The sequence below is a fragment of the Dankookia rubra genome (assembly GCF_004355005.1).
Lineage (GTDB): Bacteria > Pseudomonadota > Alphaproteobacteria > Acetobacterales > Acetobacteraceae > Paracraurococcus > Paracraurococcus ruber_A.
This window is the reverse complement of the sequence record NZ_SMSJ01000039.1, coordinates 1-53,235: the sequence shown is the minus strand read 5'-3', so window position 1 is coordinate 53,235 and position 53,235 is coordinate 1. Positions and strand designations below refer to the sequence as shown.

Sequence of the window (53,235 nt, the reverse complement as noted above, 5' to 3'; positions counted from 1 at the left end):
GGGGCAGGACGGCGAGGGCCCCGAGCAGGGTGCGGCGCGTGGGCATGGGTTCCTCCGGGTGTTGCTTTTCGGGGCAGGCAAGCTCGGGGAGGGAAAAGTATTCCCTCCCCGAACCCCACCCTCCTTTTTGGGAGTCCGGCATTCGCTGCGCGGCGGCAGCCGACTTCGAGAAATAGATGAGGGGAACAGGAGGAGAATACCTTCTCCTCCGGCCTTATTCCTCGAAGATGGCCACCGCGCGGGTCCAGCCGGCCGAGGCGCGGTGCACCTTCACCGGGAAGCAGGCGACCATGAAGCCGTCCGCCGGCAGGGCTTCCAGGTTGTGCAGCTTCTCCATGTGGCAGTAGCCGATCTCCCGCCCCGCGCGGTGGCCCTCCCAGATGATGTCGGGCGAGGCGCCCTCGGCCAGCCGCTGCTTCGTCACGCTGAAGGGGACGTCCCAGGACCAGGCATCGGTGCCGCAGACGCGGATGCCGCGTTCCAGCAGGAACAGCGTCGCCGCCTTCCCCATGCCGCAGCCGACATCGATGTAGTCGTCCTCCCCGTACCGGCTGCCGGCGCGGGTATTGACCATGACGATCTCGAGCGGCTTCAGCACGTGGCCGATGCGGTCGAGCTCCTTCGCCACGTCCTCCGGCTGCACGGTGTAGCCGTCCGGCAGCGCGCGGAAATCCAGCTTCACCCCGGGCTGGAAGCACCAGTCGAGCGGCACCTCGTCGATCCGCATCGAAGGGCGGCCGCCGGGCACCAGCGCCTCGTCCTGGCGCGGGAAGAAGTGGTAAGGGCTGTCGAGATGCGTCCCGGCATGGGTCGAGAGCCGGGCCTGCTCGCGCGCGGCGTAGTTGCCCTCCGGCAGCTGGTCCTGGCGGATGCCGAAGTATTCCGCGATGGGCGGCGCGGTCATCCGGTGGTCGTGGTAGTCGATCTGCGGCAGCGCCCAGGGCGGGTCAGACTTGATCCCCTGCCTGAGGGCGACCGAGATGTCGACGATGCGGCGAGGCATGGGCGTCTCCTCTATTCGGGCTGCACGCCGAGGGCGCGCAGCACCTCGGCATGGTCGGTGAAGTGGTCCGCGAGGCGCCGGGCGAAGTCGGCCCGGCCGAGGTATTCCGGCAGCACCGCCCAGCGCTGGGTGAGCGTCCGGAAGCCCTCGGTCGCCATGGCGGCCTGGCAGGCGGCCTCCAGCCGGTCCAGCACCGGCTCCGGCGTGCCGCGCGGGGCGAAGAGGCCGGCGGCGGAGAGCTCCACCGCCTCGATCCCCTGTTCCCTCGCCGTCGGCACACCGGGGAATTCGGGGTGGCGGCGGAGCGAGAAGGTGCCGATCAGCCGCATCTCCCCCGACCGCGCCATCGGCACGCCGGAGGCGACGACGATCGCCGCCGCATCAAGCCGCCCCGCCTTCACCTCGAGCAGCGAGGCGGCGTCGCCGCGGAAGGGGGCGTGGACGTAGTCGCCGCCGGTCGCGCTGCGGATGCGCTCCATGCCGATCGAGGGTGCCGAGTTGGGACCGGGCGAGCCATAGGTTACCGGCCTATGCCGCGCCGCGGCGGCCATGTCGGGCAGGGACCGCCAGGGGCTGTCGGCGCGGACTATGACGCCGAGAATGTTCTCGGTGACGTTGCAGATGGGTGCCACGGCATCGGGGCCGAGCCCGGTGTTGCGCACCAGGTGCGGCTGGATGGTCAGCGGCACCAGGGCGGAGAAGGCAAGGGTATGGCCATCCGGTGGGCTGGCCGCCAGCACGCGCAGGCCGACGACGCCCGATCCGCCCTCGCGGTTCGTCACCACCACGGGCTGGCCGAGTTGCGCCGCGAGCCCGTCCGACAGCGCGCGGGCGGTCGCATCGGCCTGGCTGCCGGTAGCGTAGGGGTTGATGACGGTGACGGGGCGGTCGGGGTAGGCGGCGGCGGCGACCGGCGCCAGCGCCAGCATCAGCGCGGCGGCACGCATCCGGGCGCGGCGCATGGCGTTCCTCCTGCTTCGTTGCGGGCAGGCTAGGCCAGGCACCGGGCGCGCGGAAGTGGCCGCCCCTGACAGCGGCCCCCGCCCGCCCTATCTTGCGCGGAACCCCAGGGAAGGAGACCGGCCATGTTGGACGCCATCACGAGCCTGCCGCTGAAGGACCCCGAGCTTTTCCGCCAGGCGAACTGCATCAACGGCGAGTGGGTCCAGGCCGATAGCGGCAGGACGCTGGAGGTGCGCAATCCCTCGACCGGCGCCGTCGTCGGCCGCGTCCCTGCCATGGGCGCCGCCGAGACCCGCCGCGCCATCGAGGCGGCGCATGCCGCGCAGAAGGGCTGGCGCGCCATGCTGGCCAAGGACCGCGCGGCGATCCTGCGCAAGCTCTTCGACCTGATGCTGGCGAATACCGACGACCTCGCCGCCATCATGACCGCCGAGCAGGGCAAGCCGCTGGCCGAGAGCAAGGGCGAGATCGCCTATGCCGCCAGCTTCATCGAATGGTTCGCCGAGGAGGGCAAGCGGGTCTACGGCGACACCATCCCGCAGAATGCCAAGGGCCGCCGCGTGCTGGTGACGAAGGAGCCGATCGGCGTCTTCGCCGCGATCACGCCCTGGAACTTCCCGGCCGCGATGATCACGCGGAAGACCGGGCCTGGCTGGGCCGCAGGCTGCACCGGCGTGATCCGCCCGGCCAGCCAGACCCCGTTCAGCGCGCTGGCGATCGCGGTTCTCGCCGCGCGCGCGGGCATGCCGCCTGGCGTCTGCAACGTCATCACCGGCCCCTCCGGCGAGACGGGCAAGGAGCTGACCTCGAACCCCTTGGTGCGCAAGCTGACCTTCACCGGCTCCACCGATGTCGGCCGGCTGCTACTGGCGCAATGCGCGCCGACCATCAAGAAGACCAGCATGGAGCTCGGCGGCAACGCGCCCTTCATCGTCTTCGACGATGCCGACCTCGACGCCGCGGTGCAGGGCGCCATGGCCAGCAAGTACCGCAACACCGGGCAGACCTGCGTCTGCGCCAACCGGCTGCTGGTGCAGGACGGCGTCTACGACGCCTTCGCCGCCAAGCTGAAGGCGGCGGTGGAGGCCCTGAAGGTCGGCGACGGGATGGAGCCGGGCGTCACCCAGGGCCCGCTGATCAATGCCGATGCCGTGAAGAAGGTGGAGGAGCACGTCGCCGACGCGCTGCAGAAGGGCGCCAAGGTGCTGACGGGCGGCAAGCGCGCCGACCGGCCCGGCAATTTCTACCAGCCGACCATCCTGACCGACGTCGTGCGCGAGAGCCTCGTGTTCAACGAGGAGACCTTCGGCCCGGTCGCCCCGCTGTTCCGCTTCAAGACGGAGGAGGAGGCGATCGCGCTCGCCAACGACACGCCCTTCGGCCTCGCGGCCTATTTCTACAGCCGCGATGTCGGCCGGATCTTCCGCGTGGCGGAGGCGATCGAGAGCGGCATGATCGGCATCAACGAGGGGCTGATCAGCACCGAGGTGGCGCCCTTCGGCGGCGTCAAGGAAAGCGGCCTGGGGCGCGAGGGCAGCCATTACGGCATCGAGGAGTACCTCGAGGTGAAGTACCTGGCGATCGGCGGCATCGGGACCTGATTTCGCGCGTCGCGGACGTGGTATTGAAGCCATGTCCGCGACGGATGGCGGGGTTTCTGCTAGCGCGCGGGAAGTGCCAGTGAAATAGGCCCGTCCGCCATGCCATATGGCCGGCAGCGGGACGGCTGCGTCCCGACCCCATCGGGAGGCTCCCCTCGGCATGTCCGCCACCAACCTCGCCGCCGCGCCATCCCTGGCGCGGCCGGCCGGCATCCATTCCCCCGCCGCGCTCGGCGCCGGCGCCCTGCTGATCCTCGGCGCGCTGGCGATCGGGCAGGCGGTCAGCCCGCGCCAGGCAGCGCTCTACCTGCTCGGGGCATCGCTCGGCCTCGTGCTCTACCACGCGGCCTTCGGCTTCACCTCGGCCTGGCGGGTCTTCATCTCGGACCGCCGGGGGGAGGGGCTGCGGGCGCAGATGGTCATGCTCGCCATCGCCGTGTTGCTGTTCTTCCCCGCCCTCTCGGCCGGTTCGCTCTGGGGACAGCCGGTCACCGGCAATGTCTCGCCCATCGGCGTCTCGCTGCTGTTCGGCGCCTTCGTCTTCGGCATCGGCATGCAGATCGGCGGCGGCTGCGCCTCCGGCACGCTCTACACGGTGGGCGGCGGCTCGGTGCGGATGCTGCTCACGCTCGCGGCCTTCATCGCCGGCTCGGCACTGGGCGCGGCGCATTTCCACTGGTGGGCGGCGCAATGGCACCTGGCCCCGATCTCCCTGGTGAAGGCGTGGGGCGTGGCGCCGGCGCTGGCGGCCAACCTGCTGCTCTTCGCGCTGATCGCCGCCGGCACGCTGTGGCTGGAACGGCGGCGGCATGGTGCGACGGCCGCGGCGAGGCCGGCGCCGCGGGCCGGGCTCGCCCGCGTCCTGCGGGGGCCCTGGCCGATCCTCGCCGGCGCGGTGGCGCTGGCGCTGCTGAACTTCGCCACGCTGGCGCTCGCGGGCAAGCCATGGGGCATCACCTCCGCCTTCGCCCTCTGGGGCTCCAAGGCGGCGATGGCGGTCGGGATCGACGCGGCGAGCTGGCCCTACTGGTCCGCGCCGCAGGGCCAGGCCGCGCTCGCCGGCAGCGTGCTGCGCGACGTCACCTCGGTGATGGATTTCGGCATCGTGCTCGGGGCGCTGCTGGCCTCCGCCCTGGCGGGGCGGTTCTCGCCGAGCCTCCGCGTGCCGCTGCGCTCGGCGCTGGCGGCGGTGATCGGCGGCGTCATGCTCGGCTACGGCGCGCGGCTGGCCTATGGCTGCAACATCGGCGCCTATTTCTCCGGCATCGCTTCCGGCAGCCTGCATGGCTGGGTTTGGATGGCCATGGCTTTCGCCGGCAGCGTCATCGGCACCCGCCTGCGGCCGCTGTTCGGGCTGGAGGTGGAGCGGACGCCGCGGCAGACCGGCTGCTGAGCTTCGGGACATGGGATGGGTCGCCCGCCGCCAGGATAAGCGGCGGGCGCGCGGCTCTCAGCGGCTGCCGGCCTGTTCCATGCTGCGCAGCACGGCGTCGAGGTTGAAGGCATCGGGCCGCTGGCGTGGCGGGAATTCCTTGAAGGTCTCGTAGAACTGCTTCGCCATGGCCTGGGCCGGGACCAGCAGGAAGATGCGGTCCATGTACCAGTCGTTGTAGGTGTTGCTGTCGGTATCCGCGCGCTCGAAGGGGTCCATGCGCAGGTCCAGCAGCTTCGGCGCGCGGAGCGGCACGAAGGGGTCCTGCCAGACGCCGAAGCCATGCGCCCGCTGCTCGAGGAAGACGACCTTCCAGCGCTCGTAGCGCATCGCCACCATTTGGCCGTCGTCGTTGAAGTAGAAGAACTCTTTCCGCGGGCTCTCTGCGGTCTGGCCGGTCAGCATCGGCAGGATGTTGTAGCCGTCCAGGTGGACCTTGTACGTCTTGCCCTGGGTGGTGAAGCCGGCCAGCAGCTTGGCCTTGATCTCGGCCTCGCCGGCCGCGGCGACCAGGGTCGGGAACCAGTCGAGATTGGAGACGATCTGGTTGCTCACGCTGTTCGGCGCGACGCGGCCCGGCCAGCGGATGGCGAAGGGCACCCGGAAGGCGCCTTCCCAGTTGGAGTTCTTCTCCGACCGGAAGGGGGTGATGCCCGCATCCGGCCAGGCATTGTAGTGCGGCCCGTTGTCGGTGCCGTAGATGACGATGGTATCCTGCGCCAGGCCGAGGTCGTCGAGCTGCGTCAGGATGGCGCCGACATGATCGTCGTGCTGCAGCATGCCGTCGGCGTAGAAGCTGAGCTCCGACTTGCCCTTGTAGGCCTCCGGCACATGGGTGCGGAAATGCATCAGGGTCGAGTTGTGCCAAACGAAGAAGGGCTCGGGGCCGCCGGCCTTCCGCTTGATGAAGTCGGTGGTCTTCGCCAGGATTTCGTCGTCGATCGTCTCCATCCGCTTGCGGGTGAGGGGGCCGGTATCCTCGATCGTCTGGCTGCCGTCCGGCATGGCGCGGGTGTTGAGCACGCCGCGCGGGCCGAAGCGCTTCAGGAAATCCGGGTTCTTCGGGTAATCGACATTCTCCGGCTCCTCCGATGCGTTGAGGTGGTAGAGGCTGCCGAAATACTCGTCGAAGCCATGCATCGTCGGCAGGTGCTCGTCGCGGTCGCCGAGGTGGTTCTTGCCGAACTGGCCGGTGGCATAGCCCATGCCCTTCAGGATACGGGCGATGGTCGGGTCCTGCGGCTTCATCCCCGCCTCGGCGCCGGGCAGGCCGACCTTCGACAGGCCGGTGCGCACGGTCGCCTGGCCGGTGATGAAGGCGGACCGCCCCGCGGTGCAGGACTGCTCGGCGTAGTAGTCGGTGAAGGTCATGCCTTCCTGGAAGATCCGGTCGATGTTCGGCGTGCGGAAGCCCATCATGCCGCGGTTGTTGTGGCTGAGGTTCCAGTAGCCGACATCGTCGCCCCAGATGACCACGATGTTCGGCCGCCGCCCGGCTGGGCCGGCGGGCACCGCCGGTGCTTGCGCCTGCGCCAGCCGCGTGCCGCCGGTGGCCGCCGCGCCTATCGCCGCACCGCCGCCGAGCAGCAGGTCGCGGCGTGAATGTCCGTTGCTCATGGAATGTCCTCTCCCCAGGGTAGCGATGGGTCGCGGAGCACGCAGCGGAAGCCGATATGGCTCATGCCGGTGTCCACCATCTGCGCGTGGCGCGCGGCCGGCCGGTAGCGCCGGCAATAGCTCGGCGCGCATAGGAAGCTGCCGCCCTTGATTACCTTGCGGGGTATGCCGATGGCGGGCTGGCCGGGGTCGAAGCTGGCCTCCATCGCCGGGCCGCGCGGGTTCAGCGGCGCGCAGCAGGGCTTGGCGGGGTCGGCCGCATGCCGCGCTGCGAACCAGTCGGCGGTCCATTCCCAGACATTGCCGGCCATGTCGTAAAGCCCGAAGCCATTGGCCGGGTAGGAGGCGACGGGCGCGGTCCGCTCGAAGCCATCGCTGGCGAAATTGCGCCAGGGGAAGGGGCCCTGCCAGGTATTGGCCAGGTGCAGCCCGTCCGGCGTCAGTTCGTCGCCCCAGACGAATTCGCGGCCCTCCAGCCCGCCGCGGGCGGCGTATTCCCATTCCGCCTCGGTCGGCAGGGACTTGCCGGCCCAGCGCGCATAGGCCTCGGCATCCTCGAAGGCGACCTGCACCACCGGGTGGTGCCCGCGCTCCTCGATGCCGCTGCCGGGGCCTTCGGGCCGGTGCCAGCAGGCGCCCGGGGTCCAGTGCCACCATTCGCTGAGGTCGCGGGTATCGACCGGCCCGTCGGTCATGCGGAAGACCAGGGCGCCCGGCACCAGCATCGCCGCATCGGCGCCGGGATAGGCCGCCGCGTCCAGCGGGCGCTCCGCAACCGTCCGGTAGCCGGTCGCGGCGACGAAGCGGGCGTAGTCGGCATTGGTGACGGCGGTGGCGTCCATCCAGAATCCGTCCACCCGGACCGGATGGGCGGGACGCTCTTCCGGGTAATGCCGGTCGGAGCCCATGGTGAAGCCGCCGCCGGGGATCAGCCGCATCCCGGCCGGCTCGGCCGGCACCGGGTCGCCCCGCTCGCTTGCCCGCATCGGGATGTCCGTCTCCTCCGGCGCGGCGCCGGGATGGCGCTGGCGGCAGGACTATGGCGGGTCTGTCCGGTCTGCTACCAATGCTGTTGCGGCAACTTGTCCTTCCCGGAAAGGCATATGCTGGAGGTCCGTGACCTGATCCTGGTCCGTGCCATCGCCGAGCACGGCAGCCTGGCGCGCGCCGCCCGGGTGCTGGCGGTGGGCCAGCCGGCGCTGACCCGCAGCCTGGCGGGACTCGAGGCGCGGCTCCGCGGGCCGCTGTTCGAGCGCAGCCGCCGCGGCGTGGTGCCGACCGACCTCTGCCGCGTCCTGCTGGGGGAGGCCGGGGAGATCCTCGACCGGCTGGAACGCCTGGACCGGCACCTGGCCGCGGTGCGCGGCCCGCAGGTGCAGACGGTCCCGATCGGCGCCGGCGGCTATTCGGCCGAATCCATCGCGGTGACCGCGGCCGCCCGCATGCTGGGCCTCTATCCCAATACCCGGCTCCGCCTCGCCACCCTGAACTGGACGGAGGTGCCCCGCGCGGTGCGGGAGCGGGAGGTGGTGATCGGCATCGCCGACCTCAGCGACCTCGGCGAGGCGCCGGACCTGCAGGTCGAGCAGCTGAACCCGATGCCCGGCGTCTTCCTGGTGCGGCCGGGGCACCCGCTGGCCGCCCCGGGCGCGCCGCTGGACCTGGCGCGGATCATGGCCGCGCCTTTTGTCTTCCTCGGCCGTGTGCCGCGCCGCGTGCAGGAACCGCTGGTCCTGGCGCGGGAGCAGGCGCGGCAGGCGGGGCGGCTGCACCCCGCCTTCCCGGCGCTGATGCTGGAAAGCCCGACCGCGGCGCTGAGCGCGGCGCAGGAATCGGATGCGGTGGCGGGCACCGCCGTCGTCCTGGCCGAGGCGGCGGTCGCGGCCGGAAAGGTGGTGGTGCTGCCCTGGCGGGAGCCCTGGATGGAGGTGCGGCTCGGCATCCTCCGGCTGCGCAACCACCAGCCCTCGGAGGCCGAGGCGGCCTTTCTCGACCTGCTGCGCACTGCCGATGCGGAAGCCGCCCTGCGCGGCCGCCGCTTCCTCACGGCGCATGGCTTCGATGCGGTGGCCTGAGGCGGCGCCCGGGTTACCTTCCGCCCCCCGGCAGCGCATATAGGACGAAAGGACCGGCCCCGGCCGGCGGTGGAAAGGCGATCCCATGGCCTACGACTTCGATCTCTTCGTCATCGCCCCCGGGGCGCTTGCGCCCCGCTTCGAGGGGGAGTGCCGCCGATGACCGCCTACGACTTCGATCTCTTCGTCATCGGCGGCGGCTCGGCCGGCGTGCGCTGCGGCCGCATCGCCGCGACCCATGGCGCCCGCGTCGGCATCGCCGAGGAGCGTTTCTGGGGCGGCACCTGCGTCAATGTCGGCTGCGTGCCGAAGAAGATCATGGTGAACGCCGCCGAGTACGGCCAATGGGCCGAGGATGCCGCGGCCTTCGGCTGGACGGTGCAGAAGACCGGCTTCGACCTCTCGGTCCTGGCCGCGGCGCGGGATGCCGAGGTGGCGCGGCTGAACGGCATCTACGGCCGGCTGCTGGCCGGCGCCGGCTGCACCGTCTTCGACGCCAGGGCAACCTTCATCGACGCGCATACGCTCGATGTCGGCGGCCGCCGGGTGACCGCCGAGAAGATCGTCGTCGCGGTCGGCGGCCGGGCGGTGCGGCCGGGCATCCCGGGCGACGAGCTCGGCATGCTGTCGGACGACGTCTTCAACCTGAAGCAGGTGCCGCGCCGGCTGACGGTGATCGGCAGCGGCTATATCGCGCTCGAGTTCGCCTGCGTCTTCCGCGGCCTCGGCGCCGAGGTGGACCTTGTCTACCGCGCCGACCTGCCGCTGCGCGGCTTCGACCACGACATCCGGGTCGCGCTGAAGGATGCGCTGGACGCGCAAGGGATACGCCAGCATTGCGGCCACCACCCGGCCCGCCTCGACCGCCAGGGCGACCATCTCCGCCTCAGCATCCTGGGCGGGGACGCGATCGAGGCCGATGCCGTCCTCTTCGCCACCGGACGGGTGCCGCATACCCACGGGCTGCACCTCGACGCCGCCGGGGTGATGTGCACCGAGAAGGGCGCGATCGAGGTGGACGAGGAGCACCGCACCACCGCGCCCAATATCTGGGCGATCGGCGACGTCACGGACAAGCTGAACCTGACGCCGATGGCGACCGCGGTCGGCCATGCCCTGGCCGACACGCTGTTCGGCAAGAACCCCCGCCGCGCCAGCTACCTGAACGTCCCGACCGCGGTCTTTACCTCGCCCCCCATCGGCACGGTGGGGATGACGGAAGCGGATGCGGCGCTGCTCGGGCCGGTCGACGTCTATGTCGCCTCCTTTACCCCGATGCGGCACACCATCAGCAAGCGGCCGGGGCGCAAGTCGCTGATGAAGCTGGTGGTCTGCCAGGAGACCCAGCGGGTGCTCGGCGCCCACATGCTGGGCGAGGACAGCGCCGAGATCATGCAAGGGATCGGCATCGCGGTCGCCGCCGGCCTGACCAAGCAGGATTTCGACCGCACCATCGGCATTCACCCGACCGCGGCCGAGGAGTTCGTGACGATGCGGACCCGGACGCGGGAGGCCGGCATCCGTGCGGCAGCGGAATAGCAGCCCCGCGAAGCTGCCCTGCGTCGGGCGGGTTCACCCCGGCGCGCGGCTGGGCTAGGCTCGCCCTCCTTTGACCAGGAAACGCTCACAATGACCGCGCGCGGGTGGCACCCCGGAAGCTGGCGGGACATGCCGATCCGGCAGGTTCCCGAATACCCCGATCAGGCGAAGCTGGCCGAGGCCGAGGCGCGCCTTGCCCAATGGCCGCCCCTGGTCTTCGCCGGCGAGGCGCGGCGGCTGAAGGCGGCGCTGGCCAAGGCCGGCCAGGGCCAGGCCTTCGTGCTGCAGGGCGGCGACTGCGCCGAAAGCTTCTCCGACTTCACCGCCAACATCATCCGCGACACCTTCCGCGTGCTGCTGCAGATGGCCGTGGTGCTGACCTTCGGCGGCGGCACCCCGGTGGTGAAGCTCGGCCGCATGGCGGGGCAGTTCGCCAAGCCGCGCTCCTCCGACGTGGAGACCAAGGACGGCGTCACGCTGCCCTCCTATCGCGGCGACATCGTCAACGGCCCCGACTTCACCGCCGCCGCCCGCATCCCGGACCCGGCGCGGATGGAGTTCGCCTACATGCAGTCGGCCGGCACGCTGAACCTGCTGCGCGCCTTCGCCACGGGTGGTTATGCCGACCTGCACCAGGTCCACCGCTGGAACCTCGGCTTCGTCGAGCGCAGCCCGCTGGCGTCCCGCTATCAGGACCTGGCGGCGCGGATCGACGAGACGCTGGGCTTCATGCAGGCCTGCGGCATGTCGGACCTGCCGCAGGTGCGGGAGACGGATTTCTACACCTCCCATGAGAGCCTTTTGCTCGGCTACGAGCAGGCGCTGACCCGGGTCGATTCCACCACCGGCGACCATTACGCCTGCTCGGCCCACTTTCTCTGGATCGGCGACCGCACGCGGCAGCCGGACGGCGCGCATGTCGAGTTCCTGCGCGGGGTGAAGAACCCGATCGGCCTGAAGGTCGGCCCGACCTCCGACCCTGACGACCTGGTGCGGCTGACCGAGCTGCTGAACCCCGAGAACGAGATGGGCCGGCTGACGCTCATCTCCCGTATGGGGGCCGACAAGATCGAGGCCAAGCTGCCGCCGCTGCTGCGCGCCGTGAAGCGGGCCGGCCGCAACGTGGTCTGGCTGTCCGACCCGATGCACGGCAACACCACCAGCGTCGGCGCCTATAAGACCCGGCCCTTCGACGCCATCCTGACCGAGGTCCGCCGCTTCTTCGACGCCCATGCCGCGGAGGGCACCCAGCCCGGCGGCGTGCATGTCGAGATGACGGGGCAGGAGGTCACCGAATGCCTCGGCGGTGCGCACCGGCTGAGCGAGGCCGACCTCGCGCTGCGCTACCAGACCTTCTGCGATCCGCGACTGAATGCCGAGCAGTCGCTGGAGCTGGCCTTCCTGATCGCGGAGGAGCTCAAGGCCCGGCGCATCGCCGCGCCGGCGCTGCCCGCGCGGGCAGCCGAATAGGCCAAGGGGGAAGCACGATGGACGGATCGCCGCCGGCGGGACCCAGCGATGCGGCGATCTCCGCCCGCACCGACGCCTATTTCAACCGCACCCGGGCGATCGTGCAGCGCTTCGGCGATGTCCGCGTCACTTATGCGGTCTTCCTCCGCCGCCCCGTGGTCAGTGCGCCGCGGCTGGCGGTGGAGTTCCTCGAAAGCGTGGCCCGCGACCGCGGCACGCGGTTCGAGATCGAGCTGATGCACCCGGAGGGCACCTGGGTCGGCGCCGGCGACCCGCTGCTCTACGTCACGGGGTCGCTGGTCGAGCTCGCCGACCTCGAGACGCTCTACCTGCAGAAGCTCGGCCCGCCCTGCGTCGCCGCGCACAACGCCTACCAGATGTGCGTCGAGCTGCCGGACGTCTCCTTCCTGGCCATGGATGCGCGGCACTGCGCCGGCGCCGAGATGGCTAACATGATGGCCTATGCCGCCAGCGTCGGCGGTGGCGCCGCCATCAAGGAAGGGGCGAAGGGCTTCATCGGCAACGCCACCGACGCCACCGCCCATTGGTTCGGCGCGCCGCGCGGCTATGGCACCATGCCGCATGCCCTGATCGGCTATGCCGGCAGCACCCTTCGCGCTGCCGAGATGTTCCAGGAGGCCTTTCCGGACGAGAACCTCACGGTCCTGGTCGACTACTTCGGCCGGGAGGTGACGGATGGCTTGGCCGTTTGCCGCCGCTTCCCCGAGCTGGCGGCGGCCGGCAAGGTCGCGGTCCGGCTCGATACTCACGGCGGGCGCTTCCTCGAGGGGCTGGACCCGGCCGAGAGCTACGCCGTGCTGGAACGCCACGCGCCCGGCGCCATCCGCCGCTACCGCTCGGAGACCGAGCTGCGCCACCTCGTCGGCACCGGCGTCTCCGCCAGCGCCATCTGGCGGATGCGGGAGGCATTGGACGAGGCCGGCTTCCCCAAGGTGCGGATCGTCGCCTCATCCGGCTTCAACGTGCAGAAATGCCGGGTCATGGCCGATGCCAAGGCGCCGATCGACGTGGTCGGCACCGGCAGCTACCTGCCCGACATCTGGTCGGAGACCTATGCCACCGCCGATATCGTTTCCTATGACGGCGCGCCGCGGGTGAAGGTCGGTCGCGAATTCCTGCTGCGGCGGAATGGCGACCGGAAGAAGAACGGGAACCACGGCGGCTGAGCTTTCCTGCGGAGGCTGCGCGGCGGCGCGACCGGCTCGCGGGCTGGGCCTGCGCGGCCGGGCTGCTCTGCATCTGGGTCAGTTTCCACCTGATGTCGCGGCTGACCGTGCGGCAGGCGCTGACGCCCTGGGACGTGGCGGCGCTGCGCTTCGGCGGCGCCTTCCTCGCCGCGCTGCCGCTGCTCGCCTGGTTCGGCCTGCCGCGCATCCCGCCGCGGCGCTGGCCGGCCATCGTCGTCTTCGCCGGTCTCTGCTTTCCCCTTTGTGCCTATGCCGGCTACCAGCTGGCGCCGGCGGCCCAGGGCTCGACTGTGATGGCGGCCGGGCTGCCGGTGGCGGCGGCGCTGCTGAGCGTCGCCATGGGGCAGGGGCGGATCGGGCCGTGGCGGGCCGCGAGCCTCGGCATCGTCGCCGCCGGCTGCCTGCTGCTGGGCCAAGCCACCGCCGGAGCTTTCGAGGGTGCCTGGACCGGCACGCTGCTGTTCCTGACGGCGGTTACCGGCTGGGCGGTCTATACCCTGCTGGTGCAGCGCTGGCGGCTGCGGGCGATCGAGGCGACCCTGACCGTCGCGCTGCTGACCGGGCCGCTCTACCTGCCGGTCTGGTACCTGCTGCTGCCCTCCAACCTGGCCCAGGCCTCCTGGCCGGTGATCGCCAGCCAGGCGGCCTTCCACGGCATCGGCTCGGTCCTCCTGGCCGGCTTCTTCTATACCCGCTGCGTCGCCCTGCTCGGCCCGGGGCCGACCACCATGATCGGCGCCGCGGTGCCGGGGCTCGCCGCGCTGCTCGCCTGGCCGCTGCTGGGCGAGGCGCTGTCGCCTATGGGGCTGCTGGCGGTCGCCGTGGTCTGTGCCGGCCTGGCGCTCGCGGTGCTGCGGCCCGACCGGCCGGGCTGATCGCGCCGCCCCGCGTGCGTTCCGCAGCGCGCGGCGTTATGGCTGCCTCCATGATCCGCGGACCCTTCCGATGAGCGCTTTCGATACCGGCCTGTTCAGCCCGCCGGGCGGCTTCGCCGTCCGCATCCTCGATCTCTCGGGCGGTAACGGCGCCGACCCGGTCGAGACCATCGGCGGCTTCCAGACGCTGGAGCACGCCAATGCCTTTGCCCGCCGCTACGTGCGGGACAGCATGGAGCGCTGCCGCACGCGCGGCATGCGGCCGGACGCCGTCATCGCCGCCTGGTTCGCCTTCGGCGAGGATGCCGAGGTGGTCGGCGGCGCCGAGCAGGCCTGGCGGAGCGCCGCCGAGCTCAACGACTTCGCCGCCCGCCCGCCGCTGGATGCCGAGGACCGCAACTGGCGGGCGCTCGACCCTCGCCGGGACGAGGACGACGTGGCCGCGGAGGAGGAGGAATGAGCCGCCCCGATGACCTGAGCGCCGGCGGGCGCGGAGGTCTGAATCGGCCGGCCCGGGATACCGGCCGCCACCGGGTCCGCTGCGGCGACTTTGCCGACGAGGGCGACCCGGAGGAGGAATGGCAGGTCGAGGGCTTCGCCTCGGCAGAGGCGGCCCAGGAATACGCCCGCCGCTTCGTCCGCGCCCAGGTCGAGGACCTGCGCCGCGAGGCCGCATCCCCGGCTGAACTCGCCGAGATGTACGACCGCTGGGGCGAATATGCCGAGACGCCCGGCTTCGACCTGGCCGCCTGGGTCACCCATTGCATCGCCAATCCTGCGGCGCGGAAGCAGGACACCGACTACGCCGCGCTGGAGCCCTGATCGTGAAACTCCGCTTCGCCCCCTCGCCGACGGGCTACCTCCATGTCGGCAATGCCCGCGCCGCGCTGGTCAACTGGCTGCTCGCCCGTCAGCTTGGCGGCCGGGTGCTGCTGCGGCTGGACGACACCGATACCGAGCGCAGCAAGTCGGAATACGCCGAGGCGCTGGAGGAGGACCTGCGCTGGCTCGGCCTCGACTGGGACGAGCATTTCCGTCAGTCCGACCGCATGCCGCTCTATGCCGCGGCGGCCGAGACGCTGAAGGCCTCCGGCCGGCTCTACCCCTGCTTCGAGTCGGAGGAGGAGCTGCGCTACAAGCGCGAGCAGCAGCTCCGCCAGAAGCGCCCGCCGATCTACGACCGCGGCGCGCTGAAAATGACGAAGGAGCAGTACGAGCGGGCGCTGGCCAACGGCAAGACGCCGTACTGGCGCTTCAAGCTGAACATGCGGGAGGTGAGCTGGCTGGACGGCGTGCTCGGCCCGCGCACCGTCAAGCTGCCGAGCCTCTCGGACCCGGTGCTGCTGCGCGCCGACGGCACGCCGCTCTACACCTTCACCAGCGTGGTGGACGACCTCGAGAGCGGCGTGACGCATATTGTTCGCGGCGAGGACCACGTCACCAACACTGGCGTGCAGATCGACCTCTGGCAGGCGCTCGGCGGCAATCCGGAGAAGCTGCGCTTCATCCACCTGCCGCTGCTGATCGATGCCGATGGCGGGCCGCTGTCGAAGCGGCTCGGCTCGCTCTCGCTCCGCCAGCTCCGCAAGGATGGGATCGAGCCGGCGGCGCTGGCCGGCTACCTCGCCGCGCTCGGCACCGCGCAGGACGCGATGCCCGGCCTGCCGCGCGACCTCGTTGCCGGCTTTCGGCTGGTCGCCATTTCGAAGTCGCCGGCCCGCTTCGACGTCCAGCAACTGCTGGCGCTGAACCGCCGGCACCTGCACGAGGCCAGCTTCGAGAGCGTCCGGGGGCTGCTGCCGGAGGGCGCCGACGAAGCTTGGTGGAACGCCATCCGGGGCAATCTCGACCTGCTTTCGGAAGCGAAGGAATGGTTCGAGGTGGTGCGCGGCACCCTGGTCCCGCCGCCGCAGGAGGGGGAGGCGGAGTTCTTCCGCGCCGCCCTTGCCGCCCTGCCACCCGCCCCCTGGGACGAGGCGACCTGGGCCGCCTGGACCGGTGCCTTGAAGGAGGCGACCGGCCGCAAGGGTAAGCCGCTGTTCCTGCCGCTGCGGCTGGCCTTGACCGGGGAGGAGCACGGACCGGAGATGAAGACCCTGTTGCCGCTGATCGGGCCGGAGAAGGTGGCGCAGCGGCTGCGGGTCGCCGCCGCGGGCTGACCACCACGGGGCCATGATCCGGTCATTTCTCGCGTGGCAGGATGCGGCGCCCTGCCGCCCCGGTGCCCGATCATGCGCCAGAACCGTCTGCTGCCCTTCCTGCTGCTTGCCTTGCTGGCCGGCTGCGCCCGTCCCGCCGCGGTCTGGGACGGCCGGCGCGGTTATGACGGCAACGGCGACTACGGCTATGACCTCGACGCCTCCCGCGCCGAGGCCCGCTATTACCGCGCGCGGGCGCCGGGCGCCTATGTCGTCCCCGGCCCGTCCGGCGATCCCTGGGGCCCGCATGTCCGGGAGGCTGCCGCCCGCTTCCAGGTGCCGGAACGCTGGATCCGCGCGGTGATGCGGCAGGAGAGCGGTGGGCGGCAGTTTGATTCCAGCGGCCGCCCGATCACCTCGCCGGTCGGCGCCATGGGGCTGATGCAGGTGATGCCGCGGACCTACGACACGCTGGCGGCGCGGCACGGGCTGGGACCGGATCCCTATGAGCCGCGCGACAACATCCTGGCCGGCGCGGCCTATATCCGGGCCATGCATGACCGCTTCGGCGCCCCGGCCTTCCTGGCCGCCTACAATGCCGGGCCGGAACGGACCGCGGCCTGGCTGGCCGGCAGCATGATCCTGCCGGAGGAGACGGAACACTATCTCGCCAGTGTCGCGCCGCAACTAGGCTTGCCGGCCGGGGCAATGACGCGGCTGCCGACCGCACGGGTGGTGGAGGCTGCCGATCTCGGCGCCTATGCCGGCGGCGGCATGCGGGTTGAGGATTACGCTGCGGCCGACCCTTCGCTGCGTGCCTTCGACGGCGGTGGGCTGGTCACCCCCTGGGCGCCGACGGGGACGCTGTCTCCCCGTCCTTGAGCCCCCGCTCTTGGTCCGGTGCCCGGCCGAGCGCTTCCACCCGGCCAGGATGTCCCGCTTCAGAACAGAGACCGATCCGGTGGATGCACCGGATCGGGTAACGATACTCGCGGAAACAAGCGGATGGAGTGGTTGTCGTGAGCCGGGGCGAACGGAAGCCGCTCTAGCGGGCCGGCGCGGTGGTCGTGCCGGTGGTGCCGCGGTGCGTCGTGTCGTTCATCGGGGTGCGGCTGACGCCGGTGCCGTGGCTCGGGTTGGCGCCGGTCGTGTTGGATCCCGTGGCGCGGTCGATGGCGCGGCCCGCGGCGGTGCCGGGCGGGTTGCCGCGGGTCCCGTCGGCCGGGGTCGGCGCGCTGCCCGTGGCGCGGTCGAGGGTCCGCTGGGTCGCGGTGCTCGGCGGGTTGCCGGGGGTGCCGTCGCGCTGCGCGAGGGCCGGGGCGGCGACCAGGGTAGCGGCGACAAGACCCATGGCGATGTTGCGGATCATGGCTTTTTCTCCCGTGTGGTGAGCAGCCAAAAGCCTTTCCGCTCCCGGGGGTTCCCCCACCCGCCCTTCGCAATTCGGTGGCCTGGCCTCATCCCCTCGGGCATGCTGCGGCATGGTCGCCATCCAGCCCTGTCGCCGTTGAAACGCCCGCCGCATGCGCGGCCGATGATGCGTTCTGCCCGCGACCGGACTATGGATGCGCCGTGATGACCAACGACCTGACGCTGCACAACAGCCTGACCCGCGCGCGCGAGCCCTTCGCGCCGATCGACCCCTCCCATGTCCGGCTCTATGTCTGCGGCCCGACGGTCTACGACCTGGCGCATCTGGGCAATGCCCGCCCGGTGGTGGTCTTCGACGTGCTGGCGCGCCTGCTGCGGCGGCTCTTCCCGCGCGTGACCTATGTCCGCAACATCACCGATGTCGAGGACAAGATCACCGCCCGCGCCCAGGAAAGCGGGGAGCCGATCGGCGCCATCACCGCCCGCACCACGGCCGACTTCCACCGCGACATGGCCGCCCTCGGCGCCCTGCCGCCGGACCAGGAGCCGCGCGCGACCGACAGCATCGCGCCGATGATCGCGCTGATCGAGCGGCTGGTCGCCAATGGCCATGCCTATGCCGCCGAGGGCCATGTGCTGTTCAGCGTCGCCTCCTTCGCCGACTACGGCGCCCTGTCGGGCCGCAACCAGGAGGAGATGCTGGCCGGCGCGCGGATCGAGGTCGCCCCCTACAAGCGCGACCCCGGCGACTTCGTGCTGTGGAAGCCGAGCACCCCGGAGCAGCCGGGCTGGGACAGTCCCTGGGGCCGCGGCCGGCCTGGCTGGCACATCGAATGCTCCGCCATGTCCTGGCAGGCCCTCGGCGAGGTCTTCGACATCCATGGCGGCGGCCAGGACCTGCTCTTCCCGCACCACGAGAACGAGGTGGCGCAGAGCCGCTGCGCCTTCGGCACCCCCGCCATGGCGCGGTACTGGATGCACAACGGCATGCTCCGCGTCGACGGGGAGAAGATGTCGAAGTCGCTCGGCAACTTCCTGACCGTGCGGGACATCCTGGCGCGCGGCGCCTGGGCCGGGGAAGCCTTCCGCCTGCTGCTGCTGCGCACCCACTACCGCTCGGACCTCGACTTCACCTTCGCCGGGCTCGAGGAGGCCAAGGTCGAGCTCGACGACCACTACGCCATGCTGGCCCGCGCCATCGAGCCGCCGGCGGGGCATGAGGCTAGCCAAGCCGAGATGACGGACTGGGCGCTGGAGCCGCTGCGCGACGACCTGAACACCCCGCTCGCCCTGGCCCGGCTGCGCGACCTGCGCACGCTGGAGAACGTGGCCAGCGTCGGCGGCTCGGCCGCCACCGTGCTGCACCGCGCCGGCAAGCAATGGCCCGTGGTCCCGGGCATCGCGGCGCTGGCCTTCCGCGAGGCGGCGGCGGTGCTCGGCATCTGCCAGGGCGAGGCGCAGGCCTGGCTGCAGGGCGGCGAGGACACCGCCTGGGTGGACCAGGCGATCGCCGACCGGCTGGCGGCGCGGAAGGCGCGCGACTTCGCTGCCGCCGACCGAATCCGCGACGAGCTGAAGGGCAAGGGGATCCTGCTGGAGGATGGGCCGCAGGGGACGACTTGGCGGCGCCTGTGACCGTGAACCGGGGAAGAGAGAGTACCTCTCTCCCGCCGGTCCCCCCACCCACCGTTTTCTCTGGGTTTGAGGAAGCGCCGGTTTGACTGCCTCGCCCGAGCATTGGCTGGACGCCATCAAGCGCATCGCGCTGACCGACCCGAAGCGGGCCTGGCTGCGGGCGCATCTGGATGCACCCGACTGCACCGCTGAGGAAGCGGTGCTGGCCGCGGCGGCCAAGCAGCCGATCGAGGCCTACCGGGCGCTCGCCGTCGAGCTCGCCGTGGCGATGGAGGTGGACCCGCCCGCCGACCCGCTGCTGCTGCTGGCCGAGCCGACGGGGGAGGGGGGCTGGCGGCTGCGGCCGGCGCTCGCCTTCGGCCTCGGTGCCCACCGGCTGATGCCGGAAGCCTGGACCCGCGGCGGCAAGCCCTCGGCCGACCTGCACCCGGCGCCGGGCGAAAGCCCCATCATCGTGCTGGTCCGGCCGCAGCTGGCGGAGAATATCGGCTCGGTCGCCCGCGCCATGGCCAATGGCGGGCTCTTCCACCTGCGGCTGGTGGCGCCGCGCGACGGCTGGCCGCAGGACCGCGCCTGGCGCACCGCGTCCGGCGCCGACCCGATCCTCGACGCGGCGCAGGTCTTCCCTGACGTCCCCAGCGCCGTTGCCGACTGCCACCGGGTCTTCGCCACCTGCCCGCGGCCGCGCCACATCGTCGTCCCGCTGCGCACCGCCCGCGCCGCGGCCGAGGACCTGCGCGAGATCAATGGCCGCGGCCTCCGCACCGCCGTGCTGTTCGGGCCGGAGCGCGCGGGGCTCGAGAACGACGACGTCGCCTGCGCCGACACCCTGGTCCGCTACCCGCTGAACCCCGAGCACATGTCGCTCAACCTGGCGCAGGCGGTGATGATCCTAGCCTATGAGTGGTGGACGGCCGCCGAGCCGACCCCGCCGCGCCAGCTGCAGACCAACGAGACCCATGTTGCCACCAAGGGCGAGCTGGAAGGCTTCCTCGGCCGGCTGGTCGCCGAACTGGATGCCGCCGGCTTCCTCGACAACCTGCCGAAGCGTCCCGGCATGGTCCGCAACCTGCGCCACTGGTTCGAGCGCGGCGAGGTGACCGAGCAGGAACTGCGCACCCTGCACGGGGTGGTGACGGAGCTGTCGCGCGGCCGGATGCGGCGCGGCCGGCCCGAGGACTAGGCCCGCCGGTCCGGGACTGCGCCGCACCCGATCGTGTAGGAAGGCACGATCCCGACCGGCCGATGATGCCGCGGTTGCCGCTTCGCCTCAGGGAGAATCCATCGCATGCGTCGTCCCGGCGTCATCCTGCTTCTGCTGATCGCCTGCGGGCTGCCCTTAGGGGGCTGCCAGAACATGAACAACCAGCAGTCGGGTGCCCTGATGGGCGCCGGCGGCGGCGCCCTGCTCGGCGGGCTCAGCGGAAGGCTGATCGGCGGCAACAATACCGGCGCCGCGGTAGGGGCTCTGGTCGGGGCGCTGGCCGGCGGCTTCGCCGGCAGCGTGATCGGCCAGAACCTGGACGAGCGCGACCGCCAGCGGGCGCAGCAGGCGACCATGCAGGTGCTGGCCCAGCCGGTGCAGGCGCCGCCGGTCGCGCCGGGACGCAGCTATGCCCCGCCCAGGGCCCGCGCGCCGCAGGCCACCTGGCGGTCCGAGAAAAACCCGACCCAGGGCAGCGCCACGCTGGTCTCGGTCGACCGCCCGGCCGCCGGCACCGGCGAATGCCGCACGGTGCGCGAGGTCGCCTATATCGGCGGCAAGGAAGTCGTGCAGAACAGCCGGTATTGCGAGGGCGGGAACGGCCAATGGCAGCCCGCCACCTGATCGCCGGCCTGTGCCTGGCGGCGGCCTTGTCGCTGCCCGGCATGGCGGCGGCCCAGGGGCCGAAGGGCCCGCCCCCGCCGCAGCAGGAGGAGGAAGAGGCGCCGCCGGCCGCCCCGCGCCGGCAGTCGCCGGAGCCGCCGCGGCGCCCGCCCGAACGGCTGGCGGAGCCGCAGCGGCCGGTGCAACCGCCGCGGCCCGCCGCGGTACGGCAGCTCGACCTTCAGGTCGTGCGGATGGCCGGGGACCGCCCGGCGCTGACCGTCCAGGGCCCCTTCGCGCCGGGCGATGCCGACCGCTTCGAGCAGGTGCTCGACACCAACCCCGGTATACGGGAGGTGCTGTTCAACTCGCCCGGCGGCTCGGTGGAGGACGGGCTGGCGATCGGCCGGCTGATCCGGGCCCGCAAGCTCGCCACGCGGGTGCCGCACGGCGCCGAATGCGACAGCATCTGCACCATGGCCTTCCTCGGCGGCGTGCTGCGGCGGATCGACGGCAATGCCAAGTATTGCGTCCACATGTTCGCCGCCAGCGACCCCGAGCTGTTCAACCGCCTGACCAACATCATCAGGGACGGCGGGCCGGACGCGACGCGGGAGGTGATCGAGGTCATGCAGGGCACGGCGGCGCGTATCGCCGCCTCCTGGGCGCGCTACCTCGTCGAGATGCAGGTCTCGCTGCGGCTGATGACGCCGACCTTCCGCACCCGCAACCGCGACGTCTATTGCCTGGACAAGGACGAGCTGCGGGACCTGGTGGTGGTCAACGTGAACTGAGGCGCCGCGGGGCGGGTCAGACCCGCTTCGCCAGCTTCCGCGCCAGCGCATAGCCCAGCAGCCCGGCCACCGGCGCCGCCGGGAGCACCAGCAGCCAGCCGATATTGGCGCCGTTCACCGCCAGGCCGAGCCCGATGCCGAGCATCAGCCCGCCGACCAGGCTGCCCACCACGCCGGCCGTCAGGCCGAGCACCAGGATCTCTTCGCGCGTCACGCTCATGCGGTCCGATTAGGCCCGGGTTTTGCGGTTTGACAAGGCGGGACGCCTCCGACTAAACCCCCGCCTCTTCCTGGGAACGTGGACATGCCCCAAGGCGACTTGGTCCGGCATGCGCCCGCCTTGGCCCATGCGGGGCCGGGGCCTACCGGGACAACACCGCAAGGAAGGCCGCAACCCGGAACCGGGAGCGGACGCAGACCAGTATGACCAAGCGTCTCGAATCCAAGTACAAGATCAACCGCCGCCTCGGCGTCAACCTTTGGGGCCGCGCCAAGTCTCCGATCAACAAGCGTGAGACGATCCCCGGCCAGCACGGCGCCCGCCGCAAGCAGAAGCCGACCGACTTCGGCGTGCAGCTGATGGCGAAGCAGAAGCTGAAGGGCTACTACGGCAATATCGGCGAGAAGCAGTTCCGCAAGTATTACGAGGAGGCCGTGCGCCGCAAGGGCGACACCTCCGAGAACCTGATCGAGCTGCTGGAGCGTCGCCTCGACGCCGTCATCTATCGGATGAAGCTGGCGCTGACCCCCTTCGCGGCGCGGCAGTTCGTCAACCACGGCCACGTGCTGATCAACGGCAAGCGGCTCAACATCCCGTCCTACCAGGTCCGTGACACCGACACGATCGAGGTCAAGGAGCGCTCGAAGCAGCTGACCTGCGTGCTGGATGCGGCGCAGAACGGCGAGCGCGACGTGCCGGAATACATCGAGGTGGACCACCGCGCGATGCGTGGCCGCTTCCTGCGCGCCCCGAAACTGTCGGACGTGCCCTATCCGGTGCAGATGGAGCCGAACCTGGTCGTCGAGTTCTACTCGCGCTGACCCTGGCCGCCTTACCGAGGCTTCCCCGAACGCCGGGCCCGCGAGGGCCCGGCGTTTTGCGTTGCTTCAGGCCCCGGCTGTCTCCGCCCGGGGACTCCGCGGGCTACCCCGGATAGGCGACGAAAGGCCCGTGCAGCGCCCGCGGCAGCATGGGCATCGCATGCGCCGCCGCCAGCAGCAGCGCCCGCTTCGGGGTCGGCGCCTGGGCGACCGAGGCCCGCAGCCGCTCCAGCCCCTGCGCCCGCTGGCCGTGCCGGATCAGCTCCCGCCCGACGATCCAGGCATTCTCCGCCTCCGCCCGCCGCTGGATCTGCAGGAAGCGGGACCGCCCGAGCCGCGCCTCCAGCGCCGGGTTGCCCCAGATCGCCAGCATCGCCGGGGCAAAGGCCGCCGGGTCGCGCGCCATGCGGTGATAGGCACTGCCCGACCGCTGTCGCAGATACAGGATCGGCGCCGCGCCCGCCGCCACCGCCCAGGGACCCTGCAGAGAGAGCCGGATCCAGTATTCCCAGTCCTCGCCGTAGCGGAGCTGCGGCAGGAAGGGCCCGGCCTGTCGCACCGCGTCGCGACGCAGCAGCAGGTGGCCGCCATTGGCGAAGAGGTTCTCGACCAGCAGCGTCTCGAGCAGATCACCGGACGGGAAGGGACCGGCCTTGCGGCGCAGCGGCGCATCGCCCGGCCGCGCGTCCTCGGCCATCACGACATAGCCGCCATAGGCGCCAACCGCCTCCGGCGCCTCGGCCAGCGCCGCCAAGAGGCGCGACAGCGCATCCGGTGCCAGCCAGTCGTCGGCATCGAGGAACAGGATCGCCTCGCCACGCGCCTCCGCCATCGCCCGGCTGCGGGCGGCGGAGACGCCTGCATTCTCCTGCGCGATCAGCCGGATCCGCGGGTCGCGCCGCTCGGCCACGACCTCGGCCGTGCCGTCACGGGAGCCGTCGTCGACGACAATCATCTCCCAGTCCGGAAAACTCTGCGCCAGCACGCTGTCGACCGCGGCGCCCACGAACCGGGCGACGTCATAGGCGGGCGTCAGGATGGAGACGGTGGGGGCGGGTGTGGCGAATTCGCGGTACATGCGGGCAGGGGTCGCACAGGCGGGCCCCTTCCCGGCGTCACACACGGGGGAAGAACGAACAAAAGCCCGGGGGAAGGCGATCCCCTCCGGCTCGGTCTAGTCTGCCGGGTCAGGCATAGACTGCCTTCATCGCGCCGGGTGGGTAGCGGGTGCCGGCAGCGGCGCCGCTCGGGACGGCGGCAGCGATGCGGGCCACCTCCGCAGGCGACAGCGTGACTCCCAGGGTGCCGAGGTTCTCCTCGATCCGCGGCAGGTAGCGGGTGCCGGGAATGGCGACGACGTCCTCGCCCTGCGCCAGCAGCCAGGCCAGCGTGAGCTGCGCGGGGGTGCAGCCCTTCTCCGCGGCGATCGCCTCGACCTTCGCCACCAGGGCACGGTTCGCGGCGAAATTCGCCTCCTGGAACCGAGGATGTGCGGCGCGCCGCCCGTCCACCTGGGCGAATTCCTGGATCGCCCCAGTGAGGAAGCCGCGACCGAGCGGGCTGTAGGCGACGAAGCCGATGCCGAGCTCCCGCGTCGTGGCGCGGGTCTCCTCCGCCTCCTCCCGGTAGAGCAGCGAATACTCGGTCTGCACGCAGGCGATGGGGTGGACGGCATGGGCGCGGCGGATGGTCTCCGGCCGGGCCTCCGACAGGCCGAGGAAGCGGACCTTGCCCTGCTCCACCAACCGCTTCATCGCCCCGACCGTCTCCTCGATCGGCACGATCGGGTCGACGCGGTGCTGGTAATACAGGTCGATCACCTCGACCCCGAGCCGCCTGAGCGAAGCCTCGCAGGCCTGCTGGACATAGTCGGGGGAGCCGTTGACCCCATTCGCCCCGCCGGGGTTCTGGGTCTGGCCGAACTTCGTCGCCAGCACCACGCGGTCCCGCAGGCCGGCCAGCGCGCGGCCGAGGACCTCCTCGTTGTGGCCCCAGCCATACATGTCGGAGCTGTCGAAGTGGTCGATGCCGCGGTCGATGGCGGCGCGGACGAGATCGACCGAGGCGGCGTCGTCCGCCTCCCCGTAGATGCCCGAGAGCGACATGCAACCGAGCCCGATGGCGGAGACCGAAAGGCCGGTCCGGCCCAGGCTGCGATGCGGCAAGTTGGCCATGCGGTTCACCCCGTTCGTGCTTCGCCCAGGGGGAAGCCTAGCAGGGTCGCAGGCGGCGTCGAGTATGGCCCGCCCGGGCCGCAGCCCGGGCGGGCGCCGTTCGGCTCAGGCCTCGGCGGAGACCGGGATGCCCTTGTCCTTCATCAGCGTCGACAGCTCGCCGGCCTGGAACATCTCCATGATGATGTCGCAGCCGCCGACGAACTCGCCGCCAACATAGAGCTGCGGGATGGTCGGCCAGTTGGTGAAGGCCTTGATCCCCTCGCGGATCTCCGCGTCCTCCAGGACATTCACGCCCTTGAAGGGCACGCCCAGGTGCGAAAGGATCTGCACCACGCGGGCTGAGAAGCCGCATTGCGGGAAGACCGGCGTGCCCTTCATGTAGAGCACGACGGGGTTCGCCTTGATATCGCTCTCGATGCGCTCGAACACCGGATTGGTCATCGCTCTCATCCTTCCTGCGATCGGTGGCGGCGCATGACGCGCCGTTGGTCCTGGAATGGCGTCGGTGTCAGCCCGGCACCGAGGTCTGCAAGGCGAGGGCGTGCAGCTCGCCCCCCATGCGGCCGCGCAGCGCGGCATAGACGATCTGGTGCTGCTGCACCCGGCTTTTCCCCTTGAAGGCTTCGGAGACGACGGTCGCGGCATAGTGGTCGCCGTCGCCCGCCAGGTCCTCGATCGTGACCTGGGCATCGGGCAGGGCCGCCTTGATCAAGGCCTCGATCTCCGCCGGCTGCATCGCCATCCGCCTAAGCCCCCCCAGCTTCCGCCATCAGCGCCGGCAGGGTGCGCTCATGCGCCTCTGCCAGCTTCGCGACGGATATGGACTGTCCGCCGGGCAGAACCAAGGCCTCCCCACCGCTCCGGCCAATCCGGATCGCCGGGACGCCGGCGGCCTTGGCCGCGGCCAGCATCGCGTCCCCGTCCCGCACCGCCAGCAGGTAGCGCCCCTGGTCCTCGCCGAACCACCAGCCATGCGCCGGGATGCCGGCCGGGCCGGCATCCAGCACCGCGCCGGCGCCGCCGGCCATCGCCATCTCCGCCGCCGCCACCAGCAGCCCGCCATCCGAGAGGTCGTGGCTGGCGGCGACCAGGCCCTGGCGGATCCAGCCGCGCACCGCATCGCCGTTGCGCCGCTCGGCCGTCAGGTCCACCGGCGGCGGCGCGCCGTCCTCCCGCCCGGCGATCTCGCGCAGCCAGAGCGACTGGCCGAGCCAGCCCCGGGTTTCGCCGACCAGCACCAGGTCGAGGCCGGGCTTGAGGCCAAGCCCGACCGCCTGGGCCACGTCGTCCAGCACCCCGACGCCGCCGATGGCGGGGGTGGGCAGTATGCCGCGCCCCTCGGTCTCGTTGTAGAGCGAGACGTTGCCGCTCACGACCGGGAAGTCGAGCGCGATGCAGGCGGCCGCCATGCCGCGCACGGCTGCCGCGAACTGCCCCATGATCTCGGGCTTCTCCGGGTTGCCGAAATTCATGTTGTCGGTGATCGCCAGCGGCAGGCCGCCCGTGGCGGTGATGTTCCGCCAGGCCTCGGCCACAGCCTGCTTGCCGCCCTCCTCGGGATCGGCGAGGCAGTAGCGCGGGGTGCAGTCGGTGGTCATCGCCAGCGCCCGCCGGCTCTCCTCGATCCGGACGATGGCGGCATCGGCCGCGCCTGGCCGCCGCGCGGTCTGGCCGCCGACCATGCTGTCATACTGGTCCCAGATCCAGCGGCGGGAACAGAGGTCGAGGCTGCCGACCAGGGTCAGCAGCGCCGCCTCCGGCCCCACCGGGTCGGCGATCGCGGCGGCGTCCAGCACCGCCTGCCTCGGCGTCTCGGCGGTCGGCCGGCGGTAGAGCGGAGCTTCCGATTCCAGCGGCGCGAGCTCGATATCGGCCTCGAGCCGGCCCTTGTGCTTCAGCACGATCCGGCCGGTATCGGTCAGGTGGCCGATGACGGCGAAGTCCAGTTCCCACTTGGTGAAGATCGCTTCCGCCACGTGCTCCCGCCCGGGCTTCAGGATCATCAGCATGCGCTCCTGGCTCTCGGAGAGCATCATCTCGTAGGCGGTCATGCCGGTCTCGCGCTGGGGGACGCGGTCCAACTCAAGCTCGATCCCCATGCCGCCCTTGCCGGCCATCTCGACGCTGCTGCTGGTCAGGCCGGCGGCGCCCATGTCCTGGATGGCGACGATGGCGTCGGTCGCCATCAGCTCGAGGCAGGCCTCGATCAGCAGCTTCTCGGTGAAGGGGTCGCCGATCTGGACGGTCGGGCGCTTCTCCTCGGAATCCGCGGTGAACTCGGTGCTGGCCATGGTCGCGCCATGGATGCCGTCGCGGCCGGTCTTCGACCCGACATAGACCACCGGGTTGCCGACGCCGCTGGCGGCGGCGGTGAAGATCCGGTCGGCCCGGGCGATGCCGACGGTCATGGCATTGACCAGCGGGTTGCCGTTGTAGCGCGGGTGGAAGTTGACCTCGCCGCCCACGGTCGGCACGCCGACGCAATTGCCGTAGCCGCCGATGCCGCGCACCACGCCGTCGATCACCTGCTTCATCCGCGGAGCGTCCGGCATGCCGAAGCGGAGCGCGTTGAGGTTGGCGATGGGGCGGGCGCCCATGGTGAAGACGTCGCGCAGGATGCCGCCGACGCCGGTCGCGGCACCCTGGTAGGGCTCGATGAAGGAGGGGTGGTTGTGGCTCTCCATCTTGAAGACCGCCGCCAGCCCATCCCCGATGTCGATGACGCCGGCATTCTCGCCCGGGCCCTGGATCACCCAGGGGGCTTTCGTCGGCAGCTCCTTCAGCCAGACCCGGCTCGACTTGTAGGAGCAATGCTCCGACCACATCACGCTGAAGATGCCGAGTTCGCAGAGCGAGGGCGCGCGGCCGAGGATGGCGAGGACGCGGTCGTACTCGTCCGGCTTCAGCCCGTATTCGGCGGCGAGCTGGCGGGCCCGTTCGGGGGCGAGAAGGGCAGGGGTCTGGGTCATGCGAGGGGGCCCGGAAAGCGCGCCCGGAAGCCGGGCGAATGGCAGGGGGAAGGCAGGGCGGCGGGTCGCCGCCGGGTCACGCGGCCGCCGTCGCCAGGGTCGCCGCCAGGCTCTCGAACAGCGGCAGCCCGTCCGTGCCGTCGATCTCCGGGTCCACCTGGTTCTCCGGGTGCGGCATCAGGCCGAGCACCCTGAGGTTGGGCGAGAGGATGCCGGCGATGTTGCGGGCGCTGCCGTTGCGGTTGGCGGCCGCGGTCGCCTCGCCGGCCGGGGTCGCGTAGCGCAGCGCCACCAGCCCCTCGCCCTCCAGCCGCTCGAGCGTCGCGTCGTCGGCGAAGTAGTTGCCGTCGCCGTGCGCCATGGTCGAGCGGAAGACCTGGCCGCGCTGGAAGCGGTTGGTATAGGGCGTGTCGGTGCGCTCGACCCGCATGCGGCAGTCCATCGACAGGAAGCGGAGCGTCGCGTTCCGCAGCAGCGCACCCGGCAGCAGGCCGGCTTCCGTCAGCATCTGGAAGCCGTTGCAGACGCCGAGCACATGCCCGCCCTGATCGGCGAAGGCCTTGATCGCCTGCATGATCGGGCTCTGCGCCGCCATGGCGCCGCAGCGGAGGTAGTCGCCATAGGAGAAGCCGCCCGGCAGCACCACCAGGTCGGTGCCCGCCGGCAGCGCGGTGTCGCGGTGCCAGAGCATCTCCGGCCTGTGGCCGGTCACCCGCTGCAGCGCGAGCGCCATGTCCCGCTCGCGGTTGGTACCGGGGAAAAGGACGATTCCTGCGCGCATCACACCATCATCCCTGCAACACCCGCAGCCAGTGCAGGCCGCCGAGCACCAATATCGTCACCAAGGTCGCCAAGGTCGCCGCCGTCATCCAGCGGTTCAGCTTGTGCTTCTGCTGATCGAGCCAGCCGGGGCGCCGCGCCGCCCTGACCTTGGGCAGCCGTTCCTCCCGCCAGCGCAGGCCGAAGGCGATCAGCACCGTCAGCACGAGCAGGATGAGGAGGGAGAGCTTGACCAAGGTCAGGCGATCTCGACGCGGAAGCTCTCGATCACCGTATTGGCCAGCAGCTTGCGGGCCATCGCCTCGGCCGCCTGCTTCGCTGCCGCGGCATCGGTCTCGGCGACCTCGAGCTCGATCACCTTGCCCGCGCGCACCTCGCCGACACCGGCGAAGCCGAGGCCCGCCAGCGCATGCCCGATCGCCTTGCCCTGCGGGTCGAGCACGCCCGCCTTCGGCATCACCGTCACCAGCACCTTCATGTCGCGTCACCGCCCAGCAGACGCCGCCCGTAGCGGCCGAAAAGGTAGCAGCCATAGCTGCCGATCACCGCGAAGATCAGCGGCCAGGTCGTTGCCGGGAAGAGCCCCAGCAGGGAGAGCAGGGCGTAGAAGCCGATGACGGCGCAGAGCACCACGACCGCCTCCAGGAACCGCGCCAGCATCGCTGCCCCCCCCCCTTACTGCATCATCTCGGGACCCTTGAGGTCCCTGACCCCGGCTTCCGGCAGGATGCCGAGCCGGCGGGCGACTTCCTGGTAGCCTTCCTCGACCTTGCCGAGGTCGCGGCGGAAGCGGTCCTTGTCCATCTTCTCGCCTGTCTTGCTGTCCCAGAGCCGGCAATTGTCCGGGCTGACCTCGTCGGCCAGGACGATCCGCATCTCCTCGTTCTCGTAGAGCCGGCCGAACTCGATCTTGAAGTCGACAAGGGAGATGCCGACGCCGAGGAAAAGGCCGGTGAGGAAGTCGTTGATCCGCAAGGTCAGCGCGACGATGTCGTCGAGGTCCTGGGTCGCGGCCCAGCCGAAGGCGGTGATGTGCTCCTCGCAGACCAGCGGGTTCTTCAGCGTCGCGTTCTTGTAGTAGTACTCGATGATCGAGCGCGGCAGCCGGGTACCCTCGGCGATGCCGAGGCGGGTCGAGAGGCTGCCGGCGGCGACGTTCCGCACCACGACCTCGAGCGGGATGATCTCCACCTCGCGGATCAGCTGTTCCCGCATGTTCAGCCGGCGGATGAAATGGGTCGGCACGCCGATATCCATCAGCCGCATCATCAGGTACTCGCTGATGCGGTTGTTCAGCACGCCCTTGCCGGTGATGGTGCCCTTCTTCTCGGAATTGAACGCCGTGGCGTCGTCCTTGAAGTACTGCACGAGGGTGCCCGGCTCCGGTCCCTCGAACAGGATCTTGGCCTTGCCCTCATAGAGCTGCCGGCGTCGCGCCATGGTCTGATCGGTCCTTCATGCTGCCGCGCGCCCCGGGCCCGGCGCCTGGCGCCCCGGCGGGCCGGGCGCGCCGGCAGCGTCCTATAGCAAGGGGGATGCGCTACCGCCACGGGTCGGGCTCCGGCGGGCGGCGGGGGGGCAGACCCGCGCCCGGCGCTTGGCGGGGGGCCTGCCTAGCGGTTGAGCGCCCCGCGCAGCAGGCTGGCCACCACCTCTGTCCCACTGGTGTAGAGCACCAGGTCGGGTCCCACCGCGGCATAGCGATAGCCCGGAAAATAGGGCAGCACCACCGCCAGCTCGGGCGGCAGCGGCCGTCGTGGCAGGCCGGGGGGCAGGGACCGGCCCTCGCCGACCGGGAGCGGGTGGCCGGCCGGGCGCCAGTCCGGATTGGCCGTGAGCCATTGCCGCACCAGCTCCCGGTCCAGGGGGCGGAGCGTCGGCGCGTCCTCCCGCGCCGGGACCGGGCCCCGTGGCGCCGGACCGGTTCCTGCCGCGGGCTCGGGCCCGGCTTGCTGCTCGGCGCCCTGCTGCCCGGTGCTGCGCCTTTCGACCCGGGGATTCTCGTCACGGGCCTTCGCTGAACGGGTGGCGGGCGCGGCCTTTGCTTGCGGCGGCGCGGCGCGGCCGGCGGGCTTCGCCGGCTTCCCGGCCGGCGGCTTCGGCTGCGCCGGCGGCTTCGGCAGCGGTTGGGCCCAGGCTGCCGCCGGCAGCACCAGCCCCGCCAAGCCCAGCAGGGTCCGCCGTCCCGCGGTCATGCCCGCGGCGCTCCGACAGCCACTGGCCGGAATGCCGCCGTGCCGGCCGGGCCGGCGGCGAAGCGCCAGTCGAGGGCACCGCCCGCCGCGATCGCCAGCAGGCTGGTGCAGACCGTCCCGAAGCCGTCGCCGGGCGGCACCCGCAGCGTATCGGCGCGGCTCTCGGCGATGCTGTCATCGGCCAGCAGCGCCTCCCACCCGGCCCAGTCGCCGGCGACGGGGTCGGGCACTGGGGCGGCGCGGAAGCGCGGCAGGTGCCGGGCGGTGCGCGGGCTGGCCAGGTCGTTCGGGTCGAGCGCGGTGATCATCGACAGCCCAGGCGGCAGCGGCAGCTGCTCGGGGCGGCCGCGGCCCTCACCGCGCAGGAAGATCCCGCCCTGGCGGTCGGCGATGACCATGTTGAAGGGGCGCCAGTCCGCCGCGGGCAGGGCGGCGATGGCTGCGGCGGCCTCGGCGGCGGTGCTTTCCCGCATCGCCAGCAGCGGCAGCTCGCCGCGGCTGCGCTTGTCCGGCGCCGGGCCCAGGCTGCCCGGCCGGTTCAGCACCGCGGCCACGACGCCGGCCCGGTTGGCCGCCATCCAGGTGCCGCCGCTCAAGCGATCCCGCCCGCCGGTCACGGCGGGCAGGTCGGGCCACCAGGCGCCGGGCGGGTCCCAGGCGCGGTCCAGCATCTCGTCGCGGTTCGCGGCGACCAGGACCGGCCAGGCATGGCCCGGCCGGTGCAGCAGGATCACCGTGCACATGCGCGCAGCCCCCCAGTGGCGGGGCCGGGCGGCGCTACCAGCGGCGGTAGTAGCCGTAGGGCGGTGGCGGCGGCGGTGGCGCGTAGTAGCGCGGTGGCGGCGGCGGCGGGAAATAGGCCGGCGGCGGGCCGTAATATACCGGCGGCGGCGGCCGGTAATAGACCGGCGGCGGCGGCCGGTAGTAGCGCGGCGGCGGCGGGCGGTAGAAGCCTGGCCCAGGCCCGTACCAGTAGCCATGCGCCTCGGCCGGCGATGCCAGCGCCAGCGCGCCGAGCCCGGCCGCGGCGGCGACGAACAGAAGCTTCAGACGGCGCATCGCGGCAACCCTCCTCATCGACACCCCATATAGGCGCGCGGTGGGGCGGAAACGCGGCGGCGGGACGGCCCGCCTTGGGCAGCGGCATCACGCCGCCGCGAAGACCCGGGCGAAGACCGTGTCGACATGGCGGAAGTCCCGCTGCGGGTCCATCGCCGTCGCCAGGGCCGCGGCATCGAGCTTGCCGGCGACCGCCGGATTGGCCAGCAGGTTCTCGGCGAAGCTCCGCGCATCCGCGCGGCCCAGCTTCGTCCAGGTCGCCATCGCCGCCTGCTGCACCGCCGAATAGCTGTCCTCCCGGCTCAGCCCCGCCTGGGTCAGCGCCAGCAGGACCTTCTGGCTGTGCACCACGCCGCCGAGGCTCTCGAGGTTCTCGGCCATCCGCTCGGGGTAGACGGTGAGCTTCTCCATCATCCCGGTGGCGCGGGAGAGGGCGAAATCGAGCCCGATGCAGGCGTCCGGGCCGATCACCCGCTCGACGCTCGAGTGGCTGATGTCGCGCTCGTGCCAGAGCGTCACGTTTTCCAGCGCCGGGACGACATGGCTGCGCACCAGACGGGCGAGGCCGGTCAGGTTCTCCGAGAGCACCGGGTTCCGCTTGTGCGGCATGGCCGAGGAGCCCTTCTGTCCCGCATGGAAGAACTCCTCCGCCTCGCGCACCTCGGAGCGCTGGAGGTGCCGCACCTCGGTCGCGAGACGCTCGATCCCGGCGGCGACCACGGCGAGCGCGGAGAAGAAGGCGGCGTGGCGGTCGCGCGGGATCACCTGGGTCGAGACCGGCTCCACCGCCAGCCCGAGCCTCTCGGCCACATAGGTCTCGACCCGCGGGTCGACGCTGGCGAAGGTGCCGACCGGGCCGCTGATGGCGCAGGTGGCGATCTCGGCCCGGGCGGCGACCAGCCGGGCGCGGTTGCGGGCGAACTCGGCGTAGTGGCCGGCGAGCTTCAGGCCGAAGGTCGTGGGCTCGGCATGGATGCCGTGGCTGCGGCCGATGGTGGGGGTGTACTTGTGCTCCTCGGCCCGGGCCTTCAGCGCCGCCAGCAGGGCGTCGACGTCGGCGATCAGCAGGTCGGCGGCGCGGGTGAGCTGCACCGCGAAGCTGGTGTCGAGCACGTCGGAGCTGGTCAACCCCTGGTGCATGAAGCGCGCCTCGGGGCCGATGCCTTCCTGCATCCAGGTCAGGAAGGCGATGACGTCGTGCCGGGTGACCCGCTCGATCTCGTCAATCGCCTCGACCTCCGCCGCGCCGATGGAGGCGGCGCGGGGCGTGCCCTTCTCGCGGATCGCCTTCGCCGCCTCGGCCGGGATGGCGCCGTGTTCGGCCATCGCCTCGGCCGCCAGGGCCTCGATCTCGAACCAGATCCGGAAGCGCTCCTCGGGGGACCAGATCGCGGCCATCTGCGGGCGGGTGTAGCGGGGGACCATCCGGGCCTCGGGCGTTCGGGCGGCCACGCTTCGGCGCGCGGCGGCGATGTGTCGGTCAGGCGCGCGGTTTGAACCGCCGGCCCGTTGCTTGGCAAGGGCCGCCCGGCGAGGACATCCCGAATCCGTCCCCGGGGTTGCGAATAGATTGCCGAATGTTTATGTGCGGCCGGATAACCATCCACCGGCCCCAGCCAGACCCGGCCGACGTTGCAGGAACCGCACCATGCCCGATTGGCTCGTCCCGCTCACCCAGGTGTTGTTCATCGACATCGTCCTGGCCGGCGACAATGCCATCGTGGTCGGCATGGCCGCGGCCGGCCTGCCGGCGGACCAGCGGCGCAAGGCGATCTTCTGGGGCATCATTGCCGCCACCATCATGCGGATCGGCTTCGCCGCGGTGACCGCCCAATTGCTGGCGATCGTCGGCATCACCCTGGCCGGCGGCGTGCTGCTGCTGTGGGTCTGCTGGAAGATGTACCGGGAGCTGCGCGACGGCGGCCATGGCGGCGAGACCGAGGCGCAACGCGCCGCGGCCCAGGCCGAGGCGCCGCGCAAGACCCTGCCGCAGGCCATCACCCAGATCCTGGTCGCCGACATTTCCATGAGCCTCGACAACGTGCTGGCCGTGGCCGGCGCCGCAAAGGACCACACCTGGGTGCTGGTCGCCGGCCTGGCGATCTCGGTCGTGCTGATGGGCGTGGCGGCGACGCTGATCGCCAACCTGCTGAACCGGCATCGCTGGATCGCCTGGGTCGGCCTGCTGGTCATCCTTTACGTCGCCGCCGACATGGTCTGGGAGGGCACCCATCAGGTCGCCGACACGGTGCCGGGCGCCTATGCCTTCCTGATGCTGCCGCTCGGCTACCTCGCCCTGCCGGATGTCTTCCCGGCCTGGATGTGGGCGGCGGCGACGCTGGCGCAGGTGGTGGTGATCGCCGCCGTCGCCGCGTCGACGGTCGGCGTCATCCGCCGGCTGGGCGGGGCGGAGGCGCCGCAGGCCGCCGTGCCGCACCATGCTTCGGTGCCCGCGGCGGCCCTGCGGCCACAGCTGAGCCCGGCCGAATAGCGGGCGCCGTCCAGCGCGGCGGGCGGCGCGCAAGCAGGGACCGGCGGCTTCACAGGCCGCCGCGCCTCCCCTAGCTTGCCGGCCGCCGGAAATCCGGCCAAATCGCCCAACTTTCTTCTGGCCGGAGACGTCGCGGAATGGACATGACCTCGCTCATGGCGAGCTTTAACTGGTTCACGCTCACCGAAATCCTCGGCGTGAACATCATCCTGTCCGGCGACAATGCCGTGCTCATCGCACTCGCCGCGGCCGGCCTACCGGCGGAGCAGCGGCCCCGCGCCATCATGTTCGGCATGGTGCTGGCCGTGGTCCTCCGCATCGTCCTCAGCCTCGCGGCGGTGCAGCTGCTGGCGGTGCCCGGCCTGCTGCTGGTCGGCGGCCTGCTGCTGCTCTGGATCGCCTTCGGTTTCTTCAAGGAGTTGCGGGCCGAGGACAAGGCGGACGAGACCGGTCATCACGAGCCCGCCGAGGTGAAGACCATGGCGACGGCGCTGCGACAGATCGTCGTTGCCGACGTGTCGATGAGCCTCGACAACGTCCTGGCGGTCGCCGGCGCGGCACATGGCAACATGCCCATGCTGGTGCTCGGCCTGGTGATCTCGATCCTGCTGATGGGCGTCGCGGCAACGCTGATCTCGAAGCTGCTCGAGCGCTACCGCTGGATCGCCTATGTCGGCGTGGCGCTGATCGTCTGGATCGGCTTCAAGATGATCTACGAGGATGTCCACCGGCTCGGCCTGCTGGGCGGCGAGCATGCCGCGCTGCAGCAGCGCCCGGCCCTGGTGGCCGCGCCGGCCGAGGCGTCGATCGGCCTCCCGGGCTGATGCCAAGCGGGGCGCTGCGCGCCGTCGGGCTGGCCGGCGCGCTGGCCCTCGCCACCTGCGCGGCGCCGGAGACGGCGCCGCCCCCTGCCGCCCCGGTCGCCCTCGCGGCACGGCTGCCCGAGGAGGCGGCCGGCTTCCGCCGTGGCGCCACCCTGCCCTTGCCGCAGCGGCTGGACGGGCAGGAGGTGGCTTATGCCACCCGCGGCCGCATCGCCGCCGGCGCCATCCTCGAGCTCGATCGCCTGCCCGAGGGACCGGTGCCCACCGGCGCCGCCTCGCCGGCCGCCGCGGCGGCGCTGGCCGGGCTGCTGGAGGAGGCGCTCCGCGCCCCCGGCCACCGCAAGCAGCGGGAGACCGCGCAGTTCGTCCTGCCGGACGCCGCCGATCCGGGCCTGGCCTGCGCCGAGACCACCGGCAGCTATGGGCGGGAACGGGTGCAGGGCCTGCTCTGCGCCGGCGGCATCGGCGGCGGCCTGCTGCGGCTGCGGGTGACCATGCCGCAGCGGGACCCGGCACCGGCCGATCCGCGCGCATTCGCCACGGCCATCCTGGCGGCCCTGCGGGGATCCTGAGGTTCGCGGCCGCGGGCGGTGGTGACATCGCGCCGCCGCCGCCCTACCTCCCGCAGCGCATGACCCTTCCCGACCACGACCCGATGCGGGTCTTCGACCGCCGGCTGGTGCGGCTCCGCCGCGACCGCGCCGCCGCCACCGTGGCGCAGGTGGCGCCGGTGCTGGAGGCGGCGGCGGACCGGCTGCTCGATCGGCTCGACGACACCACGCGGCGCTTCTCCCGGGCGCTCGAGATCGGCGGCCGCGGCGTGGTGGCGCCGCTGTTGCGGGCACGCGGCATTCCCCTCGTCGTGTCGCTGGACCTTTCGGCGCGGATGGTCGCCGGGGCAGGGGGGCTTGCCGTCGCCGGCGACGAGGAATGGCTGCCCTTCGCCGAGGGCAGCTTCGACCTGGTGGTCGCCAACCTCTCGCTGCACTGGGTGAACGACCTGCCCGGCGTGCTGGTGCAGATCCGCCGGGTGCTCAGCCCGGACGGCCTTTTCCTCGCCTCGCTGCCCGGCCTCGGCACCCTGCAGGAGTTGCGGGAGGCGCTGGCCGGGGCCGAAGGAGAGCTGCGCGGCGGCCTCTCGCCCCGCGTCTCCCCCTTCCCGGAGCTGCGCGACCTGGCCGGGCTGCTGCAGCGGGCCGGCTTCGCCCTGCCAGTGGCGGATGGGGAGGCGCTGCCGATCCGCTACCGCACCCCGCTGGCGCTGTTTCACGACCTGCGCGCGGCGGGCGAGACCAACGCCGTGGTGGCGCGCGATCCGCGCCCGCCGCCTCGGGCGTTGCTGCCGCTGGCCGCGGGTCGGCTGCCGGAGGATGCCGAGGGGATCCCGGCCAGCCTGCGGTTGCTGGTGATGACCGGCTGGTCGCCGCACGAGAGCCAGAGCAAGCCGGCCCGGCCGGGCAGCGCGACGGTGCGGCTGGCGGATGCCTTGGGCACCGAGGAGCGTGGTGCCGGGGAGGCGACCGGGCGCGGCCCGGATCACTGAAGGCACCTTGCAGAACCGTGTACGGTTCGCAACCCGCGCGACCGCCCCGCGCTTGCTTCCCGCGACACCCACGCGCATGTTGACGCCCATTCACTCCCGCCAGAGACAGCCGAGCACCATGGATCAGCAGGGCGGCGATTCACGCCGCATCACCATCCATTCCCCCGGGGATTTCGACGGCATGCGCCGGGCTGGCCAACTGGCCGCCGAAACCCTCGACAAGATCACCCCGCATGTCCGCCCCGGCGTCACCACCGCGGAGCTGGATCGGCTGTGCCACGAGCACATCCTTGCCGCCGGGGCGACGCCGGCGCCGCTCGGCTACCGCGGCTACCCCAAATCGATCTGCACCTCGATCAACCACGTCGTCTGCCACGGCATCCCGGGCGAGCGCGTGCTGGCCGATGGCGACATCGTCAACATCGACGTCACCGTCATCCTCGATGGCTGGCACGGCGATACCAGCCGGATGTACGTCGCCGGCAATGCCTCGACCAAGTCGCGGCTGCTGCTCGACGTCACCTATGAATCGCTGATGCTCGGCGTCGCCGCGGTGAAGCCCGGCGCGACGCTCGGCGACATCGGCCATGCCATCCAGGTCTTCGTCGAGCGGCACCGCTTCTCGGTGGTGCGCGACTTCTGCGGCCACGGCATCGGCCGCCGCTTCCACGAGCCGCCGAACGTGCTGCATTTCGGCCGCCCCGGCGAAGGCCCGGTGCTGAAGCCCGGGATGTTCTTCACCATCGAGCCGATGGTGAATGCCGGCCGTCCCGACGTGAAGATCCTCGACGACGGCTGGACCGCCGTGACCCGCGACCGCAGCCTTTCGGCGCAGTTCGAGCACATGGTGGGGGTGACCGAGACGGGGTGCGAGGTCTTTACCTATTCCCCCGCCGGGCTGCACCGGCCGCCCTACGGCGGCTGATCCGGTGGGGTCTGTCCGGGAGGTTCCCTCCCGGACAGCGTCACCCGCGGCGATGCCGTGCGGCCGCCGACTTCGTCAGGGGCAACTCTGCTGCATGCCATACTGGCCGAGACGCCGGTTCGGGTCGCCCGCTGTGCCCATGGGCGTGCCACGATAGGCAACCTGCGGGCCGCCCACATCGCAGCCGGCGATCCGCGCCGTGCCCTGGGTGGCACCGACCGGGCAGCCGCCACCAGCCCGATCCCGGGCCGCGGCGGACATCGGATCGTCGCAGGCGCCCGCGGCCGTGCCGGCCATGGGCGGCGCCGTGCGGGGCGCCTGCGGCTTCGTGCAGCCGGCCAGGCTGAGGCCGACCACCACGAGGCCCACGGCGAAACGATACTGCATGCATCTTCTCCCTGGTCTGAGCAAGAGCTGGTCTCTGCTCTGGCCGTATTTTCTGCTCTCGCCGCGTGCTGACCTTGCGATGCCGCAAGCCCCGCATCCTTGTCGCATCTTCTCGCCCAAACGTGTGCGTCATGCCCCAACTTTAGATGCATAATTACAATAGTTGTTTTGTAGGCATAATATGTCTCACCTCATAGAAACGCCATTGTATTCGATCCTGTGTCATTTGCACCTTTTCTTATCTTCCCGTTGCTCATCCGGCTCGGCACGGCCGTTGCAGCTACCGCCGTTATTGCATCTGGATTCGTGATTTTCGGCCCTTAGCCCCGCGCCTCGGAGGTCCGCCAAGCCGCATCGTCTTTTCGTAGACGAAACCGCCCCGATCGCTATGATTTCGCATCATGTGCAGTCCGGGAACGGGTATGTCATGCGCAAGGCCGATGCCGTGAAAGGGCCCCCCGCCGGGCTGTCCGATGCCGGCCTGTCCCGGTTGCTGTCCCTGCCAGAGCCGGTGCGCGCGCCCCGGACGCCTGCTACGCCCCGCCGCCGCTCCCTCCCCGCGCCCCGGCTGCCCGGCCTGCTGCCCGACGGCGCCGAGGAAGCAGAGGAGCCCCCCGGCCATCTCGGCCACCGCGCCCGGATGCGCCAGCGCCTGCTGGTCGCCGGGCCGGAAGCGGTGCTGGACCATGAGCTGCTGGAGATGGTGCTGTTCCTCGCCCTGCCGCGGCGCGACACCAAGCCGATCGCCCGCGCCCTGCTGGCCCGCTTCGGCAGCTTCGCCAATGCCATCGCCGCCCCGCCGATCGAGCTGCGCGGGGTGGAGGGGCTGGGCGATGCCGGGGTCGCGGCGCTGAAGACCGTGCAGGCCGCCGCCTTCCGCCTGGCGCGGGAGGAGATCAAGCAGACCTTCGTGCTGAACTCCTGGGACCGGCTGATCGACTACCTGACCGTCCACCTGGCGCGGGAGCGGGTGGAGGAGGTGCACGTGCTCTTCCTCGATACCCGCAACCGGCTGATCGCCGATGAGGTGCAGGGCAGGGGCACGGTCAACCACACCCCGGTCTACCCGCGGGAGGTGGTGAAGCGGGCGCTGGAGCTGCAGGCCACCGCCATGATCCTGGTGCACAACCACCCGAGCGGCGACCCCACCCCGTCCCGCGCCGATGTCGAGATGACCGGGGAGATCAAGGCCGCCGCCACGGTCTTCGGCATCGTGCTGCACGACCACATCATCATCGGCAACGGCCGGCACGTCTCGCTGCGCCAGGAGGGGCTGCTGTGATGTTCCCCGCCCCTTTGTCGCCGTCCCGCCCGCGGGAGTAGGCTGGCCGGCGAAACGGGGGAGGGAAATGCCATGCGGACAATCGACGCGCCGGCGCTGAAGGCCTGGATCGGGGATGGGCAGGAACTGGCGATCCTCGATGCGCGGGAGGATGGCGAGTTCGGCAGGTCGCATTTGTTCTGGGCCAATCCCTGCGCCCTGTCGCGGGCCGAGCTGCGGGCACGGGCGATCCTGCCGCGCCCCGGCGTGCGGATCTGCTGCGTCGATGGCGGGGAGGGTGGGCTGGCGGAGACGCTGGCCAAGACGCTCAAGGCGATGGGCTGCACCGACGTTTCCGTGCTGGCGGGCGGCACCAGGGCCTGGGCGGCGGCCGGCTACGTGTTGTTCTCCGGGGTGAACGTGCCCTCCAAGGCCTTCGGCGAGTGGGTGGAGCACCAGTACCAAACCCCCTCGGTCGATCCCGGCGAGCTGAAGGCCATGATGGAGGGCGGCCAGGACATGGTCGTGCTCGACAGCCGCCCGATGGACGAGTTCCACCGCATGTCCATCCCCGGCGCGATCGACGTCCCCGGCGGCGAGCTGGTCTACCGGATCGGCGACATGGTGCCCTCGGCGGACACCACCATCGTGGTGAACTGTGCCGGCCGGACCCGCAGCATCATGGGCGCCGAGAGCCTGCGCAGCGCCGGCGTGCCGAACAAGGTGGTCGCGCTGCGCAACGGCACCATGGGCTGGGAGCTGGCCGGCTTCTCCTGCGACCGCGGCAGGTCCGCCAGCTTCCCGCGCGGCACGCCGGCCAGCCTGGCGACGGCGCTGGCGCGCGCCACGGCCTTCGCCGACCGCTGGGGAGTGAGGACCATCGACCGCGCGGCGCTGCCGGCGATGCTGGCCGATGCCAACCGCACCACGCATGTGCTGGATGTCCGCGACCCCGAGGAATACCTGGCCGGGCACCTGGCCGGCAGCCGGATGGCGCCGGGCGGGCAACTGGTCCAGGGCAGCGACAACTGGATAGCGGTGCGCGGCGCCCGGGTGGTGCTGGTGGACGACACCGGCGTCCGCGCCCGGATGACCGGCGGCTGGCTGCGCCAGCTCGGCGGCTGGGAGGTGTACGTCCTGACCGATGGCCTCGCCGGCCCGCTCGAGACTGGGTCCTGGCAGCCCGATTGCCCTGAGGCTGCGGCGCTGTCGCCCGCCAGCGTCTCGCCGAAGGACCTCGCCGCGGCGCTGGCCGCCGGGACGGCGCAGGTGGTCCAGCTCACCCGCTCGCTCGATTTCCGCGAAGGGCATCCGCCCGGCGCGCTCTGGGGCGTGCGGACCCGGCTGGCGGCGCTGCGGCCGCGGCTCGACCCGGCCAGGCGGATCGTGGTCGTCGCTCCGGACGCGGCGATCGGCCGGCTGGCGGTGCCGGAGCTCGAGGCGCTCGGCCGCGGCCCCGTCGCGCTGCTGGCCGGCGGCCTCGCCGCCTGGAAGGCGGCCGGCCTGCCGCTGGAGGCCAACCGCCGCGACCCGGAGGATGCCGACTGCATCGACGTCTACCTCCGCCCCTATGACCGCAACGACGGGGTGGAGGCGGCGATGCGCGAGTACCTCTCCTGGGAGATCGACCTGGTGCACGAGGTCGCGCGGGACGGCGACGCGCGGTTCGGCCAAGTCTAGGTGGGATTGACCGCGCCGCACGGCAGGAAAGCAAGCTTGGGAAGGGAAAAGCATTCCCTCCCCAATCCCCTCCATTCCTTTTCTCGAATCCGGCATATGCCGCGCGGCATATGCCAACTCGCAAGAATAGATGAGGCGTTCGGGGAGAATGCCGTCTGCCCGGTCTTTCGTGTCCTTGGGGCGCGGGGCTGATGCTGCGGCGGCTCGGCCTGGCGGCGCTCGACGCGGTGCTGCCGCCGCATTGCCTGACCTGCGACGCGGCGGTCGATCTCCAAGGCAGCCTCTGCGCCGCCTGCTTCGGCACGCTGTCCTTCGTCACCGCCCCGCTCTGCCGGCGCTGCGGCGTGCCCTTCCCACATGCGGGCGCCGGGCCGGACTGCCCCGGCTGCGCGGCGCGGCCGCCGGCCTTCGAGGCGGCGCGGGCCGCGCTGCGCTACGATGCCGGGGCGCAGCGGCTGGTGCTGCCCTTCAAGCATGCCGACCGCACCGACTTCGCCGCCCCGCTGGCGCGCCACATGGCCCGCGCCGGGGCGGCGCTGCTGGAACGGGCGGACCTGGTCACCCCGGTGCCGCTGCATTGGCGGCGGCTGCTGGCGCGCCGCTACAACCAGGCGGCGCTGCTTGCTGCCCGGCTCGCCCGGCGCGCCGGCATCCCGCATCTCCCCGATTTGCTGCGGCGCAGCCGGCCGACCCCGGCGCTCGGCGATCGCGGCGCGGCCGAGCGGGCGGCTCTGCTGGAAGGCGCCTTCATCGTCTCCTCCCGCGGCGCAGCGCGCATCGGCGGGCGGCGGGTGCTGCTGGTGGATGACGTCATGACCTCCGGCGCCACCGCCGAGGCCTGCGCCCGGGCGCTGCTCGCGGCAGGCGCCGCGGCGGTCGACGTGCTGGCGGCGGCCAGGGTGCCGGACCCGCGGCTGGAGGCGCCGCGTTGAGGCGATGCCGTGCCATTCACGTTTTGGTTATATCGCCCTGTCTGCATGCTGCGGCGGGCAGTCCGGGCGTCGGTGGCCGGCGCTGCGCGATCCCGGGCTCCCCCGGCCGGGGCCGCGCCGCTTCACCGCCGCTTCACCCTCCCGCGCGACGCTGTCCGCCCCCGACAGGCAGCAGGAGGCCGCATGTCACCGATCACCCAAGGCACCGGACCAGGCACTGGTGTGCCATCCCCCTTCGCCCTGCCGGCCCGGCACCGGCGCATCGGCGCGGGCCGCGAGGAACCGCCGGCCCGGCTGTTGACCATGCTTGCCATCGCCTTCCTGCTGGCAAGCCCAGTCATCACCCTGCTGCTCGCGGTGCCGTGACGGGTGCTTGACCGCGGCTTCCGTCGGACCAAACTGCCGGACATGGCCAAGGTTGAAATCTACACCACCGTCTTCTGCCCCTATTGCGAGCGCGCCAAGGCGCTGCTCGGCAAGAAGGGCATCACCTTCGAGGAACTGGACGCGCCGCATGGCTCGCAGGCCCGCAAGGACGCCATCGCGCGGTCCGGCGGCCGCACCACGGTGCCGCAGATCTTCATCGACGGCACCGCGATCGGCGGGTCGGACGAGTTGATGGCGCTGGAACGCGCAGGAAAGCTGGACCCGCTGCTGGCGGCCTGACCGCACCGGGCGGCGCCCGCACTCTTTACGGCTCGGAAAGGGGTTGGCACTCCCCAAGCGTGAGTGCTTGCCTATAATGACGGGTTGGTGCCCCGGCCTCGCCGGGACCCGGGGAAAGCTTGGGATGATCCATTACGACTTACGCTGCACCGCCGGACACGAATTCGACGGCTGGTTCAAGGACAGTGCCGGCTTCGAGGCCCAGGCCAAGGCCGGTTTCGTGGAATGCCCGGTCTGTGGCGGCACCGAGGTGACGAAGCGGCTGATGGCCCCTGCCATTCCAAGGAAGGGCCGCGCCCGGGCGAAGGAGGTCGAGGCGCCGCCGCCGGCCCCGACCCTCGCTGCCCCGCCGCCCCTGCCGCCGCCGGGCAGCAGCCAGGCCGCAGCCGGCCCGGTGCCGGCCCAGGTCGTGGCGCTGCTCCAGCGCATGCGGGCCGAGATCGAGAAGCACTGCGACTATGTCGGCCCCGGCTTCGCCGAGGAGGCGCGCAAGATGCACCGCGGCGAGAGCGACCGCCGCGGCATCTACGGCGAGGCCTCGGAGGCCGATACCGAGGCGCTGCAGGAGGAGGGCATCGAGATCGCCCGCCTGCCCTGGGTGCCGCGCGCCGACGGGTGAGGCCGATGTGGCGGTTCGTCCTGATGCTGGCGATGCTGGCAGGGCCCGTGGCGGCGCAGGAGACGTGGCGGACCTATGATGCCGCCGGCCGGGCGACCGGGCGGCAGGAGAGCCGGGACGGCACCACCCGGTTCTACGACAGCGCCGGCCGCGCGGCCGGCCGGGCCGAGACCCGGGACGGCACCACGCGGTTCTACGACAGCAGCGGCCGCAGCGCCGGCAGGGCCGAGACCCGCGGCGAGACCACCCGCGCCTACGACCCGGCAGGCCGCCGCACCGGGGAAGCGCGGCGGCAATAGGCCGGGCTGCGCCTCAGCCCGCCGCGGCCATTACCAGGTAGTTCACCCCGACATCCCGCCCGATGCTCCAGCGCCCGGTCAGCGGGTCCATGCTCAGCCCGGCGATATCGACGACGCGCAGCCCGGCTTGGCGCAACTCCGCCCCCAGTTCCGCCGGCCGCACGAACATGCGCCAGTCATGCGTGCCGACCGGCAGCAGCCGCAGCAGGTATTCGGCGCCGAACTTGGCCATCAGCCAGGACCGCGGCGTGCGGTTCAGGGTCGAGAGGAAGACCGGGCCGCCCGGCCTCGCCAGCCCGGCCAGGTGCCGACAGAAGCCCTCGCGGTCGGCCACGTGCTCGATCACCTCGAGCGCCAGGACCGCGTCGAAGCCGCCGCCGCTGGTGGCCAGCAGGTCCTCCGGCCTTCCCTCGCGGTAGTTGATCGACAAGCCCCCGGTCGCGGCATGCGCCCGCGCGGCCTCGAGCGCCGAGCCCGCGGCATCGAGGCCGGTGACCGCGGCGCCCGCCTTGGCCAATGTTTCGCTCGCCAGCCCGGCGCCGCAGCCGACATCGAGCACGGTCAGCCCTTCCAGCGGCCGCGCCGCCGCCGGGTCCCGTCCGTGCCGGCGGGCGATGCGGGCGATGATCCAGCCCATCCGGGCCGGGTTCATGGCGTGCAACGGCTGCATCGGCCCCCGCGTGTCCCACCATTCTGCCGCCAGCCGGTCGAATTTGGCGATCTCCGCCCCGATCGCCGTGCCGCTTTCGGCCTGCGCCATCCGTCCCATCCTTACCGCCCGGCTCGCGAATGTTGCAGCGCGGGGTCCGGGTGGGTATCTGTGCCGGCCTTCGCGCGGGCGCAACCGCGCGGACCGCTGCCTGACCGATCCATTTCCCACCAAGAAGCGCCCCATGGCCCGCATTGTGATGAAGTTCGGCGGCACCTCCGTCGCCGATCTCGACCGTATCCGCAACGTCGCCAACCGCGTGAAGCGCGAGGTCGAGGCCGGGAACGAGGTGGCCGTCGTCGTCTCCGCCATGTCCGGCGCCACGAACCAGTTGGTGAAGTGGTGCCAGGAGCTGTCGCCGCTGCACGATGCCCGCGAATACGACGTGGTGGTGGCGACCGGGGAGCAGGTGACCATCGGCCTGCTGGCCATCGCGCTGCAGACCGTGGGCGTCGAGGCGCGGTCCTGGCAGGGCTGGCAGATCCCGATCGTCACCGACGGCGCGCATGGCAAGGCCCGGGTCGAGAGCATCGACGGGCGCCTGCTGGTCGAGCGGATGCAGCAGGGCCAGGTGCCGGTCATCGCCGGCTTCCAGGGGGTCGAGCCGGCGCGCAACCGGGTGACGACCCTCGGCCGCGGCGGGTCGGACCTGTCGGCCGTTGCGATCGCCGCCGCGGTAAAGGCCGACCGCTGCGACATCTACACCGATGTCGACGGCATCTACACCACCGACCCGCGCATCGTGCCGCGCGCCCGCAAGCTGGAGCGCATCTCCTACGAGGAAATGCTGGAACTGGCCTCGGTGGGCGCCAAGGTATTGCAGACGCGGTCGGTCGAGCTCGCCATGAAGCAGCGGGTCCGGGTGCAGGTGCTTTCCAGTTTTTCCGACGCGCCAGGCTCCCTGGTGGTTGATGAGGATGAAATCGTGGAGCAGCCCATCGTCAGCGGCATCGCCTATTCGCGGGACGACGCCAAGGTCACCCTGCGCCGGGTGCCCGACCGCCCCGGCATCGCCGCCGGCGTCTTCGGCGCGCTCGCCCAGGCCAATTGCAACGTCGACATGATCGTGCAGAACATCGGCGCGGACGCCACCACGGACATGACCTTCACGGTCGGCAAGGCCGACCTCGCCCGGGCGCAGGACACGCTGGAGAAGGCGCGCGGCGAGCTGGGCTTCGAGGCGATCCTCGCCGACCCCGAGGTCGCCAAGATCAGCGTCGTCGGCGTCGGCATGCGCAGCCATGCGGGCGTGGCGAACACGATGTTCCGGGCATTGTCGGAGAAGGGCATCAACATCCAGGTCATCTCGACCTCGGAGATCAAGGTCAGCGTGCTGATCTCGGCCGAGTATACCGAGCTCGCGGTGCGCGCCCTGCACACCGCCTATGGCCTCGACGGACCGGCGGCCTGAGGCGATGGACATGCTCGCCCCCGCCGCCACCGCTTCGGCCGCAGCGCTCGACCGCCTGATGGCGCGCGGCGCTGCCTTCTTCGGCAGCCGCGTCGCCATCATGGGCGGGGCGATGAGCTGGGTGAGCGAGCGGCACCTGGTCGCCGCCCTGTCGAATGCCGGCGCCTTCGGCGTCATCGCCTGCGGCGCGATGGAGCCGCCGCGGCTGGCCGAGGAGATCGCCGGCACCCAGGCGCTGACGGCGAAGCCCTTCGGCGTGAACCTGATCACCATGCACCCCCGGCTCGACCAGTTGGTCGAGACCTGCCTGGCGGCGGGCGTGACGCATATCGTCTTTGCCGGCGGCATCCCGCCGGGCTCCGCCATCAAGCGGGCGAAGGAGGGCGGCGCCAAGGTGGTCTGCTTCGCCCCGGCACTGGCGCTGGCGAAGAAGCTGGTGCGCAGCGGCGCGGATGCCCTGGTCATCGAGGGCTCCGAGGCCGGCGGGCATATCGGCCCGGTCTCGCTCAACGTGCTGGCGCAGGAGATCCTGCCGAGCATGGCGAAGGAGGTCCCGGTCTTCGTGGCGGGAGGCATCGGCCGCGGCGAGGCGATTCTCTCCTATCTCGAGATGGGCGCGGCAGGCGCCCAGCTTGGCACCCGCTTCGTCTGCGCGACGGAATGCATCGCGCATCCGAAGTTCAAGCAGGCCTTCATCCGCGGCGCCGCGCGCGATGCCCTGCCGACGGTGCAGATCGACCCGCGCTTCCCCGTGATCCCGGTGCGCGCGCTGCAGAACGAGGGCACGCGCCGCTTCATGGAGCACCAGGCGGTGGTGCTGGAGCGCTTCACCGCCGGCGTCGTGACGAAGGACGAGGCGCAGCTCGAGATCGAGCATTTCTGGGCCGGCGCGCTGCGCCGCGCGGTGATCGACGGCGACGTCGAGCAGGGCAGCCTGATGGCCGGCCAGAGCGTCGGCATGGTGGCCCGGGAACAACCGGCGGCAGAGATCATCGCCGAGCTGATGGCGCAGGCCGAAGCCGCGCTCGCCGCCCGGTCGCTTGCCGTGGCATGATCATCCGGGCCCGCTCCGGCGGGCCCGGCATGGTGCCGCGGGAACGATCGCGGAACCGTGAATTCGGTTTGCCGTTATGGCGTGACCGGGTTACATCGCGAGGCGTGCCCGACGATATGAAGCGCCTCTCCCAGTTCGACTCCGCCCCTGCCGAGCCGGCCCGGCTTGGCGCCGAGTTGCGCGATGCCCGTGTCGCACTTGGCCTGTCGATCGAGGATCTCGCGCAGTCGCTCCGCATCCGCCGGGTCTATCTGGCGGCGCTGGAGGAAGGCCGGGTCCGCGACCTGCCGGCGCCCGCCTATGCCGTCGGCTTCGTCCGCACCTATGCGCGCAGCCTCGGCCTGGACGAGGCCGATGTGGTCCGCCGGTTCCGCGAGGCGAGCGGCCCGACCGTTGCCCGCAAGACCGACCTGGTCTTCCCCGAACCGGTGCCCGACCGCGGCGTGCCGGCCGGGGCGGTGATGCTGGTCGGCGCGGTGCTGGCTCTCGGCGCCTATATCGGCTGGTACCAATGGTCCGGCAGCGGCAGCCGGACGGTGGATGCGGTGCCGCCGCCGCCGCCCGCGATCGAGCAGGCGTTGCGCGAGGGCAGCCCGCCGGAGACGGTGCCGGAGCTGCCCGCGGCCGCGCCCAGTCCCAGCAACGCCAATGCGGCGCCGGTCCCGGTCCTGCCGGGCAAGCCGCCGGCCGGCGCCGCTGTCCCGGCGCCACCGCCCGCAGCCCCCGCCGCCCCCACGGCGCCGGAAGGCCGGATCCTGCTGCGCGCCAGGGCCGAGGTCTGGATCCAGGTGCGCGAGCGCCAGGGCGGCCCGGTGCTGGTCAACCGCGTGCTGCGCCCCGGCGAATCCTGGCAGGTGCCGGCCAGGGACGGGCTGCTGCTGTCCACCGGCAATGCCGGCGGGCTCGAGGTTTTGGTGGATGGCCTGCCGACCCCCGGCCTCGGCGCCGGGCAAATGGTGCGGCGGGACCTGCAAGTGGATGCGGAGAAGCTGAAGGCCGGCCAGCCGCTGTCCCCGCTGGCGCCGCCGCTGCGGCCGGCCCCGGGCAGTGCCCCTGCTTCGGCTCCGCCGCAATAGGCACATCCCGGCCCCGCGCGGCCGGAGGCTTTGGGATCGCCGGCGGGGCTGCCATATTGGGGCGGATTTCGCAGGACGTTCCGGGAAACCCCATGAGCTACCGTCCCTACCAGATGATCACCCGCCGCAAGTCCCGCCAGATCATGGTGGGCAAGGTGCCGGTCGGGGGCGATGCGCCGATCTCCGTCCAGACCATGACCAATACGCCGACCGAGGATGCGGCGGCGACCATCGCCCAGATCCGCCGGGCCGAGGTCGCCGGGGTGGACATCGTCCGCGTCTCCTGCCCGACGCCCGAGAGCACCGCGGCGCTGGCCGAGATCTGCCGCGAGGTGAACGTCCCGGTCGTCGCCGACATCCACTTCCACTACCGCCGCGCCATCGAGGCGGCCAAGTCCGGCGCCGCCTGCCTCCGCATCAACCCGGGCAATATCGGCAGCGCCGAGCGGGTGAAGGAGGTGGTCAAGGCGGCCCGCGACCATGGCTGCTCCATCCGCATCGGCGTCAATGCCGGCAGCCTCGAGAAGCACCTGCTGGACAAGTACGGCGAGCCCAACCCGGAGGCGCTGGTGGAAAGCGCGCTCTGGCACGCCGCCCACCTGCAGGACAACGACTTCCACGAGTTCAAGATCAGCGTGAAGGCCTCCGACGTCTTCCTCGCCGCCGCCGCTTACCAGCAGCTGGCGGAGGTCTGCGACCACCCGCTGCATATCGGCATCACCGAGGCGGGCGGCCGACGGACCGGCACGGTGAAGTCGGCGGTCGGGCTCGGCAGCCTGCTCTGGGCCGGGATCGGCGACACCATGCGCGTCTCCCTGAGCGCCGAGCCGGAGGAGGAGGTCCATGTCGGCTGGGAGATCCTGAAGTCGCTCGGCATTCGCCACCGCGGCGTGAAGATCATCTCCTGCCCCTCCTGCGCCCGGCAGGGCTTCGACGTGATCAAGACGGTGGCCACGTTGGAAGACCGATTGGCGCATATCGAGACGCCGGTGACGCTCTCGATCATCGGCTGCGTGGTGAATGGACCGGGCGAGGCGCTGATGACCGATATCGGCCTGACCGGCGGCGGCGCCGGCCGGCACATGATCTATGCCAGCGGCAAGACCGACCACACGATCGACGAGGCCGGGATGGTCGACCACTTGGTGCGGCTGGTCGAGGGCAAGGTGGCGCAGATCCAGGCCGCCGAGGCCGCGGCCAAGGCCGAGGCGGCTAAGCAGGCGGCGGAGTAGGCCCGAGGCGATGAGCGGCTTCGGCCTTTCGGCGCTGATGCTGGGCGCGATGCGGCGCCACAAGGTGCCGGGGCTGGACGAGGATATCGGCCGCCGTGACGCGGCGCTGCGGCGGCTGGCGGTGCTGCTCGGGGTGCAGCTGGTGCTGTTCCTGGCGGTGACCGTCGCCATCCGCTGAACCTGCTTGCCGCGGCCGGGTGCCGCGCTCAGGTAATGCTGGTCCGGACCGAGGTATTACCGCCAATGGGCATGCCCGTCACCGTCAAGGGCCAGGTCACCATCCCGAAGCCCATCCGCGACCGGTTGGGGCTGAGCCCGGGGAGCGAGGTCGAATTCGCCATCGAGGCGGATGGCCGCGTTGTCCTGCGCAAGGCCGGGCAGGGCGACGCCGCGGCACCCGGCCGCCTCGCCCGGCCGCGTCCGGCGCCTGGCTGGAACGGGATGACGACCGACGAGATCATGCAGCTGACCCGCGGCGAAGGCTGAGGTGACGCTGGTCGACACCAATGTCCTGGTGGACCTGGCGGCGGCCGACCCCCGCTGGGCAGCCCGGTCGGGGCAGGCCCTGGACATGGCGGCGATCCGGGGGCCGCTCTGCATCAACGGCATCGTCTTCGCGGAGCTCTCGACCGGCTTCGGCAAACTCGAGGATTGCGAGGTCTTCCTGGCCGACCGGCCGGTCAGGCTGCTGCCGATGCCGCCCCCGCGCTGTTCCTGGCCGGCCGGGTCTTCCACGCCTATCGCTGCCGCGGCGGCAGCCGCACCGGCGTGCTGCCCGACTTCCTCATCGGCGCCCATGCCGCCGTGGCCGGCCTGCCGCTGATCACCCGCGACGTGGCACGATACCGCAGCTATTTCCCGACGCTCGACCTCATCGCCCCTTGAACCCTTGCCCCGCGCCGCATCCCGCGGCACACCGCGCCCATGGCCCAAGCCCCGCTCCAGCCCGCCCGCGGCACCCATGACCTGATCGGCGCCGAGTTCCGCCGCCATCACCTCGTCATCGAGACCGCGCGCCGGATCGCCACACTCTACGGCTTCGAGGAATGGGCCACGCCGATCTTCGAGGATACCCGCGTCTTCTCCCGCGGCCTGGGCGACACCTCCGACGTCGTCTCCAAGGAGATGTACGTCTTCGAGGACCGCGGCGGGGAGAGCGTGACGCTCCGGCCGGAGAACACCGCCGGCGTCTGCCGCGCCCTGGTCACCAACGGCCTGACCCAGTCGAACCTGCCCCGCAAGGTCTTCTATGCCGGGCCGATGTTCCGCTACGAACGGCCGCAAAAGGGTCGCTACCGGCAGTTCCACCAGATCGGCATCGAGGTGCTGGGCGCCGCCGAGCCGCTGGCGGATGCCGAGGTGATCGCCTGCGGCTGGCACATCCAGCAGGAGCTCGGCATCGACGAGGGCACGGTGCTCGAGATCAATACCCTCGGCGATGCCGCCAGCCGCGACGCCTACCGCGCCGCGCTGGTGGACTACTTCACCGCGCACAAGGATGCGCTGTCCGACGAGAGCCGGGCGCGGCTGGAGAAAAACCCGCTGCGCATCGTCGACAGCAAGGACCCCAAGGACAAGGCGCTGGTCGCCAGCGCCCCCACGATCCACGACCACCTGACGCCCGAGGCCGCCGCCTTCTATGCCGCGGTGAAGCGCCACCTCGCCGCCTTCGACGTGCCCTTCCGGGAGAATCCCCGCATTGTCCGCGGGCTCGACTATTACAGCCACACCGCCTTCGAATTCGTCACCGACCGGCTCGGCGCCCAGGGCACCGTGATGGGCGGCGGCCGCTACAACGGACTGGTCGAGGAGATGGGCGGCCCGCCGACGCCTTCCGTCGGCTGGGCGGCCGGTGTCGAGCGGCTGTCCCTGCTGGTCGAGGCCGCGGCGCTGACGCCGCAGGCACCGCGCCCTGTCGCCGTCATCCCGATGGGCGAGGTGGCGGAGGACGCCGCGCTGCAAATCCTGCAGTCGCTGCGCGACCACGGCGTGGTCGCCGAGGTCGCCTACAAGGGCAATATGAAGCGGCGCCTGGAGCGCGCCAACAAGATCAATGCCGGCGCCGCGGTGATCCTCGGCGATGCGGAACTTGCCGAGGGCATGGCCGTCGTGAAGAACCTCGATGCCGGCAGCCAGGAGCGGGTGGCGCTGCCCGACCTGCTGCGGACGCTCGCCGAAACCGGCGTGGTCGAGAGCGCCGCCCAGGCCATGCTGCAGACCATCCTGGAGGACGAGTTCGGCGGCGGCGACCTGGACGGGCCGCTGGATGCCGACGGGGACGACGAGGCCCGAGGGTGAGCATCGCCGACAAGCTGGACCGCGTCCTGACCCGAGCGGAGGAGGTCCGGCACCTGCTCTCAACCGCCGAGGGCGGCCAGTTCGGCGCGCTGTCGAAGGAGCTGTCGGAGCTCGAGCCGCTGGTCGAGAAGGTCGAGGCGCTGCGCGCCGCCGAGCGCGCCCGCGACGAGGCCGAGGCGATGCTGGCCGACCCCGAGCTGCGCGAGCTGGCCGAGGACGAGTACCTCGCGCAGAAGGAGGCCGTGCCGCGGCTGGAGCGTGAGGTCCGTCTCATGCTGCTGCCGAAGGACAGCGCCGACGAGCGCAGCGCGATCCTCGAGATCCGCCCCGCCGCCGGCGGCGACGAGGCCTCGCTCTTCGCCGCCGAGCTGTTCCGCGCCTACCAGCGCTACGCCGAGGGCAAGCGCTGGAAGTTCGAGCTGATGGACTACGACGAGAGCGAGCTCGGCGGGGTCAAGGGCGCGGTCGCCGAGATTCAGGGCCGCGGCGTCTTCGCCCGGCTGAAATACGAGAGCGGCGTCCACCGGGTGCAGCGCGTGCCGGCGACCGAGACGCAGGGGCGCATCCATACCTCGACCATCACCGTCGCGGTGCTGCCGGAGGCCGAGGAGGTCGACGTGCAGATCAACGAGGCCGACCTGCGGATCGACACCTACCGCGCTTCCGGCGCCGGCGGCCAGCACGTCAACAAGACCGACAGCGCCGTCCGCATCACCCACCTGCCCACCGGCACGGTGGTGGCGATGCAGGAGGAGCGCAGCCAGCACAAGAACCGCGCCAAGGCGATGAAGGTGCTGCGCGCCCGGATCTACGAGGCCGAGCGGGCCAAGCTGGCCGGCGCCCGCGCCGCCGACCGGAAGGGCCAGGTCGGCACCGGCGACCGGTCCGAGCGCATCCGCACCTACAACTTCCCGCAGGGCCGCGTGACCGACCACCGCATCGGCCTGACCCTGCACAAGATCGACCGTGTCATGCTCGGCGAGTTCGACGAGATCGTTGACGCGCTGACCGCCGAGGACGAGGCGGCGCGGCTGGCGGCCGAGGGCGAGTGAGCCCGCCCGATCGCGGGAGGCCGGAGGCGCGAAGCGTCGATCGGCCCGGCCCGGCCTCCTGCGCCGATCCGGTCGGCACCGTCGGTTTCTTCCTCTGCCGCGCCGGCCAGCACCTCCGCGCCGCTGCCATCGAGACGCCCCGCATGGAGGCCCGGTTGCTGCTGGCGCATGCGATCGGCTGCCGGCAGGACGAACTGCTGCGCGATCCCCGCGCCGCCGTCCTGCCTGCCGCCGCCGCCCGCTTCGGCGACCTGCTGCGCCGCCGGCTGGACCATGCCCCGGTCGCCCACCTGCTCGGGGAACAGGATTTCTGGTCGCTGCGCTTCGCCGTCTCCCCCGCCACGCTGATCCCCCGCGCGGACTCGGAAGCGCTGATCGAGGCGGCGCTGGAGGCCTTCGCCGATCGCGCCGCGGTGCGGCGGGTGCTCGACCTAGGCACCGGCACCGGCTGCCTGCTGCTGGCGGCGCTGACCGAATTCCCCGCCGCGGCCGGCCTCGGGCTCGACCGCGTGCCGGCGGCGGCGGCGCTGGCGCGCGACAATGCGGCACGGCTGGGCCTGGCCGGCCGGGCCGCCTTCGCCGTCGCCGACTGGGCCGCACCCGTCGCCGGCCGCTTCGACCTCGTGCTGTCCAACCCGCCCTATATCGAGAGCGCCAGCATCGCCGGCCTGATGCCCGAGGTGGCGCGGCACGAACCCGCCTCGGCGCTGGATGGCGGGTCGGACGGGCTGGATGCCTATCGCGCCATCGCTGCGGCCTTGCCCGGGCTGCTGGCGCCGGGCGGCCGGGCGATCCTGGAACTCGGCCAGGGCCAGCAGCCGGCGGTGGCGGCGATTGCCGCGGCCCGGGGGCTGCGCAGCCTCGGCTGCCGGCCCGATCTCGGCGGCGTGCCGCGGGCGCTGGTGCTCGCCCGTGCCTAGGCCCCGTTAGCGCCTGAACGCTGCGGCGTTGATGGCGTTGGGCCGCCTTTGTGAAGGGGCGGCAGTGGTTCTCACGGATGAGCAATGGGCGGTGCTGGAGCCGCTGG

At 71.6% G+C, this 53,235-nt stretch carries 60 protein-coding genes and 1 pseudogene (1 of these 61 only partly in view); 38 read left to right on the top strand and 23 right to left on the bottom strand.

What is annotated here, in order from left to right:
• From E2C06_RS22520 to E2C06_RS22510, 3 genes are all read right to left on the bottom strand, one after another.
• Window positions 1-46, bottom strand: partial view of a Bug family tripartite tricarboxylate transporter substrate binding protein gene (locus E2C06_RS22520; RefSeq protein ID WP_165982574.1) — the 5' end (the start) only. Its footprint begins 923 nt before the window's first position; the window shows 46 of its 969 coding nt (coding positions 1-46); its start codon is at window positions 44-46; its stop codon lies beyond the left edge, outside the window.
• Between the two features lie 168 nt (window positions 47-214).
• Complete coding sequence (locus E2C06_RS22515; RefSeq protein WP_133290855.1) at window positions 215-1,003, bottom strand: cyclase family protein; 789 nt, start codon at window positions 1,001-1,003, stop codon at window positions 215-217.
• A gap of 11 nt (window positions 1,004-1,014) precedes the next feature.
• Window positions 1,015-1,965 (bottom strand): tripartite tricarboxylate transporter substrate binding protein, encoded by a 951-nt coding sequence (locus tag E2C06_RS22510; protein WP_133290854.1) that lies wholly within the window; start codon window positions 1,963-1,965, stop codon window positions 1,015-1,017.
• A gap of 123 nt (window positions 1,966-2,088) precedes the next feature.
• Between E2C06_RS22510 and E2C06_RS22505 the strand changes: the two genes are divergently transcribed.
• Together E2C06_RS22505 and E2C06_RS22500 are read left to right on the top strand one after the other, a co-directional pair.
• Entirely contained in the window at window positions 2,089-3,567 is a 1,479-nt protein-coding gene (locus E2C06_RS22505) for an NAD-dependent succinate-semialdehyde dehydrogenase (protein WP_133290853.1), read from the top strand.
• Between the two features lie 160 nt (window positions 3,568-3,727).
• Window positions 3,728-4,960, top strand: a complete 1,233-nt coding sequence (locus E2C06_RS22500) for a YeeE/YedE family protein (RefSeq protein WP_133290852.1) — start codon at window positions 3,728-3,730, stop codon at window positions 4,958-4,960.
• Window positions 4,961-5,017: 57 nt separating this feature from the next.
• Here the strand turns inward: E2C06_RS22500 and E2C06_RS22495 are convergent, their stop codons facing one another.
• Together E2C06_RS22495 and E2C06_RS22490 are read right to left on the bottom strand one after the other, a co-directional pair.
• The gene (locus tag E2C06_RS22495; RefSeq protein ID WP_133290851.1) at window positions 5,018-6,616 is read right to left on the bottom strand and encodes an arylsulfatase; all 1,599 of its coding nucleotides are present in this window, start codon (window positions 6,614-6,616) and stop codon (window positions 5,018-5,020) included.
• On the bottom strand, window positions 6,613-7,602 hold the full coding sequence (locus E2C06_RS22490; RefSeq protein ID WP_133290850.1) for a formylglycine-generating enzyme family protein: 990 nt from the start codon (window positions 7,600-7,602) through the stop codon (window positions 6,613-6,615). The genes E2C06_RS22495 and E2C06_RS22490 overlap by 4 nt, the downstream gene beginning before the upstream one ends.
• 117 nt (window positions 7,603-7,719) lie before the next feature.
• Between E2C06_RS22490 and E2C06_RS22485 the strand changes: the two genes are divergently transcribed.
• From E2C06_RS22485 to E2C06_RS22445, 9 genes are all read left to right on the top strand, one after another.
• Entirely contained in the window at window positions 7,720-8,691 is a 972-nt protein-coding gene (locus tag E2C06_RS22485; protein WP_165982573.1) for a LysR family transcriptional regulator, read from the top strand.
• A gap of 159 nt (window positions 8,692-8,850) precedes the next feature.
• Window positions 8,851-10,230 carry a glutathione-disulfide reductase gene (gorA, locus tag E2C06_RS22480; protein WP_133290848.1) on the top strand — a complete coding sequence of 460 codons (1,380 nt, stop codon included), beginning with the start codon at window positions 8,851-8,853 and terminating at the stop codon, window positions 10,228-10,230.
• A 90-nt stretch (window positions 10,231-10,320) separates the two neighbouring features.
• Window positions 10,321-11,700 carry a class II 3-deoxy-7-phosphoheptulonate synthase gene (locus tag E2C06_RS22475; protein WP_133290847.1) on the top strand — a complete coding sequence of 460 codons (1,380 nt, stop codon included), beginning with the start codon at window positions 10,321-10,323 and terminating at the stop codon, window positions 11,698-11,700.
• Between the two features lie 17 nt (window positions 11,701-11,717).
• Window positions 11,718-12,887 carry a nicotinate phosphoribosyltransferase gene (locus E2C06_RS22470; RefSeq protein WP_133290846.1) on the top strand — a complete coding sequence of 390 codons (1,170 nt, stop codon included), beginning with the start codon at window positions 11,718-11,720 and terminating at the stop codon, window positions 12,885-12,887.
• Complete coding sequence (locus tag E2C06_RS22465; RefSeq protein ID WP_133290845.1) at window positions 12,833-13,783, top strand: DMT family transporter; 951 nt, start codon at window positions 12,833-12,835, stop codon at window positions 13,781-13,783. The genes E2C06_RS22470 and E2C06_RS22465 overlap by 55 nt, the downstream gene beginning before the upstream one ends.
• A 70-nt stretch (window positions 13,784-13,853) precedes the next feature.
• Window positions 13,854-14,243, top strand: a complete 390-nt coding sequence (locus tag E2C06_RS22460; protein ID WP_133290844.1) for a hypothetical protein — start codon at window positions 13,854-13,856, stop codon at window positions 14,241-14,243.
• On the top strand, window positions 14,240-14,605 hold the full coding sequence (locus E2C06_RS22455; protein ID WP_133290843.1) for a hypothetical protein: 366 nt from the start codon (window positions 14,240-14,242) through the stop codon (window positions 14,603-14,605). Before E2C06_RS22460 ends, E2C06_RS22455 begins: the two co-directional genes overlap by 4 nt.
• Before the next feature lie 2 nt (window positions 14,606-14,607).
• A complete protein-coding gene (gltX, locus tag E2C06_RS22450; protein ID WP_133290842.1) occupies window positions 14,608-15,942 on the top strand; it encodes a glutamate--tRNA ligase in 1,335 nt (444 codons plus the stop codon).
• A 72-nt stretch (window positions 15,943-16,014) separates the two neighbouring features.
• Window positions 16,015-16,803 carry a lytic transglycosylase domain-containing protein gene (locus E2C06_RS22445; protein ID WP_241671416.1) on the top strand — a complete coding sequence of 263 codons (789 nt, stop codon included), beginning with the start codon at window positions 16,015-16,017 and terminating at the stop codon, window positions 16,801-16,803.
• A gap of 163 nt (window positions 16,804-16,966) precedes the next feature.
• Here the strand turns inward: E2C06_RS22445 and E2C06_RS22440 are convergent, their stop codons facing one another.
• Window positions 16,967-17,290 (bottom strand): hypothetical protein, encoded by a 324-nt coding sequence (locus E2C06_RS22440; protein WP_133290841.1) that lies wholly within the window; start codon window positions 17,288-17,290, stop codon window positions 16,967-16,969.
• 206 nt (window positions 17,291-17,496) lie between these two features.
• Between E2C06_RS22440 and cysS the strand changes: the two genes are divergently transcribed.
• From cysS to E2C06_RS22420, 4 genes are all read left to right on the top strand, one after another.
• Window positions 17,497-18,927 carry a cysteine--tRNA ligase gene (gene cysS, locus E2C06_RS22435; RefSeq protein WP_133290840.1) on the top strand — a complete coding sequence of 477 codons (1,431 nt, stop codon included), beginning with the start codon at window positions 17,497-17,499 and terminating at the stop codon, window positions 18,925-18,927.
• Window positions 18,928-19,306: 379 nt separating this feature from the next.
• Window positions 19,307-20,110, top strand: coding sequence for an RNA methyltransferase (locus E2C06_RS22430; protein WP_133290861.1), 804 nt, complete (start codon window positions 19,307-19,309; stop codon window positions 20,108-20,110).
• 105 nt (window positions 20,111-20,215) lie between these two features.
• Window positions 20,216-20,755, top strand: coding sequence for a glycine zipper domain-containing protein (locus E2C06_RS22425; protein ID WP_133290839.1), 540 nt, complete (start codon window positions 20,216-20,218; stop codon window positions 20,753-20,755).
• Window positions 20,737-21,528, top strand: coding sequence for a COG3904 family protein (locus tag E2C06_RS22420; RefSeq protein ID WP_133290838.1), 792 nt, complete (start codon window positions 20,737-20,739; stop codon window positions 21,526-21,528). Before E2C06_RS22425 ends, E2C06_RS22420 begins: the two co-directional genes overlap by 19 nt.
• A gap of 16 nt (window positions 21,529-21,544) precedes the next feature.
• On the opposite strand, the gene E2C06_RS22415 is transcribed toward E2C06_RS22420, so the two are convergent.
• Window positions 21,545-21,748 (bottom strand): hypothetical protein, encoded by a 204-nt coding sequence (locus tag E2C06_RS22415; RefSeq protein ID WP_133290837.1) that lies wholly within the window; start codon window positions 21,746-21,748, stop codon window positions 21,545-21,547.
• Between the two features lie 203 nt (window positions 21,749-21,951).
• On the opposite strand from E2C06_RS22415, the gene rpsD reads away from it, so the two are divergent.
• Entirely contained in the window at window positions 21,952-22,569 is a 618-nt protein-coding gene (gene rpsD, locus E2C06_RS22410; RefSeq protein WP_133290836.1) for a 30S ribosomal protein S4, read from the top strand.
• A 103-nt stretch (window positions 22,570-22,672) separates the two neighbouring features.
• On the opposite strand, the gene E2C06_RS22405 is transcribed toward rpsD, so the two are convergent.
• The 14 genes from E2C06_RS22405 to purB all read right to left on the bottom strand — a co-directional run bounded on the left by E2C06_RS22405 (window position 22,673) and on the right by purB (window position 33,174).
• Window positions 22,673-23,647 carry a glycosyltransferase family 2 protein gene (locus tag E2C06_RS22405; RefSeq protein ID WP_133290835.1) on the bottom strand — a complete coding sequence of 325 codons (975 nt, stop codon included), beginning with the start codon at window positions 23,645-23,647 and terminating at the stop codon, window positions 22,673-22,675.
• A 109-nt stretch (window positions 23,648-23,756) separates the two neighbouring features.
• Complete coding sequence (locus E2C06_RS22400) at window positions 23,757-24,743, bottom strand: aldo/keto reductase (RefSeq protein ID WP_338324221.1); 987 nt, start codon at window positions 24,741-24,743, stop codon at window positions 23,757-23,759.
• Window positions 24,744-24,848: 105 nt separating this feature from the next.
• The gene (grxD, locus tag E2C06_RS22395; protein WP_133290834.1) at window positions 24,849-25,187 is read right to left on the bottom strand and encodes a Grx4 family monothiol glutaredoxin; all 339 of its coding nucleotides are present in this window, start codon (window positions 25,185-25,187) and stop codon (window positions 24,849-24,851) included.
• A 67-nt stretch (window positions 25,188-25,254) separates the two neighbouring features.
• Window positions 25,255-25,488, bottom strand: coding sequence for a BolA family protein (locus E2C06_RS22390; protein WP_133290833.1), 234 nt, complete (start codon window positions 25,486-25,488; stop codon window positions 25,255-25,257).
• Window positions 25,489-25,492: 4 nt separating this feature from the next.
• On the bottom strand, window positions 25,493-27,715 hold the full coding sequence (gene purL / locus E2C06_RS22385) for a phosphoribosylformylglycinamidine synthase subunit PurL (RefSeq protein WP_133290832.1): 2,223 nt from the start codon (window positions 27,713-27,715) through the stop codon (window positions 25,493-25,495).
• A 76-nt stretch (window positions 27,716-27,791) separates the two neighbouring features.
• The gene (gene purQ, locus E2C06_RS22380) at window positions 27,792-28,496 is read right to left on the bottom strand and encodes a phosphoribosylformylglycinamidine synthase subunit PurQ (RefSeq protein ID WP_133290831.1); all 705 of its coding nucleotides are present in this window, start codon (window positions 28,494-28,496) and stop codon (window positions 27,792-27,794) included.
• Window positions 28,497-28,503: 7 nt separating this feature from the next.
• A complete protein-coding gene (locus E2C06_RS22375) occupies window positions 28,504-28,731 on the bottom strand; it encodes a hypothetical protein (RefSeq protein WP_133290830.1) in 228 nt (75 codons plus the stop codon).
• Window positions 28,732-28,733: 2 nt separating this feature from the next.
• The gene (gene purS / locus E2C06_RS22370; protein ID WP_133290829.1) at window positions 28,734-28,973 is read right to left on the bottom strand and encodes a phosphoribosylformylglycinamidine synthase subunit PurS; all 240 of its coding nucleotides are present in this window, start codon (window positions 28,971-28,973) and stop codon (window positions 28,734-28,736) included.
• On the bottom strand, window positions 28,970-29,155 hold the full coding sequence (locus tag E2C06_RS22365) for a hypothetical protein (RefSeq protein WP_133290828.1): 186 nt from the start codon (window positions 29,153-29,155) through the stop codon (window positions 28,970-28,972). The genes purS and E2C06_RS22365 overlap by 4 nt, the downstream gene beginning before the upstream one ends.
• Before the next feature lie 15 nt (window positions 29,156-29,170).
• Entirely contained in the window at window positions 29,171-29,935 is a 765-nt protein-coding gene (purC, locus tag E2C06_RS22360) for a phosphoribosylaminoimidazolesuccinocarboxamide synthase (protein ID WP_133290827.1), read from the bottom strand.
• Between the two features lie 173 nt (window positions 29,936-30,108).
• A complete protein-coding gene (locus E2C06_RS22355; protein ID WP_133290826.1) occupies window positions 30,109-30,690 on the bottom strand; it encodes a hypothetical protein in 582 nt (193 codons plus the stop codon).
• On the bottom strand, window positions 30,687-31,433 hold the full coding sequence (locus E2C06_RS22350) for an NRDE family protein (RefSeq protein ID WP_133290825.1): 747 nt from the start codon (window positions 31,431-31,433) through the stop codon (window positions 30,687-30,689). The genes E2C06_RS22355 and E2C06_RS22350 overlap by 4 nt, the downstream gene beginning before the upstream one ends.
• Before the next feature lie 34 nt (window positions 31,434-31,467).
• The gene (locus E2C06_RS22345; RefSeq protein ID WP_133290824.1) at window positions 31,468-31,749 is read right to left on the bottom strand and encodes a hypothetical protein; all 282 of its coding nucleotides are present in this window, start codon (window positions 31,747-31,749) and stop codon (window positions 31,468-31,470) included.
• A gap of 87 nt (window positions 31,750-31,836) precedes the next feature.
• Window positions 31,837-33,174 carry an adenylosuccinate lyase gene (gene purB, locus E2C06_RS22340; protein ID WP_133290823.1) on the bottom strand — a complete coding sequence of 446 codons (1,338 nt, stop codon included), beginning with the start codon at window positions 33,172-33,174 and terminating at the stop codon, window positions 31,837-31,839.
• A gap of 223 nt (window positions 33,175-33,397) precedes the next feature.
• On the opposite strand from purB, the pseudogene E2C06_RS22335 reads away from it, so the two are divergent.
• From E2C06_RS22335 to map, 5 genes and pseudogenes are all read left to right on the top strand, one after another.
• Window positions 33,398-34,006, top strand: a pseudogene (locus tag E2C06_RS22335) (TerC family protein); the annotation flags it as partial.
• A gap of 371 nt (window positions 34,007-34,377) precedes the next feature.
• Window positions 34,378-35,064, top strand: coding sequence for a TerC family protein (locus E2C06_RS22330; RefSeq protein ID WP_241671415.1), 687 nt, complete (start codon window positions 34,378-34,380; stop codon window positions 35,062-35,064).
• Window positions 35,064-35,636, top strand: a complete 573-nt coding sequence (locus tag E2C06_RS22325) for a hypothetical protein (RefSeq protein ID WP_133290821.1) — start codon at window positions 35,064-35,066, stop codon at window positions 35,634-35,636. Before E2C06_RS22330 ends, E2C06_RS22325 begins: the two co-directional genes overlap by 1 nt.
• Window positions 35,637-35,695: 59 nt before the next feature.
• Window positions 35,696-36,607: a methyltransferase domain-containing protein gene (locus E2C06_RS22320; RefSeq protein WP_133290820.1), complete on the top strand. Its 912-nt coding sequence runs from the start codon at window positions 35,696-35,698 to the stop codon at window positions 36,605-36,607.
• A gap of 118 nt (window positions 36,608-36,725) precedes the next feature.
• The gene (gene map / locus E2C06_RS22315; RefSeq protein WP_133290819.1) at window positions 36,726-37,532 is read left to right on the top strand and encodes a type I methionyl aminopeptidase; all 807 of its coding nucleotides are present in this window, start codon (window positions 36,726-36,728) and stop codon (window positions 37,530-37,532) included.
• Window positions 37,533-37,607: 75 nt separating this feature from the next.
• Here map and E2C06_RS22310 read toward each other — a convergent pair whose 3' ends face one another.
• On the bottom strand, window positions 37,608-37,919 hold the full coding sequence (locus E2C06_RS22310; RefSeq protein ID WP_133290818.1) for a hypothetical protein: 312 nt from the start codon (window positions 37,917-37,919) through the stop codon (window positions 37,608-37,610).
• Between the two features lie 427 nt (window positions 37,920-38,346).
• Here E2C06_RS22310 and radC point away from each other — a divergent pair, with 427 nt between their 5' ends.
• From radC to E2C06_RS22275, 7 genes are all read left to right on the top strand, one after another.
• Window positions 38,347-39,201 carry a RadC family protein gene (gene radC / locus E2C06_RS22305; protein WP_133290817.1) on the top strand — a complete coding sequence of 285 codons (855 nt, stop codon included), beginning with the start codon at window positions 38,347-38,349 and terminating at the stop codon, window positions 39,199-39,201.
• A 72-nt stretch (window positions 39,202-39,273) separates the two neighbouring features.
• Window positions 39,274-40,860, top strand: coding sequence for a rhodanese-like domain-containing protein (locus E2C06_RS22300; protein ID WP_133290816.1), 1,587 nt, complete (start codon window positions 39,274-39,276; stop codon window positions 40,858-40,860).
• Window positions 40,861-41,051: 191 nt separating this feature from the next.
• Entirely contained in the window at window positions 41,052-41,792 is a 741-nt protein-coding gene (locus E2C06_RS22295; RefSeq protein WP_133290815.1) for a ComF family protein, read from the top strand.
• A gap of 183 nt (window positions 41,793-41,975) precedes the next feature.
• On the top strand, window positions 41,976-42,158 hold the full coding sequence (locus tag E2C06_RS22290; RefSeq protein WP_133290814.1) for a hypothetical protein: 183 nt from the start codon (window positions 41,976-41,978) through the stop codon (window positions 42,156-42,158).
• 42 nt (window positions 42,159-42,200) lie between these two features.
• Entirely contained in the window at window positions 42,201-42,458 is a 258-nt protein-coding gene (gene grxC / locus E2C06_RS22285; protein ID WP_133290813.1) for a glutaredoxin 3, read from the top strand.
• Window positions 42,459-42,582: 124 nt separating this feature from the next.
• Window positions 42,583-43,077, top strand: a complete 495-nt coding sequence (locus tag E2C06_RS22280; protein WP_133290812.1) for a DUF1178 family protein — start codon at window positions 42,583-42,585, stop codon at window positions 43,075-43,077.
• Window positions 43,078-43,082: 5 nt separating this feature from the next.
• Complete coding sequence (locus tag E2C06_RS22275) at window positions 43,083-43,376, top strand: hypothetical protein (RefSeq protein WP_133290811.1); 294 nt, start codon at window positions 43,083-43,085, stop codon at window positions 43,374-43,376.
• Window positions 43,377-43,389: 13 nt separating this feature from the next.
• On the opposite strand, the gene ubiG is transcribed toward E2C06_RS22275, so the two are convergent.
• On the bottom strand, window positions 43,390-44,136 hold the full coding sequence (gene ubiG / locus E2C06_RS22270) for a bifunctional 2-polyprenyl-6-hydroxyphenol methylase/3-demethylubiquinol 3-O-methyltransferase UbiG (RefSeq protein WP_133290810.1): 747 nt from the start codon (window positions 44,134-44,136) through the stop codon (window positions 43,390-43,392).
• A gap of 133 nt (window positions 44,137-44,269) precedes the next feature.
• Between ubiG and E2C06_RS22265 the strand changes: the two genes are divergently transcribed.
• From E2C06_RS22265 to prmC, 10 genes are all read left to right on the top strand, one after another.
• The gene (locus E2C06_RS22265) at window positions 44,270-45,496 is read left to right on the top strand and encodes an aspartate kinase (RefSeq protein WP_133290809.1); all 1,227 of its coding nucleotides are present in this window, start codon (window positions 44,270-44,272) and stop codon (window positions 45,494-45,496) included.
• 10 nt (window positions 45,497-45,506) lie between these two features.
• Complete coding sequence (locus tag E2C06_RS22260; RefSeq protein WP_133290808.1) at window positions 45,507-46,550, top strand: NAD(P)H-dependent flavin oxidoreductase; 1,044 nt, start codon at window positions 45,507-45,509, stop codon at window positions 46,548-46,550.
• Window positions 46,551-46,654: 104 nt separating this feature from the next.
• Window positions 46,655-47,626 (top strand): helix-turn-helix domain-containing protein, encoded by a 972-nt coding sequence (locus E2C06_RS22255; RefSeq protein ID WP_165982572.1) that lies wholly within the window; start codon window positions 46,655-46,657, stop codon window positions 47,624-47,626.
• Between the two features lie 92 nt (window positions 47,627-47,718).
• Window positions 47,719-48,858 carry a flavodoxin-dependent (E)-4-hydroxy-3-methylbut-2-enyl-diphosphate synthase gene (ispG, locus tag E2C06_RS22250; RefSeq protein WP_133290806.1) on the top strand — a complete coding sequence of 380 codons (1,140 nt, stop codon included), beginning with the start codon at window positions 47,719-47,721 and terminating at the stop codon, window positions 48,856-48,858.
• 10 nt (window positions 48,859-48,868) lie between these two features.
• Entirely contained in the window at window positions 48,869-49,036 is a 168-nt protein-coding gene (locus E2C06_RS37800; RefSeq protein ID WP_165982571.1) for a hypothetical protein, read from the top strand.
• A 71-nt stretch (window positions 49,037-49,107) separates the two neighbouring features.
• A complete protein-coding gene (locus tag E2C06_RS22245) occupies window positions 49,108-49,344 on the top strand; it encodes an AbrB/MazE/SpoVT family DNA-binding domain-containing protein (protein ID WP_206664636.1) in 237 nt (78 codons plus the stop codon).
• Window positions 49,345-49,509: 165 nt separating this feature from the next.
• Window positions 49,510-49,743 (top strand): type II toxin-antitoxin system VapC family toxin, encoded by a 234-nt coding sequence (locus tag E2C06_RS38790; protein WP_206664635.1) that lies wholly within the window; start codon window positions 49,510-49,512, stop codon window positions 49,741-49,743.
• A gap of 39 nt (window positions 49,744-49,782) precedes the next feature.
• Entirely contained in the window at window positions 49,783-51,156 is a 1,374-nt protein-coding gene (hisS, locus tag E2C06_RS22235) for a histidine--tRNA ligase (RefSeq protein WP_133290804.1), read from the top strand.
• Complete coding sequence (gene prfA / locus E2C06_RS22230; RefSeq protein ID WP_133290803.1) at window positions 51,153-52,208, top strand: peptide chain release factor 1; 1,056 nt, start codon at window positions 51,153-51,155, stop codon at window positions 52,206-52,208. The genes hisS and prfA overlap by 4 nt, the downstream gene beginning before the upstream one ends.
• The gene (gene prmC / locus E2C06_RS22225; RefSeq protein ID WP_241671414.1) at window positions 52,205-53,128 is read left to right on the top strand and encodes a peptide chain release factor N(5)-glutamine methyltransferase; all 924 of its coding nucleotides are present in this window, start codon (window positions 52,205-52,207) and stop codon (window positions 53,126-53,128) included. The genes prfA and prmC overlap by 4 nt, the downstream gene beginning before the upstream one ends.
• The last annotated feature ends 107 nt before the right edge of the window (window positions 53,129-53,235 follow it).

What these genes read in the sequence shown, in the direction of transcription:
- E2C06_RS22515 (WP_133290855.1), bottom strand. Translation starts at nt 1,003, where the DNA reads ATGCCTCGCCGCATCGTCGACATCTCGGTCGCCCTCAGGCAGGGGATC.
- E2C06_RS22510 (WP_133290854.1), bottom strand. Translation starts at nt 1,965, where the DNA reads ATGCGCCGCGCCCGGATGCGTGCCGCCGCGCTGATGCTGGCGCTGGCG.
- E2C06_RS22505 (WP_133290853.1), top strand. Translation starts at nt 2,089, where the DNA reads ATGTTGGACGCCATCACGAGCCTGCCGCTGAAGGACCCCGAGCTTTTC.
- E2C06_RS22500 (WP_133290852.1), top strand. Translation starts at nt 3,728, where the DNA reads ATGTCCGCCACCAACCTCGCCGCCGCGCCATCCCTGGCGCGGCCGGCC.
- E2C06_RS22495 (WP_133290851.1), bottom strand. Translation starts at nt 6,616, where the DNA reads ATGAGCAACGGACATTCACGCCGCGACCTGCTGCTCGGCGGCGGTGCG.
- E2C06_RS22490 (WP_133290850.1), bottom strand. Translation starts at nt 7,602, where the DNA reads ATGCGGGCAAGCGAGCGGGGCGACCCGGTGCCGGCCGAGCCGGCCGGG.
- E2C06_RS22485 (WP_165982573.1), top strand. Translation starts at nt 7,720, where the DNA reads ATGCTGGAGGTCCGTGACCTGATCCTGGTCCGTGCCATCGCCGAGCAC.
- gorA (WP_133290848.1), top strand. Translation starts at nt 8,851, where the DNA reads ATGACCGCCTACGACTTCGATCTCTTCGTCATCGGCGGCGGCTCGGCC.
- E2C06_RS22475 (WP_133290847.1), top strand. Translation starts at nt 10,321, where the DNA reads ATGACCGCGCGCGGGTGGCACCCCGGAAGCTGGCGGGACATGCCGATC.
- E2C06_RS22470 (WP_133290846.1), top strand. Translation starts at nt 11,718, where the DNA reads ATGGACGGATCGCCGCCGGCGGGACCCAGCGATGCGGCGATCTCCGCC.
- E2C06_RS22460 (WP_133290844.1), top strand. Translation starts at nt 13,854, where the DNA reads ATGAGCGCTTTCGATACCGGCCTGTTCAGCCCGCCGGGCGGCTTCGCC.
- E2C06_RS22455 (WP_133290843.1), top strand. Translation starts at nt 14,240, where the DNA reads ATGAGCCGCCCCGATGACCTGAGCGCCGGCGGGCGCGGAGGTCTGAAT.
- E2C06_RS22445 (WP_241671416.1), top strand. Translation starts at nt 16,015, where the DNA reads ATGCGCCAGAACCGTCTGCTGCCCTTCCTGCTGCTTGCCTTGCTGGCC.
- E2C06_RS22440 (WP_133290841.1), bottom strand. Translation starts at nt 17,290, where the DNA reads ATGATCCGCAACATCGCCATGGGTCTTGTCGCCGCTACCCTGGTCGCC.
- cysS (WP_133290840.1), top strand. Translation starts at nt 17,497, where the DNA reads ATGACCAACGACCTGACGCTGCACAACAGCCTGACCCGCGCGCGCGAG.
- E2C06_RS22430 (WP_133290861.1), top strand. Translation starts at nt 19,307, where the DNA reads ATGCCGGAAGCCTGGACCCGCGGCGGCAAGCCCTCGGCCGACCTGCAC.
- E2C06_RS22425 (WP_133290839.1), top strand. Translation starts at nt 20,216, where the DNA reads ATGCGTCGTCCCGGCGTCATCCTGCTTCTGCTGATCGCCTGCGGGCTG.
- E2C06_RS22420 (WP_133290838.1), top strand. Translation starts at nt 20,737, where the DNA reads ATGGCAGCCCGCCACCTGATCGCCGGCCTGTGCCTGGCGGCGGCCTTG.
- E2C06_RS22415 (WP_133290837.1), bottom strand. Translation starts at nt 21,748, where the DNA reads ATGAGCGTGACGCGCGAAGAGATCCTGGTGCTCGGCCTGACGGCCGGC.
- rpsD (WP_133290836.1), top strand. Translation starts at nt 21,952, where the DNA reads ATGACCAAGCGTCTCGAATCCAAGTACAAGATCAACCGCCGCCTCGGC.
- E2C06_RS22405 (WP_133290835.1), bottom strand. Translation starts at nt 23,647, where the DNA reads ATGTACCGCGAATTCGCCACACCCGCCCCCACCGTCTCCATCCTGACG.
- E2C06_RS22400 (WP_338324221.1), bottom strand. Translation starts at nt 24,743, where the DNA reads ATGGCCAACTTGCCGCATCGCAGCCTGGGCCGGACCGGCCTTTCGGTC.
- grxD (WP_133290834.1), bottom strand. Translation starts at nt 25,187, where the DNA reads ATGACCAATCCGGTGTTCGAGCGCATCGAGAGCGATATCAAGGCGAAC.
- E2C06_RS22390 (WP_133290833.1), bottom strand. Translation starts at nt 25,488, where the DNA reads ATGGCGATGCAGCCGGCGGAGATCGAGGCCTTGATCAAGGCGGCCCTG.
- purL (WP_133290832.1), bottom strand. Translation starts at nt 27,715, where the DNA reads ATGACCCAGACCCCTGCCCTTCTCGCCCCCGAACGGGCCCGCCAGCTC.
- purQ (WP_133290831.1), bottom strand. Translation starts at nt 28,496, where the DNA reads ATGCGCGCAGGAATCGTCCTTTTCCCCGGTACCAACCGCGAGCGGGAC.
- purS (WP_133290829.1), bottom strand. Translation starts at nt 28,973, where the DNA reads ATGAAGGTGCTGGTGACGGTGATGCCGAAGGCGGGCGTGCTCGACCCG.
- E2C06_RS22365 (WP_133290828.1), bottom strand. Translation starts at nt 29,155, where the DNA reads ATGCTGGCGCGGTTCCTGGAGGCGGTCGTGGTGCTCTGCGCCGTCATC.
- purC (WP_133290827.1), bottom strand. Translation starts at nt 29,935, where the DNA reads ATGGCGCGACGCCGGCAGCTCTATGAGGGCAAGGCCAAGATCCTGTTC.
- E2C06_RS22355 (WP_133290826.1), bottom strand. Translation starts at nt 30,690, where the DNA reads ATGACCGCGGGACGGCGGACCCTGCTGGGCTTGGCGGGGCTGGTGCTG.
- E2C06_RS22350 (WP_133290825.1), bottom strand. Translation starts at nt 31,433, where the DNA reads ATGTGCACGGTGATCCTGCTGCACCGGCCGGGCCATGCCTGGCCGGTC.
- E2C06_RS22345 (WP_133290824.1), bottom strand. Translation starts at nt 31,749, where the DNA reads ATGCGCCGTCTGAAGCTTCTGTTCGTCGCCGCCGCGGCCGGGCTCGGC.
- purB (WP_133290823.1), bottom strand. Translation starts at nt 33,174, where the DNA reads ATGGTCCCCCGCTACACCCGCCCGCAGATGGCCGCGATCTGGTCCCCC.
- E2C06_RS22330 (WP_241671415.1), top strand. Translation starts at nt 34,378, where the DNA reads ATGGACATGACCTCGCTCATGGCGAGCTTTAACTGGTTCACGCTCACC.
- E2C06_RS22325 (WP_133290821.1), top strand. Translation starts at nt 35,064, where the DNA reads ATGCCAAGCGGGGCGCTGCGCGCCGTCGGGCTGGCCGGCGCGCTGGCC.
- E2C06_RS22320 (WP_133290820.1), top strand. Translation starts at nt 35,696, where the DNA reads ATGACCCTTCCCGACCACGACCCGATGCGGGTCTTCGACCGCCGGCTG.
- map (WP_133290819.1), top strand. Translation starts at nt 36,726, where the DNA reads ATGGATCAGCAGGGCGGCGATTCACGCCGCATCACCATCCATTCCCCC.
- E2C06_RS22310 (WP_133290818.1), bottom strand. Translation starts at nt 37,919, where the DNA reads ATGCAGTATCGTTTCGCCGTGGGCCTCGTGGTGGTCGGCCTCAGCCTG.
- radC (WP_133290817.1), top strand. Translation starts at nt 38,347, where the DNA reads ATGCGCAAGGCCGATGCCGTGAAAGGGCCCCCCGCCGGGCTGTCCGAT.
- E2C06_RS22300 (WP_133290816.1), top strand. Translation starts at nt 39,274, where the DNA reads ATGCGGACAATCGACGCGCCGGCGCTGAAGGCCTGGATCGGGGATGGG.
- E2C06_RS22295 (WP_133290815.1), top strand. Translation starts at nt 41,052, where the DNA reads ATGCTGCGGCGGCTCGGCCTGGCGGCGCTCGACGCGGTGCTGCCGCCG.
- E2C06_RS22290 (WP_133290814.1), top strand. Translation starts at nt 41,976, where the DNA reads ATGTCACCGATCACCCAAGGCACCGGACCAGGCACTGGTGTGCCATCC.
- grxC (WP_133290813.1), top strand. Translation starts at nt 42,201, where the DNA reads ATGGCCAAGGTTGAAATCTACACCACCGTCTTCTGCCCCTATTGCGAG.
- E2C06_RS22280 (WP_133290812.1), top strand. Translation starts at nt 42,583, where the DNA reads ATGATCCATTACGACTTACGCTGCACCGCCGGACACGAATTCGACGGC.
- E2C06_RS22275 (WP_133290811.1), top strand. Translation starts at nt 43,083, where the DNA reads ATGTGGCGGTTCGTCCTGATGCTGGCGATGCTGGCAGGGCCCGTGGCG.
- ubiG (WP_133290810.1), bottom strand. Translation starts at nt 44,136, where the DNA reads ATGGCGCAGGCCGAAAGCGGCACGGCGATCGGGGCGGAGATCGCCAAA.
- E2C06_RS22265 (WP_133290809.1), top strand. Translation starts at nt 44,270, where the DNA reads ATGGCCCGCATTGTGATGAAGTTCGGCGGCACCTCCGTCGCCGATCTC.
- E2C06_RS22260 (WP_133290808.1), top strand. Translation starts at nt 45,507, where the DNA reads ATGCTCGCCCCCGCCGCCACCGCTTCGGCCGCAGCGCTCGACCGCCTG.
- ispG (WP_133290806.1), top strand. Translation starts at nt 47,719, where the DNA reads ATGAGCTACCGTCCCTACCAGATGATCACCCGCCGCAAGTCCCGCCAG.
- E2C06_RS37800 (WP_165982571.1), top strand. Translation starts at nt 48,869, where the DNA reads ATGAGCGGCTTCGGCCTTTCGGCGCTGATGCTGGGCGCGATGCGGCGC.
- E2C06_RS22245 (WP_206664636.1), top strand. Translation starts at nt 49,108, where the DNA reads ATGCCCGTCACCGTCAAGGGCCAGGTCACCATCCCGAAGCCCATCCGC.
- hisS (WP_133290804.1), top strand. Translation starts at nt 49,783, where the DNA reads ATGGCCCAAGCCCCGCTCCAGCCCGCCCGCGGCACCCATGACCTGATC.